The organism is Sporosarcina luteola, from assembly GCF_007991495.1.
GTDB lineage: Bacteria > Bacillota > Bacilli > Bacillales_A > Planococcaceae > Sporosarcina > Sporosarcina luteola.
The window spans coordinates 1-41753 of sequence record NZ_BJYL01000030.1; the positions used below are offsets into that span (position 1 = coordinate 1).

Below are 41753 nucleotides of genomic sequence, written 5' to 3' on the forward strand. Positions count from 1 at the left end.
TTAAATAAAAAACTCAAACCAATGATGAGTTTGAGTCTTTAGTTTATTTTTTTGTATATAGCTCATGCAAGATGTTCATTTCCTTTTCGAGCAATGAAAGGATTTCCTTCCCTTTTTCTCGCTCAATCAATCCAAGCTTAACAGCAAAATCAATTTCTCTGGATAAGCCATACATTTGCGTATCCAGCACTTCCTCGTAAAGTGGACATTGAGGCATTGTTAAATGATCCATTTGTACTTTTATGAGTTGTGCTATTTTATCTGCATCTGCTTGAAGTTGTTTCAATGCTTTTGCCTGATAGGTTTCCTGTAATTCAATATCCATGAGGACGCCCCCCATTCACCTTTTATCCTCGAGCGGTGATTATGAATAAATTGTATCTTTTGAGATGACAAATTGCAAGTGTTTCCCTTTTAGCATGAAGCTAAAATCAATAGCTTTCCTCATTGTTCGTTAAGGGGTATACTAATTACTGAACAGCAGTTTTCAGTTGTAGGAGGCTATTATATTGGAATCAATCATTACGATTACAGGAAACGTAAAACATATTATTACTCTCGATCCTACAGTTTGGATCTTTGATGACCGGAAAATCGACTTGGATACTTTCTTTACGGAAGTGCATGTTGAAAAAGATGAAGATGAAGAATATAAGAAGAGCATGGGCAGTCATTGGTCCAGGGAAATAATGGAGGGTGCAACTTTCCCACCGACTTTAAAAACAGAAAAGAAATTTGATCGTAAAAAAATGGTCACTGGCACTTTCGGTATTTCTCTTGATCATTTTTTGAAAAACGCTGTACCCAGCGAAGATGCAAAGGCGATTACATTCATCACAGAAGACGATAATGAAAAATCATTCCCTATTACCGAATCGGGCAATTTCATCTTTAAGTTTAGCCAAGAAGGCAAACCCTTGAAGGAAGACGGACCCGTTCATCTTTTGCTGAAAGATGGTTCAAATAGAGAAAACCCTATGAAAAAAATTATCGGAATTACAATAAACTGACACGTTCCCATATGCTACGAGCGAAGTATATGTCTTTCGTGATTTAAGGAGTTGATCATTTGCGTGTTAAATGTGTCCTATGTGACGAAATCGGGCAACTTGTAGATGATACCCCTCTTGCGAAGAAGCTGAGAAATCATCCGATCAATACGTATATGTGTGAGAGATGCAGCGAGAGGATAACGGAGAATACAATACACCGTCTGAATTCCGGTAAATTTATTTTTCACCGCAGCTCACATCCTGCTGAAGAAAACTTTTAATCTGTTTCATAAAGAAAACTCCACCATTAAGCGGTGGAGTTTTCTTTATGTTCATTCATCCTGCGCACCCTATAAATGATCAAAATAAGTGCCGCGACGATTAGCCCTTCTACAATTGGAAGGAAGATGGCAAAAAACGTTAACATAATACATCCCAGAAAAAGGAAGCTGTAAACAACGACATTTTGCCAAAACTTGATTTTCCTTGCAAACCCTAACTTATATACGATGGCTGAAAGGATGAAAATAACCGCAAACAACAAGATTCCAGTTACGGAGGATGAAGTCATTTCATATATCATCCGAACAACCGGAGACATGGCTTCGATTGTTTCTGCATCCCCGATAGGACCATTCATATAGCACATTCCCTTCTAACAAAGCGATTGTACGCATTCTTTTTTACTGCCTTTTATTATTATAGATCACTCACCAAGTTTTTTCTTCTTTTGAGCACGTTCACGTTCGTTTTTATCAAGAATCTTTTTACGCAAACGGATGGATTGCGGCGTCACTTCACAATATTCATCGTCACCGACATATTGTAATGCCTCTTCCAATGACATAATACGAGGTTTTTTCGTTGTCACTGTTTGATCTTTTGTTGCTGAACGGACGTTTGTTGCATGTTTTACTTTCGTCAAATTGATTGTTAAATCAGTATCACGACTGTTTTCACCAACAACCATTCCTGCGTAGATGTCTGTACCTGCATCCACGAACATGACTCCACGATCTTCCAATTGCATAATACTATATCCAGTAACAGTTCCAGTCTCCATTGAAACGAGCACACCATGGCGACGACCACCAACACGACCTTGTGCAACAGGCTTATAGGAATCGAATGTATGGTTAATAATACCATACCCTCTTGTAAGTGTTAGGAAGTCAGTGGAATAACCGATCAATCCCCGAGCCGGAACAAGGAAGATAAGACGTACTTGTCCATTGCCGTTGTTGATCATATCCAACATTTCACCTTTTCGTTCACCGATCGACTCGATAATAGCACCCGTATATTCTTCTGGAATATCGATTTGTACACGTTCAACCGGTTCCGAACGAACGCCGTCAATCGTTCTAATAATAACTGCTGGCTTAGATACTTGTAGTTCAAAGCCTTCACGTCGCATATTTTCGATCAGGATAGATAGATGCAACTCTCCACGTCCGGATACGATCCAAGCATCTGGTGAATCTGTCGGATCCACACGCAAGGAAACATCCGTCTGTAATTGTTGTTCCAATCTTTCTTCGATCTTTCTAGCTGTTACCCATTTACCTTCTTTCCCGGCAAAAGGACTATTATTGACAAGGAACGTCATTTGCAGCGTCGGCTCATCAATGTGAAGTGCCGGCAATGCTTCCATATGGTCGACTGGACAAACAGTTTCACCGACGTCAATGTTCTCCATGCCTGAAACTGCTATTAGATCTCCTGCATAAGCTTCTTCGATTTCAATCCGCTTCAATCCAAGGAAACCATACATTTTCGTTACTCGATAATTTTTCGTCGACCCATCACGCTTCAGCACTGATACTTGTTGACCGACTTTCATCGTACCGCGGAAAACACGGCCAATTCCGATACGGCCCACATAGTCATTATAATCCAATAAAGACACTTGGAATTGCAATGGCTCATCTCGATTGTCAACTGGAGCTGGAATATGTTCAATAATTGCATCGAAAAGAACTTCCAGTGTATCTTCCTGATCAGCAGGGTCTGGTGAAAGACTCGCTGTACCATTGAATCCTGAAGCATACACAACTGGGAATTCGAGCTGTTCGTCATTTGCATCAAGCTCGATGAACAATTCGAGAACTTCGTCGACTACTTCTTCGGGACGTGCAAATTCTCTGTCGATTTTATTAACGACAACAATCGGTTTCAAATTCGTTTCCAATGCTTTTTTCAATACGAACCGGGTTTGCGGCATACATCCCTCAAAGGAGTCGACTACGAGTACGACACCATCAACCATTTTCAAGATCCGTTCCACTTCTCCGCCGAAATCAGCGTGTCCCGGTGTATCAAGAATGTTAATTTTCGTATCCTTATATTCAATACCTGTGTTTTTGGCGAGGATTGTAATTCCACGCTCGCGTTCTAAGTCATTCGAGTCCATGGCACGTTCTTCCACATGTTCATTCGACCGGAAAATCCCTGATTGCTTCAAAAGCTGATCGACAAGTGTCGTTTTACCGTGGTCAACGTGGGCGATGATAGCTATATTCCGTAAATCATTACGTTTAATTGTCATGTTTTCACTCCGTTATCTTTTATCAGATGTATAACTGTGATATTATAGCACATGAGAACGATATACAAAAACATTTTATTCGGGAGATGTTTCATTTTGAAGAATATTAAATGGGTTTTCGTTATTTATTCGATTGCTGCAGTCGCTGCGATGTGTGGTATTGGTATTGCCGTCGGTATGCGTAGTATCCCCGTTGCGATAGTTGCTATGCTTGCTCTTGTCTTTGTCATGGGCAATGGTTTCAAGACTAAAAAGAAGATGCGGGAACAAGGGGTTTTATAAACAAAAGCCTTGATTATAAAAGGGAACTGCAAATAATCCGCAGTCCCCTTTTTTATTTGAGCAAAATATGATTCTTTAAAATCTCGTCATGTAATCCTGGTTTCGCTACGATGAATGTGTCCTGCCCCAACAAATGAGGTGCTTCACCTTTCATATTTGTAGCTATCGCCCCTACCTCGCGTGCAATGATCATTCCTCCTGCAATATCCCATGGAGATAATCGCAAAGATAGATAGGCGTCGATTCGGCCAGACGCCACATAAGCAAGCTCCATAGCGGCAGAACCGTAAGATCTCGTTCCGCGGCATTTATGTACCATTTCTGCAATCGGCATATGCTCAATTCTTCGGTTCGGCGCAACCCAACTGGCATTCACGCCGATAATCGCCTCTTCCAACGGTGTGTTTTCCAGCGTCGCAAGCCTTTCATCATTATAATAGGCTCCTTCATCCTTGGCTGCATGATAAAAGTCATCATTCATGACATCATATATATAACCCAACATTCCAATTCCGTCCAAGTAAATTCCAAGCGAAATTGCGAAATTCCTTTTCTGATGGATAAAATTCATCGTTCCATCAATCGGGTCAAGCATCCATATGACGCCATCCAGTGTATCGATTTCATCTCCAAAGCCTTCTTCCCCAAAAATCCGGTGTTCCGGGAAATCCCGCTTTATCCTGCTAATGAAAAAACGCTCTATATCACGGTCAATATTCGTAACTAAATCATTTGCATCTGCTTTGGAGTCAATATCAATCGTACTAAAAAAAGAAACTCTGATTTTATGACCAGCCTCTTTGATCAAAGATTTTGCATAGCGATCAATTGATCCCCAGTTCATCCAAGCACCCCCATTCACTTGCACCATCTAAATTATAACATTATCTAGACAAAAGCGCAGGGCGACTGCTTAGAGGCGACAGGCATAAGGCGAAGATGCGGCGTGGCGGTCTTGGCCACAGAGCAGCTTTGACTTATGACCCAAGCCTCTGGCGCCCGAAGCTGGATGAAAACAAAAGTGCAGGGCGGCGTTTAGCCTCGACCGGTGCTGGAGGGCTTGAAAAAAAGGCGTTCTTTGCCTTTTCTTTCAAGACCGAAGCAACCCGAGTGACTGCCGTCCGGAGCTGGATGAAGACAAAAAGGCGCCTACACTGTCCCCCCTATGTGAAGAGTTTCAGTGAAGGCGCCTAAATCGGTTGTAGCGCTTCAAGTTAAGCAAAAGCATTGAACGTCTCCAGCTCACTATGGATTTCAGCGAGTCTCGATTTGCTTTTTTCAGCCTGTTTGCTATCCTTCTCTTGCACGGCATCAAACAAAGTTGCTAATTCATAATCCAATTCAAGATGTAAAAGTTTCACGTATTCCTTCTCGATTTCAGCTTTACGGATAATATGGACAACTTGTTTCATTATTTAACACCCCTTTGTGTTTATTTGAACGATGCATTTACTTACTTCTAACGTATGCTGGCTTTTTAACTTTTGTTAGTTATAAGCCTTCTTGTATAAGATTGTTCCCCGTTTTCTGTTACGATAAACGTGTATAATGAAATGGAGGAATTAAAATTGAAGCAAGGATTTTGGACAACTGAGGATTTTAACGTTTTTTCCATCGACGGATTGGAAAACAGAATGAATGCACTTCAAAATAGAATCCAACCAAAGTTCGGAGTGATCGGAGAGCAAATTTCAGCTCATCTATCTTCTCGCGGCACTGGAGAATTCTTCCCACATATCGCCAAGCATGCTAGAAGAACGGTTAATCCGCCTAAAGATAGTTGGGTCGCCTTCGCAACTGCAAAACGGGGCTATAAAGCTTTACCTCATTTCCAGGTTGGACTGTGGGGAACTCATCTATTCATTATTCTGGCTGTTATTTATGAAAATCCAGATAAAAAAGGCATCGCTGAAAGGCTTAGCAATCATATGAAGTTGCTGACATCCTTGCCTGAGGACTTTGTCGTGTCTGGTGATCATATGAAGCCAGAAGCTAGTCCAGTGCGGGAAATCGGCGCAGAGGGTCTTGAGAGCTTGTTGGAGAGGTTAGAATCCGTTAAGAAGGCTGAGTTGGTCATTGGAAGACATTTATCGAGAGAAGCGGCAACTGATTTAACGGAGGAAGCTTTTTTCAAGTTAGTTGAAGAAACGATCGATCAACTTTTTCCGGTATACGATGTTGTTATCGGTCACAAGTAAAGGGATGCATAGGCGATGCATCCCTTTATCATTGCCTTTTATTTTTGTGAAATCATATCTCCGGCATTAGCTTCTTTCCCCTTCTTTACAACGCGGTAACTGTTAAAGCCGCTTACATCTTCGAACTCCTTGAAAATCGTCTTTTCTTCCGCCATAGAAGGAACAACTTTTTTGAATGCTCTATAAGCATCCATGAAGTTTTCTCTTTTAATTTCTCCTTCATAAGCTTTTTCCACTGCTTGAAAAAAAGCAACAACATCAATTATTTCTTCAGTCGACCAATGATGACTGAGAGGATAATTATAATCCATTTTCTCCAGCACCTCTCCTTATGCCCATTTTCTACGTATATCTTCCGCCTGCTCCACCATACGGGCAATTAAATCAGCAACAGACGGGATATCATCAATCATACCAGCTACTTGGCCTGCCCATCCAAATCCACTTTGGGCATCACCATCATGTATATAACGACGGTTCGCTTCGCCACTTATATAGCTTTTCAGCCTATCATAATTGGCATTTTCAGCTTCCATACCTAAAATCTTCTCTGTCCATGAACCGGATAGAGCGCGGGCAGGTGTGCCAAGTGAACGCTTAATGACAACAGTCCCTGTTTCCTGCGAGTTCAACAAAGCTGTTTTATATTCCATTGAAGCGTGCACACATTCCTGGGTTGCGATGAAGCGTGTCCCCATTTCAATGCCTTCCGCTCCTAAGGCGTGAGCTGCCATCCACCCACGCCCGTCAGCGATGCCTCCTGACGCGATAACCGGGATATTGACGGCATCTACAACTTGAGGAACTAAAACGATCGTACCAATATCATCACGTCCCAGGTGGCCTCCACCTTCTTGTCCGACCACCATCACTGCATCTGCCCCAAGAGACTCCGCTTTAACAGCCTGCCTTTTTGCGGCTACGAGAACAAGTTTTGTCATATCCGTCCCTTTTAAGTAATCAAAAAACGGGGCGGGATTTCCACCAGTTACAGATACAACTTTCACATTTTCCTCGATTGCAACATCCAATAGATGTTCATATGGTCTTCCATGTTGGCCGATTGCAAAATTCACGCCGAAAGGCTTCGTCGTCAGTTCACGTACTTTTTTTATTTCCGCACGCAATGCTTCAGGATCGCCCAGACTCATTGCAGTGATTTGCCCTAATCCCCCAGCCTCGGAAACAGCCGCTGCAAGCTCTGCATATGCAAGGTATGCTAATCCCCCTTGGATGATCGGATAATCGATTCCTAACAAATCCGTCACTCTCGTTTTCCACTTCACTTTTATTCCCCCTCTTCCCTTCCATCTATCCCTTTAATCAAATGCGGATCTACAAGTTCATAGCCCTTATCTCGCAATCCATTTACGATTTCTTCCAAAGCATCTGCAGTCCACTCCCTATCATGCATCAAAAGATTTGAACCGTTCCGCAACAACTCCGTATTCACCATAATATCCGCAATTTTCTCTTTCGTCATATAGTCCTTTTCAAAATCATATCCATATGACCAATTCATCAACTGCATCCCTTCCTCTTCTGCAAGGGCTCTGCTAAAATCAGTATTTACACCGAATGGAGCACGGAAAAACTTCGGACGTTCCCCTGTCACTTCTTCAACGATGTCATTGACGGAAATAATTTCTTCATATTGTTCTTCCTCGGATATTTGCTTTAAATTCGCGTGTGTCTTCGTATGATTGCCAATTATGAAGCCCATATCATAAATTTCTTTAAGAATCGCCTTTTTTTCTTCAGTAGCGATAAAATGCCCATTGACGAAGAAAATCGCAGGTGCATCGAGTCGTTTCAACGTCTTCGCCATATCAAGCGCTCTTTTGTCAGGCGCGTCATCAATCGTTAAAAGGACGACTTGAGGATTAGCTTCCCCGATTGGTTGAATGGAATATGTTTTCGGATTCAATTCATATTGCGGTGCTTGGACAGCAATGTCTTCACTTTCTTCTTCGTCAACTGCCAGATCCTCTTCCTCTTTTAACGTTTCTTCCTCAGTTGTCTCTTCTTGAGTTGCAGTTTCTTCTTCATCCATCGGTGTTTCAGGTTCTGCTTTTTCGCTGCATGCAGTGAGTAGCAACATTGATAGGAATGGTATGTATAGCATTCTCTTTTTCATGAAGACATCTCCTTTTGTTGAATAATTCAATCCTAACATGATTCAGAACGTCCCTTCAAACGAACCGTATAATTCCGTATTATGTTGGAATGAGAACTATTCGGGTGAATATGAGAACTCTTCACGAAGCAATGAGAACTTTTCACGTTGCAACGAGAACTCTATACGAAGAAATGAGAACTTGTCCGGTAATAATGAGAACTTCCCGCGAAAAACGAGAAATGTTCCCCACTTCCCATTTCAACACCAGTTTCTCACTAACAAAAAAACACGCCCAAAGGCATATATTGCCTTCGGACGCGTTTTCTAGTAATCATTTATTATTTAGTAATCATATGAACCGGCTTACCTAACGCAACTTCTGCCGCTTCCATTGAAATCTCTCCCAATGTCGGATGCGCATGAATTGTCATTGCGATATCTTCAAGCGTCATGCCCGCTTCAATTGCAAGACCAAGCTCAGCGATCATATCGGATGCGTTTTCGCCGACAATTTGTGCACCAAGAAGCAAGCCGTCTTCTTTACGTGATACAAGTTTGACGAAACCGTCTGTCGCATTTAGAGCAAGCGCACGGCCGTTTGCAGCAAACGGGAATTTCCCTGCCACAACTTCATAGCCTTCATCTTTCGCTTGTTGTTCGTTCAAGCCAACTGTTGCAAGTTCAGGATCTGTGAAGCAGACAGCAGGAATAGCCATATAGTCCACTTCAGATTTTTCACCGGAAATTGCTTCAGCAGCGACTTTCGCTTCATAAGAAGCTTTGTGTGCAAGCTGAGGGCCGGATACGATATCGCCGATTGCATAGATGTTCGGAATGCTCGTACGGCATTGCTTATCCACATCGATCAAACCGCGCTCCAAGAATTTGATGCCCATTTCTTCAAGGCCGATTTCATCTGTGTTCGGACGTCGTCCAACAGTGACAAGAACATAGTCAGCTTCAACCTTTTGTTCTTCACCTTTCGCCTCATATGTTACAACAACGCCAGTTTCGGATTCTTCAACGCCTTTTGCGGATGCTTTCACAACCACATCAACGCCTTTTTTCTTCAATCCTTTTTTAACGATTTGAGTCATTTGTTTTTCGAAGCCAGCAAGAATATCATCTGCCCCTTCGATGATCGTTACTTTAGAACCAAGATTTGCGAATGCAGAACCAAGTTCAGTACCGATATACCCGCCACCGATTACAACTAGACGACCTGGAAGTTCATCCAAGTTAAGCGCCCCAGTTGAGTTGATAACGCGTTTAGTAAATTTGAATGTAGGAATTTCAACAGGACGTGAACCAGTCGCGATGATCGCATTTTTAAACTTATACGTCTGTGATGATTTCTCATCCATTACCTTCGCAGTGTTCGCATCAACAAAATATGCTTCGCCTTTGACGATTTCCACTTTGTTCCCTTTTAAAAGTCCTTCAACGCCGCCAGTCAATTTATTGACAACGCCATCTTTGAACGCTTGCGCTTTCGTGAAGTCCAATTTCACATCAGTTGCTGTAATTCCCATATCATCGGAATCTTTCGCGGATGCGTAACGGTGCCCTACAGAAATAAGTGCTTTGGAAGGGATACATCCAACGTTCAGACATACGCCACCAAGATTTTCTTTCTCAACGATCGTCACTTTCTGTCCGAGTTGTGCCGCGCGGATTGCAGCGACATAACCTCCAGGACCTGATCCTACAACAAGTGTGTCTATTTCGATTGGAAAGTCTCCTACTACCATTTGCTTACGCCTCCATTAATAAAAGTTCTGGATTTCCGAGCAATTTTTTAATGTGGTTCAGTGCTTGTTGACCTGTCACTCCATCAATTACCCGATGATCGAATACCAATGATAATGCTAACATAGGTGCTGCAACAATTTCACCATTTTTCACAACCGGTTTTTCTGAAATGCGTCCAATTCCGAGAATTGCAACTTCAGGGTGGTTGATAATTGGTGTAAACCATTGTCCACCGGCAGAGCCGATATTTGTAATGGAACAAGATGCACCTTTCATTTCAGCCGGGCTTAGTTTGCCGTCACGAGCTTTTTCAGCCAATGTGGTGATCTCTTCAGAAATTGCAAATACGGATTTACGGTCAGCATGTTTAATGACTGGGACGAGAAGACCGCGGTCAGTATCCGCCGCAATTCCGATGTTATAATAATGCTTTTGAACGATTTCCTCTTTTTCATCATCAAGCGATGTGTTCAATTGAGGGAATTCACGCAACGTAGATACAAGTGCTTTTACAACGTAAGGAAGATACGTTAATTTAATATCTTTTTCCGCAGCGATCGCTTTGAATTTCTTACGGTGAGCAACTAGTTCAGTTACGTCAATTTCGTCCAATAGCGTTACGTGAGGAGCTGTATGTTTGGAGTTGACCATCGCTTTAGCAATCGCTTTACGAATTCCAGACAATTTTTCACGCGTCTCTGGGAAATCCCCTTCAAGTACGACTGGAGCCGCTGAAGCTGTAACTTTTTCTTCAGAAACTGCTTCCTCAATGGTTTGAGTCTCTTGAGCCGGTTGTGCAACTTCCTGTTGCCCGCCGCTTAAGAATGCTTCAATATCCTCTTTTAAAATACGGCCATTTTTACCAGAGCCTTGTACTTGCTGAATATCAATTTCCTGCTCACGAGCAAATTTACGGACAGAAGGCATGGCGATGACACGTTTTGTTGCAGTGTCACTTGATTGTCCTTTAGTAGAAGCAGTTTCTTTTGTTTCAGGCTGTTCTTTCTTCACTTCAGCTTTTTCGATTGGTTGCCCCGCCTCAGCAGTAGCCTGCACTTGAGCTTCAGTCTCCTCTTTGCCCTCTTCTTCGACGTGCGAATGTTCATAGCCCGGAGCGTCAAAACGAATAAGAATGTCACCTACAACAGCGACCTTTCCTTCTTCAACGAGTATCTCTTCTACTGTGCCTGTTACAGGTGATGGAATTTCCACAACCGCTTTATCATTTTGGATTTCAAGAAGCGTGTCGTCTTCATTGATTTTATCGCCCTTAGCAACAAACCACTTTACAACTTCACCTTCGTGGATGCCTTCCCCGATATCCGGCAAACGGAATTCATATGCCACAAGATTCACCCTTTCTTATTGTCAGAGCGTCAGCTCCTATTAGAATGTCAACACTTTTTTAGCTGTTTCAATAATGTCGTTTGCATCCGGCAGCCAAGTGTTCTCACCTTGGGCAAATGGATAGATCGTGTCAGGAGCTGCAACACGTAAAACCGGTGCTTCCAAGCTTAAGATCGCACGTTCTGTAATTTCAGAAACTACATTTGCTGCGATACCAGCTTGTTTTTGCGCTTCTTGAACGACAATCGCACGATTTGTCTTTTCGACTGATGCAATAATCGTTTCGATATCCAATGGTTGGATTGTACGTAAGTCTACAACTTCAACGGAATATCCTTCTTTCTCCAATGCTTCTGCCGCTTTAAGGCTCTCGTGCACCATTGCGCCATAAGTAATGATGGAAAGATCTTTTCCTTCGCGTTTCACATCAGCTTTTCCAAGTGGAATCGTATATTCCTCTTCAGGAACTTCCTGTCTAAATGAACGATAAAGTTTCATATGCTCCAAGAAAATCACCGGATTCTCATCTTTTATTGCAGAAATGAGAAGTCCTTTAGCATCATATGGAGTTGACGGAATGACTACTGTCAAGCCCGGTTGTGAAGCAACAATGCCTTCCAAGCTATCAGCATGCATTTCAGGCGTCGCAACACCTCCGCCGAATGGTGAACGAATTGTAACAGGTGCATTGAAACGCCCGCCTGTACGGAAAGATTGACGTGCCAACTGTCCGCTGACGGAGTCGATTACTTCGAAAAGGAAACCAAAGAATTGGATTTCCATAACAGGACGGAACCCAGTCAAAGTTAATCCGATCGCGAGTCCGCCGATTCCGGATTCAGCTAGGGGCGTATCGAATACCCGATCCTCGCCAAACTCCTTCTGCAACCCTTCCGTCGCACGGAATACCCCACCGTTTACTCCAACGTCTTCACCGAAGACGAGGACGTTTTCATCATTTTTCAGCTCCGTGCGCATTGCATCGGTAATCGCTTGAATCATCGTCATTTGTGCCATCGGTTACTTCGACTCCTTCTCTGTATAAGTATCAAGTTGTTCTTGTAAGTTATATGGCAAATCGCCTTTATACATAATTTTAATGAAATCGCTGACTTTCTGTTTCGGTGCAGCGTCAGCCATTTTAATGGCTTCTTTGATTTCTTCTTTAGCACGCTCGATTACTTCGTTTTCCTTTTCTTCCGACCAAATGCCTTTTTCTTCAAGGTATTTGCGGAAACGGATTAACGGATCGCGTTTTTCCCACTCGTTATCTGTGTCGGATGTACGGTAGCGGGTCGGATCGTCACCAGCCATCGTATGTGGACCATAGCGATAGCACATTGTTTCAATGAGTGTAGGACCTTCGCCATTGATTGCGCGTTCTCTTGCATCGCGTGTCGCAGTATAAACCGCAAGCGCATCCATTCCGTCAACGAGAATGCTCGGAATTCCTGCAGCTATCCCTTTTTGCGCAAGTGTCTTTGCAGCCGTCTGCAATTCACGTGGAGTCGAAATCGCATATTGGTTATTTTGCACAACGAAGATGGCTGGTACACGATATGCACCGGCAAAGTTGATGCCTTCATAGAAATCACCTTGTGAAGTACCGCCGTCACCTGTGTACGTCATTGCTACAGCTTTAGTGCCGCGTTTTTGGAAACCAAGTGCAACTCCTGCAGCTTGGATATATTGAGCTCCAATAATGATTTGCGGCATGAAAATATTCAAGCCTTCAGGGATAATGCTTCCTTCATAATGTCCACGGGACCATAAAAACGCCATATGTAACGGAAGACCATGGAATACGATTTGTGGAACGTCACGGTAACCCGGTAGGATGAAATCCTCTTTTTCAAGTGCAAAATGAGAGGCAAGCTGTGAGGCTTCTTGGCCCGCTGTTGGAGCGTAGAATCCAAGTCGTCCTTGACGATTCAATGAAATCGACCGCTGATCCAATATTCTCGTGTAAACCATCCGTGTCATCAATTCTGTAAGTTGTTCATCGGATAAATTCGGATCGGCGTCCTTGTTGACAATTTCGCCTTCTTCATTCAAGATCTGGAACATTTCAAACTGCTCTTCAATAGAATGAAGCGTTTCCACCGGATTGAACTGCTTTTCTTTTTTTGCAGCCATGTCGGCAACTCTCCTTTATACCTGTATTATTTTTGTTGTTACATGTAATGATACAATGATCTTTCTTTATCAGTATACTGAAGTGGGACAAATAGGTCAATCCTTGTAATGGGTAGCATTTTGGCGCCTTTCATATTTCTGAATTAAGTGTAATTTTCATTCTGTACTACTACAATGTTTTTGCTGTTTTATAATAGATAAGTGAAATGAATTTAGAAATTGTTGAAGATAAAGTATCAAAACTCGGATTTCCACTCCAGGCGGACGCTTTCCGCGGGCACGGCTTCAGCCTCCTCACTTCGCTTCGCTACGTTGCGGGGTCTTCAGCTCGTGCTGTTCCCGCAGGAAAAGCCGTCACGAAGAACGGCTTTTGCGAACCAAAGCGAAGCGTTGAGAGCATATCTTTGCACTTCGCCGCCTTCCGTTCCAATTCAAATCCTATACAATCGCAATTCATTTAAATTCGTCATCTACAATAGAAAAAAGTGGAGAACTGTGCTCTCCACTTTACCCCATTCCACTATTCCTTTTTTTCTAAACTTGAAAACAAAGCATCCTTTAATGAATTGACTTCTATTGTCGCTTCATTAAATTCATTAATTGCAGTTTGGACGTTTGAATTTTGTCCGTTGACTTCTTCCACTTTCTGCTTAAGGTCAGTCAACTCAATTTTTTCATCAGACAGCATGCTATAAAATTCTTTTTGAATAGAAGAAAGCTTTTTATATTCTTCAACAAACTTGCCGTGAAGATCGTATCTGTTTTGAACCGCATTTTTCAATTTCATAATTTGGTCCTTCTCTGAATCGGACGCTTTTTCAGCGATTGGCTCTAATTCTTCAATAAACCCTTTAGCTTCTTTCATAGATGACTCTTCTTCGCCCAAATGATTAAGCCTTTCATCTATAAGCTTTTCTAATTCATCTACTTTCCCGCGAAGCTTATCGATATCCTCTTTCGTTAGATCCATCGTTTCAGTAAACGTTGTTTGCTCATCCTTTTCCAGATCGGTCAATTTGCTCTGATTACTTCGGTATCCAGATTCTGAGTCGTTCATTTTGGATAGCGTATCGGAAAGTTGTTTCTCGGTCGAAGCTCCAATGCTACAGCCCGACATGACTAACATACCGACAGCTAACAATCCTATCATTTTTTTCTTCATACGTTTTCCTCCAATCTAGGTTTCACTATAGCGTTATAGCTATTCCTTTTCAACCAAGGAAGAAATCCTTTATACCTTTTTCCAATTGGCTTATAATAAGAATAAGCATGGGTAATTGAAAGGAAGAACAACTAATGATACTAATGAAAGATATTGTACGAGAAGGTCATCCCGCTCTTAGAAAAGTAGCGGAGGAAGTGAATTTCCCTTTGGCCCCAGTTGAAAAAAAGCTTTGTGAAGACTTACTTGAATATATTAAGAACAGTCAAGACGATGAGCTATGCGAACGGTTCGGCTTACGCCCCGGTATTGGACTTGCTGCGCCACAAGTGAATGTGTCAAAAAGGATTTTCGCCTTGCATATCGAAGAGGAAGATAAAAAACCGTTAAGCATCGTCGCTATCAACCCTAAAATTGTCAGCCATTCGGTAGAACAGACGTATTTGGCTGCAGGTGAAGGTTGTTTATCCGTAGATCGTGACATCGAGGGATATGTTCCACGCTATTCTAGAATTACAATAAAAGCTTTTGATCAGGAAGGCAACGAATTTAAGTTAAGGCTAAAGGGGCTTCCCGCCATCGCTTTTCAACATGAATTGGACCATTTAAACGGCATTATGTTCTATGACCATATCGATCAAACTACTCCATACAAGGAGATACCGGGCGCTATTCCTTTCGAGAGATAATAATTCTCCGACAGTCAAACTTGACAGAATGTTTAAACACGTGTACAATGTCTTTAAGGAGTGATATGCCCATGTACAAGCGCCTCAAACGTAAACTGTTGAAACGGCTCAATGGCATACTCGGAAAAAAGACGATTGCATAATTCACGCCCGCCAATGCATTTGGTGGGCTTTTCTTTATTTTAGACAACTGACATGCTAATATGAAGAGAAAGATTTCAAACGAACGTAAAAAGGAGAGCTTACTATGATTTACAAAGTGTATTACCAAGAAAACGCAACACAAGTACCGATTCGTGAAAATACAAAGCAGATCTACATCGAAGCAGATTCAGAAAAATCCGTCCGCGAAAAATTGAAAGAGCGCAAGTACAATATTGAACTTATCCAGTTACTTGAAGGCCAACATCTCGAATATGAGAAAGCGTCCTCTCATTTTGAGCTAGAGCAGGTCTAATCAGCATGAAATTAATTAAAAACAATGAAACTGCCGTTTTTGCCTTAGGCGGACTTGGTGAAATCGGTAAAAATACGTATTGCGTTCAATTTCAAGATGAAATCATACTTATTGACGCAGGCATTAAATTTCCAGAAGACGATTTACTAGGAATCGATTATGTGATTCCCGACTACACGTATTTGGAACGGAATGTCGAAAAGATTAAAGGTCTTTTCATCACGCACGGACATGAGGATCATATCGGCGGAATCCCTTATTTATTGCGTAAAGTTAATATTCCAGTATACGGCGGAAAATTGGCGCTTGGATTACTTCGCAATAAATTGGACGAGCATGGTCTCCTCCGGACGACAAAGATGATTGAAATCACTGAAGACGATGTCATTAAATTCAGGAAGACATCTGTATCCTTCTTCCGGACTACACATAGTATCCCAGACGCTTTTGGCGTAGTCGTAAAAACGCCTTCTGGGAATATCGTCCATACCGGTGATTTCAAATTCGACTTTACACCAGTCGGCGAGCCTGCAAATCTTGCTAAGATGGCGAAGGTTGGCAGCGATGGAGTCCTCTGTCTGTTATCCGACAGTACAAATGCCGAAGTACCGAATTTCACGATGTCTGAAAGGAAAGTCGGCGACAGCCTGAATGAAATATTCCGTAAAGTAGACGGCAGAATCATTTTCGCCACATTTGCATCCAATATCCATCGTCTTCAACAAGTTATTGAAGCAGCGGAACATTATGGCAGAAAGATAGCCGTATTTGGACGCAGTATGGATAATGCGATTACGATTGGCCGTGAACTTGGTTATATAAACGCACCAAAAGATCTTTTCGTAGATACTCAATCACTAAATCGGCTTCCTGCAAATGAAGTAATGATCCTTTGTACAGGTAGCCAAGGCGAACCGATGGCAGCATTGTCAAGGATTGCAAATGGAACACACCGACAAGTGCAAATTCAGCCCGGAGATACTGTTATTTTCTCTTCATCTCCGATTCCCGGGAATACACTAAGTGTCAATAAAACAATCAATGCTTTGTTCCGTGCGGGTGCTGAAGTCATCCATGGAGCACTGAATAATATCCATACTTCCGGTCACGGATCTCAAGAAGAGCAAAAATTGATGCTTCGCTTGATTAAACCGAAGTTCTTCATGCCGATTCATGGGGAATACCGCATGTTGAAAATGCATAAAGAACTCGCTATCGGATGCGATGTCGAGCCGGATAACACATTCATTATGAGCAACGGCGACGTTCTTGCACTAACCGAAAACACTGCTAGAACTGCAGGAAGAATCCCTTCAGGAGATGTATATATTGACGGCAGCGGCATCGGTGATATTGGCAGTGTCGTTCTAAGGGATCGTAAAATCCTATCAGAAGACGGTTTAGTCATTGTCGTCGCGACAATCGATAAGAAACGTAACAAAGTTGTTTCCGGTCCAGATATTATTTCCAGAGGCTTTGTATATATGAGAGAGTCAGGGATGATGATAAGCGAGGCGCAAAATTTGCTTTCCAAGGAACTGCAGAAAAAGCTTTCGAATACTCAAGCTGAAGCAGGAGCTTTGAAAAGCGACATTATCGATATCCTCTCCCCTTATCTTTACGACCAGACAAAACGCAGACCAATGGTTTTACCTGTCGTTATGGAAGTCTGAAAATAAATGCAAAAATCCTCACGTCAATAATACGGCGTGAGGATTTTTATGCGTTTTTCTAGTAAATTTCGCTTTTAATGAAGGGCCTTTCTCTCGAATGTATGAATATCAACATCAGATCCGATTACAATCAAAATGTCATTCAACTCAATCTCCTCGATCGCTTGTGGAGAAACTAATATTTGAGTTTGCCGCTTAATGGCAACTATATTGACACCGTACTTTGCCCGGATATCAAGGTCGATTAGTGTGGATCCTGCAATTTTTTCATTTGCTCTAATTTCTACGATTGAATATTCATCAGAAAGCTCGAGATAATCTAAAATATTGTTCGAGACCATATTGTTCGCAATCCTTTTGCCCATATCTCGCTCTGGATGGACAACCTGATCTGCTCCGATTTTCCTTAAGACTTTTTCATGATAGTCATTTTGTGCTTTAACCGTAATTTTTTTGACACCGACTTCTTTCAATATCAAAGTCGTCAGAATGCTCGCTTGTATATTTTCTCCTATTGCGACAACGACATGTTCGAAATTTCGGATGCCAAGCGATCGCAATGCGGATTCATCTGTCGTATCAGCGGCAACTGCCGTCGTTGCGATTTGTGCAAATTCTTCTACTCGTTCAGGTGAGATATCGATTGCCATGACATCCGCTTTTAATGCTATCAATTCATTGACGATGCTACCGCCGAATCTTCCCAACCCGATGACGACAAATTCTTTTTTCATACCGTTTCGCTCCAATCCGATTGATGGATGAAATTAGTGTAACATATGAGATGATTGCTCTCAATCGAAGGATTGAAAAAGAACGGCCTAAAGTATAGGCCGTCCCGTGTGAATTAAGAATTGATAAGTTGCTTTCCGTTTCAGGCGGATCTTATTTCCTCATTTCGTCCAATACACGATTTACACGTTTTTCTAGCATTTTCATGCCACTGCCGCCTGCTTGGAAGTGACGTAGTTGACCATCCTTGTCGAAAACATAATACGCAGGAACGTATTGGTTATCGAAAGCATCCGTCAATTTCAAGTCACTATCTACAAAAATCGGCTGTGTAATATCGTGCTCTTCAGCAATTTCCGTGATGTTGTATAAATCTAAATCATCTTCAGAGCGTGGCATATGAACAGCGATAACGTTCAATTCATTTTTATATTGGTCCCTAAAATTATTCACTTCAGGCATTGCTTCTTTGCATAAATGGCAGCTCACTGACCAAAAATGGATAAGAGTCGGTTTTTCGCCGACAAGGTCGGCTTTATCCACTCGACCGTTCAACCAAGTTGTTGCGCCAGTCAGTTCCGGCATTTGATCACGTAATTTCATAACTGCATCTCCTTCACTTTAAAAGATCCCCACTGCCTATTCTATGCGTGAGGACCTGAATTGGTATGGTTTCAATCTGAAATTGAATTAAAGGGTTTTTTGACCTGGTCTCCAGTTTGCCGGGCAAAGTCCGCCTGTTTGAAGTGCTTGAAGAACACGCAATGTTTCATCGACGTCTCTTCCGATATTGTTATGGAAAACTGTTTGATATTGTAATTCACCTTCAGGATTAATGATGAAAAGACCGCGAAGTGCAATTCCTTCCTCTTCAATCAACACGCCGTATTCGCGTGAGATTGCATGATTTGTATCTGCAGCAAGCGGATATTTCAACTGTTCAAGACCATTATCTTTACGATCTGTGTTAATCCATGCAAGGTGTGTATGTATTGTGTCTGTAGATACACCAATCACTTCTGCATCCAGATCTTCAAATTCATCGTAACGGTCAGACATTGCTGTAATTTCAGTCGGGCATACGAAAGTGAAATCCATTGGATAGAAGAATAGAACTGTCCATTTATCTTGTTTCATGTTCTCTTCTAAACTTACTTTTCCAAAAGACTTGTCCGCTAATACCGCTTCCATTGTAAATCTAGGTGCTTGTTTACCAACCATACGTTCAACCATTGTAAATCCCTCCCATGTTTCTTTATTTAGCTATTAATTCACTGAACAATCCTAATTTAGGATATCAAACCACTAGTTTTAATTCAATTACAATGGCTCAAATATGATAATCATTCTTACAATTTGTGTCTAAACATTGTAGAATAAGTCCCTCACCCTTTTCTTGTTCAACAAAATGGACAAACATTCGACAATCGAAACACTCGATGTTTATGGAACAACACGCTAAGGAAATACTAGAAGGAACTCAATAATGATGCTAGACCTCCGATTTTTTTTGATAACATCTTGATTTTCAACCAAATTTTTGTATAATAAAAAAGGTTTATAGTAAACTTAAAGTACAGTAATACTAAACTCCGAGATGAAGGGAAGAGGATTGACCATGCATATCGGGAGTAAAATCAAAAGTCTTCGATTGAAAAAAGGATTGACGCAAGAAGAACTCGGTGAAAGGACAGACTTGACGAAAGGGTATATTTCACAATTGGAGCGGGAACTTACATCCCCATCCATCGAAACACTCTTTTCACTTTTAGAAGTATTAGGCACAACGCCAAAAGAATTCTTTGATGAACCAAAGAAGAATATGAAAGTCGTCTACTCCCCTGCCGATCAAACAACTTATGTAAATGATGAGCTGAAGTATAGCATTCGTTGGCTTGTTCCCCGTTCGAATGAAAATGAAATGGAACCTGTTCACATAACATTTTCCAAACACGGTGAATTTAAGCAATTTGAACCTTCTTTAGCCGAAACATTCATCTATGTTTTATCCGGGAAAGTGGAAATTGAACTTGGCAAGCGTACATATACGGCTTCGATTGGTGAGTCGGCTTACTATGAAGCATCCGACCATCATCGTGTATCGAATGCCAATGAAGGACCGACCGAGTTGCTCCTCGTGGCAACTGAATCATACTTATAAAGGGGGAAACTCAACTATGGCAAATATGCCGATTATCCGTTTTGACAATGTCGTGAAAAAATATGGTGATGATACGACCGTATTGGATAATGTCTCTTTTGAAATGGAACGTGGAAAGTTTTACACACTATTAGGCCCGTCTGGATGTGGCAAGACGACAATTCTTCGATTAATTGCAGGATTCATGGAACCAACGGAAGGTACGATTTATTTTAATGGAAAGAATATTAATAATGTCCCTGCCAATGAACGCCAAGTGAATACGGTTTTTCAAGACTATGCTCTATTCCCTCATCTAAATGTGTATGAAAATGTGGCATTTGGCTTGCGCATTAAAAAAATAAAAAAGGATGAAATCGATTCACGGGTCAAAGAAGCATTGAAATTCGTCAATTTGGCCGGTTATGAGAACAGGGAAATAACAGAGATGTCCGGGGGGCAAAGGCAGCGTGTTGCAATTGCGAGGGCCATTGTTAATGATCCTGAGGTAATCTTACTGGATGAGCCATTATCAGCGCTGGACTTGAAGCTTCGTTCTGAGATGCAGTATGAGCTTCGCGAATTGCAGCAACGTTTAGGTAAAACATTCGTGTTCGTCACTCATGACCAGGAAGAAGCCCTTGCCATGTCTGATGAAATTTTCGTTTTAAACATGGGGGCGATTCAGCAATCCGGGACGCCGCTTGATATATACGATGAACCGATCAACCGATTTGTGGCCGATTTCATTGGAGAATCCAATATCGTATCTGGTCGTATGATTGAAGACTATGTCGTGGAATTTACCGGCAAGCGATTTGATTGTGCAGATGCGGGACTTCAACCGAATGAAAAAGTGGACATCGTACTACGACCGGAAGACTTGGAAATCACGACTGTAGATAAAGGTAAATTGAATGTAACAGTAGATACCCAATTGTTCCGTGGTGTTCATTATGAATTATCGACGTATGACAAGGACGGCAATGAATGGCTAGTTCACTCAACAAAAAAGGCTGAAGTTGGAGCTGTCATCGGTTTAGACTTCGATCCGGAAGATGTACATGTTATGCGATTGAATGAATCTGAAGAAGAATACGACGCAAGACTTGAATCTTATGGGGCGCTCGCCAATGAAGAATAATCGCCTACGTTCAATTTACACGGTCCCTTATACAGTGTGGATCCTGTTGTTTGTCCTGGCGCCCATCGCTTTGATCGTCTATTATTCGTTTTTCGATCTGACAGGCAACTTCACGCTTGCGAACTATCGTAACTTTTTCACCTCTGTTTACCTGACATTGACAATCAGTTCATTTTGGTACGCATTTCTAATTACTTTTTTCTCATTGCTCATTGCGTATCCAACCGCATATTTTCTAACGAAAACAAAACATAAACAGTTATGGCTTCTGCTGATTATTATTCCGTCGTGGATCAATCTCTTGCTGAAGACATATGCCTTCATTGGATTAATGGGGTTATATGGACCTTTGAATGCATTTTTAGAAGTGATCGGCATCGGTAAGCAACAGATCCTATTCACAGATTTCAGTTTTGTATTTGTCTCAGTCTATATATTCATCCCTTTCATGATTTTGCCGATCTTCAATGCACTTGACAAACTGAATCCTGCATTAATTGATGCGGCGCGGGATTTAGGCGCGAATGGTTGGACAACGTTTAAACGTGTCATTTGGCCATTGACTTTAAACGGCGTGAAATCCGGTGTACAAGTTGTTTTCATTCCAGCATTATCATTATTTATGATTACAAGACTGATTGCAGGCAATAAAGTAATTACGCTAGGTACTGCTATCGAGCAGCAATTCCTCGTTACACAAAACTGGGGAATGGGTTCAACGATTGCCGTTTTCCTAATCCTGTTCATGTTTATCATCATGCTATTCACTACTGGCAAGGAAAGGGGGGCGACAGGAAATGGAAAGAATCGGAAAGCTTCCTAAACTATATTTGGCTGTCGTTTTCATCATCCTGTACGCGCCAATTTTCTATTTAATCTTTTACTCCTTCAACTCTGGAGGCGGGATGACAAACTTCGAGTCATTTACATGGGAGCATTACGCGGCGGTCTTTGAAGATAAAAGATTGATCGTCATCGTTTTAAACACGATCATCATCGCCCTCCTATCCGCTCTCGTTTCAACGGCAATCGGTGTCATGGGCGCGTTGGCTATTTATTTCATGCGAAATCAAGGTATGAAAAACGCCGTCCTATCTTTGAACAATATTTTAATGGTAAGCCCGGATGTCATTATCGGTGCATCCTTCCTTATCCTTTTTACAATGATCGGCGTGAAACTGGGCTTTGCATCCGTCCTGATTTCCCATATTGCATTCAGCATCCCGATCGTTGTCATCATGGTCTTGCCGAAACTTTCGGAAATGAATCCGACATTGATTGACGCTGCACTCGATCTAGGGGCAACGCGTAAGGATGTGATGACTAGGGTTATCCTCCCTTTCATTCAGCCAGGCATTTTTGCCGGATTTTTCCTTGCTTTGACTTATTCCCTTGACGATTTTGCAGTTACCTTCTTTGTGACAGGTAATGGGTTCTCCACATTATCCGTTGAAATTTATTCAATGGCACGGACCGGAATCAGTCTGACGATCAATGCGTTATCAGGAATTATTTTCGTTGTGACGGTTGCGCTTGTACTTGGTTATTATGCCCTTAACCGGAAAATGAAAGCTCCTCTAACGGGGGTGAAAAAATGAAGTCCATTTATCAGGCAGCGATTTTAATTTTAGTAGTATCGGGTGCTTTGCTCTTCCTCAACGCTGAATTGAACGAGGGCAGCAAATCCGGTAAAAATACAATTACCGTTTATAACTGGGGCGAATATATCGACCCTGATCTTATTAAGCAATTTGAAGAAGAGACCGGCATCAAAGTCATATACGAAACATTCGATTCGAATGAAGCGATGATGGGTAAGATCGAACAAGGCGGGACGTCGTATGATATTACAGTCCCTTCGGAATATATGGTGGAAATGATGGCAGAAAAGAATCTTTTATTGCCAATCGACTATAGTAAAGTTCCGAACATCAAGAACATCGACCCTTATTTCATGGATTTGCCTTTCGATCTTGGTAATAAATATTCCCTCCCCTACTTTTGGGGTACTGTAGGAATAGCGTATAATCCAACTTTGCTGGAAGGTCAAACATTTGAAAGCTGGGATAATCTTTGGGATCCTTCCTTGAAACAAAGAGTCATTCTTGTAGATAGCGCGCGTGAAACGGTCGGGATGAGCTTGAATTCATTAGGATATTCATTGAATTCGACTGACCTTGATGAGCTTCGTGAGGCAACGGATAAGTTAAAATCATTAAGTCCGAATGTCAAGGCAGTTATCGGAGACGAAGTGACACAGCTAATGGTGAATAATGAAGCCGCCGTTTCACTCACTTGGTCTGGCCAAGCCGCCGATATGATGTATGAGAATGAAGATATCGATTATGTCGTACCTGAGGAAGGTTCTAATCTTTGGTTTGACAATATCGTCATTCCTCGTACCGCTAAAAATATTGATGGTGCACATGCGTTCATCAATTTCATGCTCGATCCTGAAGTCGCAGCGCAGAACGCAGATTATGTCGGTTATTCAACACCGAATCTTACAGCACTCAATCTGATGGATCCTGAAGTGGTAGAAGACGAGCGCTTCTACCCCGACGAAGAGACAAGAAGTCATTTGGAAGTGTATAAAAATTTAGGATTGGAATTATTAGGCGTATACAATGAACTTTTCTTAGAATTTAAGATGGATATGCGATAATTCACCAGTCGTCTCTCAACTATCTGAGAGGCGACTTTTCATTTGAGCGCAGAAATGCTTTCTTGGTACGTCCCCATCACTCATCAAAAGGTTAAAGTGTATTTACTGTTCGACTGTGGTAAACTATTTCAAGTACACGAAATAATAGAGGCGGTGAGCATTTGGTCGAGAAACAGTCAAATAATAATTTCGCATTATACATACTAATGTTCAATATGTTCATCGCGATGGCAGGCATCGGTTTAATCATCCCCATCATGCCCCAATTCCTAGGAACATTCGGGGTCGCCGGAAAAGTTCTTGGATTTCTAATTGCTATTTTCTCTTTCGCACAATTCATCTTTTCACCAGTAGCCGGCAATATGTCAGACCGGCATGGTAGAAAAAAGATTATTATTATTGGGTTATTCATTTATGGAGCTGCACAGCTTGCGTTTAGTTTATCGACGCATCTTTGGATGTTATTCGTAGCCCGTTTCTTTTCAGGACTCGGAGCCGCTTTTATTGTGCCACCAATGATGGCATTTGTTGCTGATATTACAACCTTGGAAAAACGCGGTAAAGGAATGGGACTTTTAGGCGCGTCAATGTCATTGGGCTTTATGATTGGACCCGGTATTGGCGGTTTCCTTTCAAATATAAGCCTCCTTTTTCCGTTTTACTTTGCGGCAGGAGCTTCTATATTCGCAGCACTCTTATCGATCTTCATATTACCAAACCCAGCCCCATCCATTTCAGCTAAGAAGCTCCAAGAAAAGAGTGAAAATCTGTTCAAGCAATTGAAAAGATCAACGAAAACCCCTTACTTTATCATGTTAATTGTCATGTTTGTCTTTTCATTCGGACTTGCAAATTATCAGTCAACGATTTCATTGTACGTTGACCAAAAGTATGGATATACCCCTTCGCAAATCGCAGTCCTTATTACTGTTGGAGGATTTGTCGGCGTCATTATACAGACATTTGTCATCAATCCTTTGTTCAAAAGATTTGGAGAGATGCGCGTAATCTTAGTCAATTTAGTCGTCGCAGCCTTATCCATGTCGGCAGTCCTGCTCGTTGACCTATTTTGGACAATTCTATTAGTCGCAACTATTTTTTCCACAGCGACGTCCCTTTTACGACCAGCTGTGAACACGCTAGTCTCTAAACTTGCTGGAGAGGAACAGGGTTTTGCTGCCGGGATGATGAATGCCTACATGAGTTTAGGAAATATGGTCGGTCCCGCTCTTGCCGGTTCGATTTTTGATTACAATATAGCGTTGCCTTATTTTGTCGGCACCGCGATTTTACTCATTTGCTTCGGCATTACATTCACTTGGGCAAAAAGGAATTCAACCCTCCTTGCAAGTACGAGGACAAACTAAAACTCCCTTATCTTCCTCAATTTAATTTGGAGGATAAGGGAGTTTTTCAACGCTTTCTTTTCGCTTTTAATAATTCTGAAACATGGTCCTCTTGTTTAACTTGTTCGTCTGGGGTTTTTTCAGCTTTATCTTTTCTATCGAATAAACCTGCAAACATGCCAAAACGGCGTAAAGTGATATCAATGAAAAATAGGATCATCGCCGTCATTATCAACCAATTTGCGATCGGCATACGATTTCCACTTTTATATGGATGCGGGCGAAATGCCTTTTCCGGCTCTTCGAGATGCTCCCCACCCGTACGTTCAGAAATCTTCTCCATCAAGGTAGTATTCGGTTCTGACGGCTTGTATTCTTCACTGTATGGAACTGATACGCCAGCTTCAAAGAGACCACCCTTATCATCGGAAACACCGAAAAAGACCAAGCCTGGTTCCGCATCCAATGTAACTCTCACTTTTCCCGGTGCTAACGGTTCTGACTGAAAAGGCACTTCCTGTCCTTTTTCATCGATTACAGCAATATCCAAAAATGCCGCCTTACGCGAACTATCTGTAACCGTATATGTCCCTCCGCGTTCATGCTTAATCAGATAAGGGACTTCATCATACTTTGGAAGCAACCGGGATACAGCCGCGTTCCAAAAGTCCGGATACCCTTCCCACCTAGCCAAATCTCCCGACCATTTTCCAGTTGAGTCGGACGTGAATGCTACTGTGCGTCCCAATCCATACATCCATTCCGCGATGACCGGATCCTCCTTAGGGCTTTCTGCCACAATTGTCGCAGATCCTTTTGGCGTCGTTGCAATATAGGCATTCATCTGAGGAACACCTCCACTGAATACGGACGTCCATTCGGGAACATTGCTGAATGTTACATAATACGGATCATCTTCGATATATGTCCTCGTTAGCATAGACGTTTCTCTCGTCAAAATGGCTGGGATTGTCGATTCGTCAACTGCATCATAAAATCTGCCGCCACCTAGTTCAGCAAGTTCTTCCAACAATACACCGTCTGCATCCGTTCCAATCGCCACAGTCGATAAAGTAACATTCGCATTTTTGCCTTCTCCAATGATTTCTTCATAAGATGGCGGCATTTCTGATTGGCCATCTGTCAAAAGAATAATATGTTTCCTTTGAAGTTTTAAATCTGACAGATCTTCATAAGCCTTTGCAACCGACGGAAAGATATCTGTCCCACCGGCTGCGGGAACAGACAAAATCTGATCCATCGCATCTTGTTTATCCTGTAATGGACCAACCGGTATAACTTCCCATATTTCATGGTCAAATGCAGTGAAACCGAATGTATCATCTTCCCGCAGCAACTCCACTGCCCGTGCAGCCGCTTCTCTAGCGATGACGATTTTCGAACCAGACATACTTCCTGACCGGTCCATTGTGATGACAAGTCCAAGGGATGGCAATTGCTCCTTCCCTTTCACTTCCATTTCAACTGGCAATAAACGCTCGATTGGAGACTTGAAATATCCCCCTAATCCAAAGCTTTCATCTCCACCAACCATCATGAATCCCGTACCGAAGCTTTTGACAGCCTGTTCGATGACAGTCATCTTATGTTCACCGACTTGATGGCCAGGCACATTATCAAAAATAATTGCGCCATATCCCATATATCCGGATAAGTTCTCCGGCAAATTCCCCGCATTCACTACATCAACGTCCATAGCATTTTGGTCAAGCAGCGAAGGGATGATGGAAGGGTTGCGTTCCGTTTGTACAACAAGCACCCGTGGAGACTGTTCCAACATCGTGATCGAAAGCATGCGATTGTTTTCAAGAAATCCATCATCCGGCACAATGAGTTTTGCCTCGTATTTCAATAAACCTGATCCACTTGCTTCGACATGATAAGAAAAAACATTCCCTCCCGCATCAAAAGAAACAGGTTCATTAATGATTTCTACATCATTGCGGTATATTAACAATTGACCTGCTGTTTTCGTCGATGATTCGACTTCCACTCGCAATAACTGTTTCTCACCTTCGTAAGCGGTTCGAGGAGTTTCAAATAAAGAGATGGATGCATCCGCTCTATTCGATTTCTCTAAAATGACTGTGTCAATTTGCACACGGCTGTTTTCAAATTTCGGCAATAGCTCTTCGACAGCCCCTTCCGTCTCAAGCCCGTCGGACAGTAATACAATTCTAGTAGCTAAATTCGCTTTAGCCACTGCCGCAGACAAATCAAGCGCATTTGCAATATTTGTCGAACTCCGTGATTCTATCGGCTCCATAGTCGGTATTTTCACTTCACCATCAGTCAATTGGCGATCTGTACGGAATGTTCCCCCAAAAGAATAGATACCGACCGATTGATTTTTTTGGCGAGCTTTTAAACTATCCGTAATCCATTCATCAGCCATTCGACCAGCATCTTCAATCGACACGGATCTGTCAACGACAAATAATATTTGCTCCTCGTCATCAGGCAATGACACGTAAGGGAATGTAAGCGCAAAGATGATGCAGAAAATCGTCAAACTCCTTAAAACATACAGGATTATTCCTTTTCCGGAAAAACGCATTTTTGAAGCCTTCCATGTGTAAGCCATATAAAGGGCAATCGGGATGAGCAACAAAAGCCATAAAGGTTCATCAATTCGGATATCCACGACGTCTTTGCACCTCCCACTCTAGTAATAAAAGAAGGAGGACCGGTAATAGAAAGAGCCACCCAATCATATTTTTCCCTTCTTCTTTATCTGTGCTATCAGCCTGGGGTGCACCAAGGTGAAAACTGGATCCATGGGCTATTGATTTCTCGGCCGGCTCCAATTGAACAGATAAGTACTTTTCCACTCCTTGATCCACCAATTTATAAATGCCTGGTTTCGAAGGAGCAACGAAACTTCCGCCGTCCGCATAGGTCGCAACGTATTTATCATCCATCGTGAAAATTTCAATTCCTTCTGATCCACCACTCGTCAACACCGCTTTCCGTTCATTCGGGGTAAAAATCCCTACAATATCGCTCCCCGCCCGAAGCATTTCAGTGGAACTCCAGAAGAATAATGGAAAGGATGGATGAAGCGGCCAGTCAGTCAATCCGATATCTGTTAAGATAATAATGTCTCCCCTTGGTGAACGTTGAATGAACGGTTGTCCATCAACCGATGCCAAAGTCGTAAATCCTTCAAAAGGGGGATATAATGCGCTCACATATACATCGTCGATGGACGCAATCGCGAATAAAGAATCATCGACCGTATCCACAATGCCTGCAACCGGTTCTGCTGCTGTATCATTCCTGCCGATTAAAAGGATAGGTTCAGATCCTTTATCTAAAAACGACGTTTCATTTGTCACAAGTATCGCTTGATCCATAGCCATCGTCATTTCATTAATGGAGCCGGTCGTCACTGTCAAACCGATCGCCTCGAATGCTTTCTTTACGAGTTCATGCAGTTGGTTGTCAACGATAACTTCGGAAGATTCATTTCCAATCAAAACAAAAGCCTCATTATCCCCGATATAATCATCTTCAACATGAAGAACTGCACTCATCGCAGATAAAGAAGGAAGATCTTTAAAAGATAGAAGTGTATCCGCTTGTTCGTCAATGGAAAACTCCTGCTCCGCTAATGCAGCTCCCGTCAGTTCGTTTTTGATGAACACTTTTCCTTGCTGCTTGGCTGAAGATTGATTTTTCAACTTCACAATGGCCTCGGTTCCGTCCTTTGTAGGTATGGCACCGACCTTTTCAATTGCAATATTCGTTAACGGTTTTTCATTGTTATGAACGGTCCACGTAATTCCATCTACACTTTCCATAAATACGGATCGATCAAGAAAATCAGTGAAGATATGTACGTCAGCTCCTTCTTGTATGGCAATCGACCTTACAAAATCGAGTGCACGCACCATATGTTCATGTTCATAATTCAAGTCCAGCTTGTCAATCGCAGCCAAGACTGCCCGCTCATCCGTCTCTTTACGTACTAGTATAGTGGGTTCCTTGCCAGTCGTAATAATTGTGATCGCGTCGCCAGCCCTTTCTCCTGCCAGCGCCCGCATTTTCTCCTTGTTTCTTTCAAGCAAGGAAAGCTCCCCTTCATTTGCAGCCATGCTTCCAGATGTATCCACGACAAAGACCGTATGCTTATCCGCAATTGTATCCTTTGGCAAAAACGGGCCCAATAAAATGAAAAGCAATAATAACAGAGCAGCCATTTGTAAATAAAACAGTGCGTTCCGTTGTAAGTTTTTTAAATAAGGAGATACTTTCGTCTCCCGCATCGATCTTTCCCAAAATAAAGTGGATGAAATTGTAGTCGTAACGTATTTCTTCCTGAAAAAGTAATAAAGAAGGACGGCCAACGGAAAAATCACCGTCCACATATTGCTCAATTGATCGAATCCCACTTAGCTGCCCCCTATCACCGCAACCAACCAACATGGCGCATTTTTTTCGTAAATACGTCCATGACGCCTTCTGAAACTTCTGTCCGTACTAGCTGAATCCCGTATTTATTTGCAAGCGCGAGCATTTCCGCTTCGTGCTTTAATTTTCTTTCCGTATACTCTTCCACAATCCTTCTAGTTATGGAAACCTCTACAACCGCTTCACTTTCTACGTCCACTAACTTGACGTCGCCTTCATACTGGGGAAGCTGCTCCATCGGGGATTGGACAGTCACAATTCGAATATCCTTGCAAATACCTGGCAACCTTCTGAATAGCCGTTCCCACTTATCAAGCAGTTCTAGACCGTCCGTAATGATAAATAGTACAGTGACCGCCTTGGGGACATGCTTCAGCACCTGGTCTGCAAATTCCATGTTAGCAGAAGGTGCATCCAACTTCGTCATGAATTTAGAAAATGAAGCTCGATGCATTGCCCCTTTCTTTCGAAAAAAATGATTCTGTTCCGCAGTCCATGTTGAAAATGAAACAGTATCTCCACTTTTCAAGGCGATATGCCCGAGGCCGATAGCAAGTTGACGCGCAAAATCCCACTTGCCATCGGTGCCCATCGAATTCGTGGAATCGAGCAGTATATGTATCCGCATTTCTTGCTCATCTAAAAATTGTTTGATGAACGGCTTATCGGTGCGGGCAAATACATTCCAATCGATATGTCTCAAATCATCACCAGGGTGATATTCCCTGAAATCTGAAAAATCGAGAGATGTCCCTGTCTTACTGGAGCGATGTGTGCCTTTATGATGACCGAGCCGCCTGGATTTTGATTGGATGGATAAAGCACCTAATCGTTTTGCCAATCTATCCGGAAATAGTTCTTCCTTCATTAGACTGAAGCTCCTTGACGAATTTCCTCGAGCAACTTATCAATCAGTTTATCCACATCGATGCCTTCCGCTTCCCCTTCATAATTAATAAGGATACGATGACGCAATGCCGGTTTAGCAACAGTTTTAATATCCGCAATCGAGACATGGAATCGTCCTGCCATTAATGCTCTCGCTTTGGCAAGGCGGATGATGGATTGCAATCCGCGTGGGCCGCTCCCATACTGAACGTACTGGCTCCATTCGTCTTCCGCTCCGGATTTCTGGTGTGTCGCTGATACTAAGTCCACTGCATAATCGATCATTTCATCCGCAATGACAACGGACTTCACCATTTCTTGTGCCTGGACAATCATTTCAGTATCCATTACTTTCTGAATCGCGATTGAATGAGGGCCCGTTGTGCGTAGCATAATTTCCTTCAATTCCTCTTTAGCAGGATATGGCAAAAGAATTTTACATAAGAAACGGTCCATCTGTGCTTCGGGCAATGGATACGTCCCTTCCATTTCAATCGGGTTTTGGGTAGCCAATACAAAAAACGGTTTCCCCATCTTCCTTGTTTCTCCAAGCACGGTTACAGTTTTTTCACCCATTGCCTCTAGCAGGGCACTTTGCGTTTTCGGTGTTGCACGGTTGATTTCATCTGCAAGCACCATTTGGCTGAAGATCGGCCCTTCTTTAAAAACGAACCGTTGAATACCTTCCTCATTCCGTTCCAATATACTCGTTCCAGTTATATCAGCCGGCATTAGATCCGGGGTGAATTGGATACGAGAGAATGAAAGATCAAGGACTTCGGAAATCGTCCTAATGAGCATCGTCTTCCCGAGTCCTGGCAGACCCTCCAACAAAGCATGCCCGTCTGCCAATATGGAGTAGATTGAGAATTCAACAGCTTCCTGTTGGCCTACGATGAATTTCCCGATTTCCTCCTTTACTTCGGCAAGTCTATTACTCATTTCTTGAAATTGTTCCGGTGAAAAAGACATATATATATCCTCCATCCATTTTTCATTCGATTGATGAGAAATAATCGGATAAGACTCTTTGCAAGTCGGCTGGAAGTCCCATCTTTTCCGATCCTTTCAAATAAGCATCCTTATACTTACCAACCACTTCTTGATAAGGCCTGAGCGTTCCTCTTTCGACGAGCCCTTCACGTTCATTTTCTTCGATGAACTCGCCTTCTCCGAGCTCACCACTGACGATCGACGGGTCCGTGTATCCTCCGATTCTGTCAGTTGGGATTGAAAGCATGTCACGTCCGCCTTTCCCAGTCCCGATACCAGACCCTTGACCCTGTCCTTGACCTTGGCCCTGTCCTTGACCTTGGCCTTGACCCTGACCTTCACCCTGACCTTCGCCTTGACCTTCGCCTTGACCTTCACCCTGACCTTCGCCTCGACCTTCGCCTTGACCCTCGCCCTGACCTTCACCTTGACCTTCGCCCTCGCCTTGGCCATTGCCTTGGCTTTGACCTCCGCTTCCGGCTTGAGGTTGACCTTTGCCAGGTTTTCCAGTGGAGTTTGACGAATTATTGTTTTCTGGTGATTGATTTCCGGCATTCGCTAAGGCAGGCAAAGAGGGTGCTTTCCCAATCTTATTCAGGGCGCTTTGTGTTTTTCCTGCCTGGGAAGCCAACTGATCAACGATTGGTCTAAGTTCATCTAGCTCATTTTGCTCGGATTCACTTAATCCTTCTCCGTCAGCAGTTTTCTTTTCGGCTAATCTTTGTTCCTTTAACTTGAATTCTTTTTGTTTCTTTACAAGTTCCCGTAATGTCTCCTCTGACGTTTCGCTTTCTTTCAATTTCGAGGCCAGTTCTTCCAGTTCCTTTTTAAGTTCTGGAACTTTTTCCTTCTTAACGAGTTCTTGCACTTCTTTTTTCAGTTCATCGATAATTTCCTTTTCCTCCGCAATCGCTTTTGCTTCCTGTTGTGCTTCAGAAGGAAACATGATTAACATAGCAGAACAAGCAATGAGGAACAGAGACCCTCCTAACATCTTTGCATTCACATATTTTTTATCGCGTTTCTTAAACTGCAAAAATGCATTGCCTACATCTTTTTCCGCTTTCTGTCCAATCGCCTGCGAAAACTCCGATTGTTGAATCCGGTCATCCAACGCAGTCACTAGTAAATTGTCGGGTAAGTAATGATCTAACTTCCAAGTCGCCTCATCAGGGAGTACACGTTTTATGAAAAGTACAATGAGTGTTCCAATGACAGCAATGAAAGCCAACGACAAGGCAATCTGTTCGTATTGAGGAAGTATGAACAGTCTGGAAGCGGCAAGAATCAAAGTGAATAGCAAAACGGAAACGAACAGACCCGTTTGCAACATGTAGACGGATTGTTCTAAACGTAATGCCCTCAGAGCCTTTTTAACATATTGCTGTAAAACTCTTTTCTCTTCCATCTGTCACACCTCATTATTTTAGACGTTTCATATTGACACGTAATCTCTTCACCGCGATGAATAAAGCACCAACTGTAAGCAGACCGTAAAAAATTAAATAACCTGCCCATATTGGAAAGTCTACTTTTGTTAATTCGCTAATCCCATAACCCATATCTGGCGATAAAAATGTTGCAAATAATACCGCTGGATTGATAGAAGCTAAAAACTGACCCAAATAGGAAGGCGTTGTTATCACTGTTCCCATCTGGTTGAAAGCTTTCATCTGAATGACGATGATAAATAAGAAACCTGTCACAACCGAAAGGAATAGCATTGTCCCATACGTTACGATCATTGAAACGATCGTCCTGCGTATTAAAGTGGAAAACATGACTCCAATACTTCCGATTGCAAGCAAAGTAACAAATAAGAAAAAGAACACTTTAACGAAACTCCAAGGTGAAATACCACCAAACAAGAACACTAAACTATAAACCGGCAGACCCGCAACAATGAGAAGGAGCAGGAAAGCGACCGAAGAAAGCATCTTCCCAGAAATAATTTGAAAGGAGCTTTGTGACGTCGTTAATAGGATCGGCAATGTCTGCTTCTCGCGTTCAGAACTGATAGATCCGGCCGTTAATCCCGGAGCTGTAAACAGCACGAGTCCAAGCTGGATATAAGATAGAAAAGCGAACAAGACAAAGCTTTGACTCGGTCTGAAATAGGAAGTTCCCGAAATATTGACCGTAAGGAAAATGTATCCGAAAACAAAAATACACATGGCTAGCAAAAAGAAAAGTATGCCATTAAATCCTTTGAACGACCTGAATCTAAGTTTCAATTCTTTAAAAAGGACCGGATTATTAAAATTCATTACGCCTCGGCTCCTTTCGTTATCTCCATAAAGACGTCTTCCAAGTTCGTTACGTGCTCCATGAATGAAACAATCGGCATATCAGCGAGCATCGCCTCTTTCAGCATACCTAACTGCTCCTCTTCGGTGCCACGATACATGAAGGATATTCCATCTCCTCCATCAAGCTTTTCGATCGAGCTTACATAAGGCTGCTCTTCGAAGAAAGCGATCGTCTCGTCTACGCGATCCAGAAGCCGAACTGTAATCACTTTCTCTCCTTGCAGTTTCTTCTGAATTTCAGCAACGGAACCATGGGCAATCAGCTTACCGTTGTCAATGACTCCAATTTCATCACACATTTCCGCCAGTTCCGGTAATATATGAGAGGATATTAAAATTGTTTTTCCCATACCTTTTAATGTTTTTAAAATATCCCGCATTTCAACTCGAGCCCTTGGATCCAAACCGGATGCAGGTTCATCTAAAATAAGCACTTTCGGATCGTGAATCAAACTACGTGCCAAGCATAATCTCTGCTTCATCCCCCTTGACAATAAGTCAACGTAGGAGTCCCTCTTATGAGACAGATTTACCAATTCCAACAGCTGCGGTATTAGTTTTTTTCTTTCCTCTTCCGGAATGCCATAACTAGCGCCGTAAAAATCTAAATACTCTTCTGCTTTTAGTTGGTCGTATACACCGAAGAAATCGGGCATATAGCCAATCAGTTTCCGTATTTCAGAAGGTTTTTCACGAACGCTGACCCCATTGATGAAAACTTCACCTGAAGTCGGTTGCAATAACGTGGAGATGATAAGGAACGTCGTTGATTTACCTGCTCCGTTAGCTCCAACAAATCCGAATACAGTTCCCTCATTCAACGTCAAATTCAAGTTATCCAGCGCGGTGAATTGACCATATTTCTTAGTTAACCCTTTAATTTCAATCATTTTGCCACCTCGCCTTGCAGCTTAATTTCAGGAACTTGTGCTTCATTCCCATGTTGCTTGTTTATAAATTCAATGCGAAGTTTCACTTCACCGTCATCAGTCAAATACGGTTCAACCGAGTCCAAGGTGATTTTTCGTTTTGATTCTACCTTTTCGTACTCATTGGTAACTTTATTCCAAATACTTATTTCATATAGTTGATGTTGAATTTTAGAAACTTCCATCGTTTTCCACTTGGATAATTTCCCCATCAAATCATCCGGCACTTTCCACGTTTGGACATAGATGTCTTCACTAAAGTAATACATATTTGCAGGATAGCCGGTAAGATGAGGCTGCATATCACTTATTTCTGACATGAGCGACATTGTCATCATTTCAGGGTCTACGGTGAAATTTCCGCTAAACTCAATTTTTGGCGTGAAGGATTGTGTAACCATTGTTAGTGCATCAGTTACCGCCTTTGCATTTTCCAACTGGACAGGCACAACGGGAGTATCCGTATATCCAATGATTGCTGGCTTGCTTTGGCTGCTCATGAATTCACCTGAAAACGTCAGTAAACTTTCTTTTCTCATTTTCATAAGATCATCTGTCGTTGCGGGCATTTGCCCGAAGTTCATCGAATTACCGGATCGTTTAGGTAATAATGAAGAAGTTTTCAATGTTTCATTCACATTTGCTGTTTCACCGGGACCTAAATCACCGACGGTTATTTGTTTATTTCCAGACCAGATTGCAACATCTTTTACTGGGAAAGGAAAATTATTTGTGATTTTGCCGGTCAGTTGTTTATTTTTCACTGTGAGATCAACGTCGTAGCTACCTTCAATATCTAAAGATGTCTGCCCATATAAAGTTGCGACATCCCAATAGCCGATATCTCGTAGATGTAAAGTTGAACCTGCCGCATCTCGTTCCATAATTGCACGTTTATGGGCATTCGTTCCCATATTCGATGAGCCAAAAAACATTCCCATTGAATAGGGCGTATATGTCGACAAGGTCGTTTCACGAGGAGCAGTGAAACTAAAGTCTCCAGATTTGTTTGTCAGAATGGAGTCAACAAAATAACCAGTCATTCTTCCATCTTTATCAACGTCAAAAACAGATGTTTGTTGAACTTGAGCCTGACCAATCCGATCGCGCGCACCATAAGCGAATATGAATATGGATACAGCAATAGAAATCGATGGTATGATCCACCAAGTATGTTCCCGTTTGTCTTTGCGCTTTAAAATAATATATAAAACCGGGATGATGATAATAATATAAATAATAATTACTCCAAATATCAAAGGTGCAGATACTTTAAAAGAAGGAAAAATTTCATTTGAATTTCCAATTGTCCATCTCATTGATTCCATTGGATCATTGTAATATGGCATCATACCGCCTGATATCATTGATTGATCGACAGTATTTAACAGCTTTTTCCAAAGCGCATGTGCTCCATGCATCTTTGAAAACGGTTCATCCCCAACCGAGAAGGCTGTTTGAACTACCATCCCTTTACCGATAGATTTGGAAGCTGCCAAAATGTTCGAGTCACTTGCAAAAAGTATTTTCGCGTCAGTATTCAACGTCGACTGCGCAATCGTAACCTCCTTATCGAAGCCTTCCCCTTGCGTCCAATCATTAAATGCGTCAGGTTCAACTGTCGTCTTAGCCGAAAGCGTTAATGGCAAATGCTCGGCAAAAATACCGGATTCCACAGAGATATGATCGGAACCGCCGAAAATGATGACTCCTCCCGACCTTACCCAGTTGACAAGCGCTTCCTGTTCGACTGCCGACATATCCGCAATCGGATACTCGTCAACAATAATGACATCCGTCGGTCCCCAGCCCGCCGATTCATCAGGCAGTTTTACAGCAGCAATCTTAGAAGCGTCAATGAGCTGCGTGTTCGGATAATTGGATAATTGCATTCCTTTAAGTGCAGACATACGATCAATATTATCTGTAAAAGCCGTAATGATTTTTGTATCATCATGATACATCGCTACAGTTACTGTCTGCGATCCTTTATGTTCAATTTCCTTTCCTTTCTTCCATCCACCTTCGTAAAAAAAGATGGATTTTGTGTTCGTTCCATACATATTGAAATCAAACATTTTGGAATTGATGAAAGTGACAACCTTCGTTTCACCCGCTGCGATGTCTAACGGAAACACTTCTCCAACTCCCGATTCATATGACTGCATCGTATCAATCACCATGTCGCCACTGAATGAGGATGTTCCATTATTTTCAACTTCTACGGTAATGGGCCCTCCTTTACCATACTTCGCTTTCCCGTCAAAGCCTGCGGATACCTTCACTTTTAGTTCAGGCGCAGCCGAAGCATGGACAGTCGGCAGGAATAAACAAACAATGAACATTGCAATGATTATTCCCCACTGTTTCTTCCACATGTACTAATCCCCCTATCGACTAAGGCCGAATTTCTTTAGACCTTTCCTAATTAGTACGTAGCAAATTTAGGAAAGTTCCCTTTTACTGCAATTCATTTCTTAATCTTTCGGCATGTTTGTTAACTAATTCCGTAAAAGCACTTACTTGTTTCAATGCAAAAGTCGAATCATAGCCGATTAACCACGTATCACGCGTCAGCTCGAATTCTTCCTCACTATTTAATAGAGGAATCTTATTGACATCTTCATCCCCAACTAAAGTGATGGAAGGTAAAATCGCATAACCAATTCCATTGAGCGCCAGCTGCTTGCACGTCTCAATCTGGTCTACAGTTAGTTGTCTTCCCGGCTTCTGTGAGAAATGACGCTGCCACCAACGTTGGATTTCCATATAGTAATTGGAGTCGCTTTTAAACTGGATGAAGGGTCTTCTCGTATTGTTCAATTCATCGATGGAAGTAATTTCCTTATCAACCAGGTACAATTGATCCCTAAATAAGTACTGTTTCTTGCTTTTCCAATCTACTTGTCCGCGGACTATTCCAATATGCGCCTCCCCTTCGTATAGCGCTTTCATAATTTCTGAGCTCCAACCGGTCATCAGGGAAATCTTTGCATCTGGGTATGTACTGACAAATTCTTTCAAAACTTGGGGCAGCCATGTTTGACCAACGATGGAAGCACATGCAATTTTCAAAGTTCCATGCACTTTATTCGCAAGGGAAGCAATCATTTCAGCGGTCTCCTCTTTCTTCAAAATCGCTTCTTTGGCGTATGCAATGACCAGCTCGCCCGCCGGAGTTGGTTCCAACCCTTTTTGAGAACGGACGAAAAGCAATGTTCCCCACTCTTTTTCAATCGTTTGAAGGCGTTGAGACAAGGCAGGCTGTGATAAAAACAACCGCTCTGCAGCCTTCCGCATATTCCCCTCTTCAGCAAGGGCTTTTATAATTTCAAGTTCTGTCGTCGTCATATTGAACCACCTTCCCTCTAGGTATTCGTAAAATAAGGAGTAGACTAATGAGAGCAAAGAGAAGTACAACCGCATAGACCCATTGTAATGACCCATCGAGCGCATGCTGAAGTTCAGTCATTTTTGAAACTGGCAGTGACGACCTTGCCTCCTCCGTCAATAAAAGATTAATATCGTTCACTTCATAATCAAGATCCTTTCTTCTGAACAAGGAAAGCAGTGCTCCATTCAATACGGCACCAAATATCGCAGCCCCTACTGTATTTCCAAAATTCCTCATAAACATATTAGCCGCAGTTGCCGAGCCGCGCTGTTCCCGGCTCACTGCCCCTTGGATCGTGACGATAAAGGAAGTGCTCGTCAACCCCATGCCGACTCCAACGAAAAAGCTGGAAAATGCCGCCCATAAAGGGCCCGATTCACCTGTCATCCAGACGAACATTAACGAACCGAGGACAAGAGAAATCCCCCCAACAAACGAAACCTTAAACGTACCGAATCTGATAAGTAAATGACCGGCAACGGACGAAGCAATCGGCCATCCGATCGACATCGCCGTCAACGTAAATCCGGCAATGATGGCAGGCTGTTCCATCACACCTGTTACGAATGTCGGTAAATAGGAAGACACACCAATCAGTATGACACCAGTTGTCAACGACACGAGATTCGCATAGAGGATGACAGGGTTTTTCCAAATGGTAAATGGCATCATCGGATCCTCAGCCTTCCGTTCCGTCCATATGAATAAAATAAATAACACAATACCAACAAGGATGAGAAGAAAGCTTGTTAACGATGATCGGCTAAAGGATTGTCCACCTTCGACTAGCCAGAAAAGGATAATAGACAATGACGAAGTTAATAATGCAGCCCCTTTAAAATCGATGGCGACTTTACGTTCTGTCACCGGTTCCTGAAGAAAGAAGTATATCCCAACCATTGCCAGCAATCCTAATGGAACATTGACCCAGAACACATATTTCCAATCCATGTATTGGACAATCAGTCCACCGATAACCGGTCCTGATACGGCTGAAATACCCCATACACTTGATAAATACCCTTGGATCTTTGCGCGTTCTTTCGTCGAATAAATATCCCCAACGATTGTTGTCGCAATCGGCATGACAGCTCCTGCTCCCAAGCCTTGGATCAATCTAAAAATGATAAGTTGCTCCATCGTTGAGGCAAATCCACAAAGAATCGAGCCGATTAGAAAAATGGACAACCCAACAAAAAATATCGGCTTGCGCCCGAACAGATCTGCCAGCTTACCGTAAATGAGGACAGTAACAGTACTCATTAGTAAATATGAAGAAAATATCCAACTATATCTGGAAAAACCGCCAAGCTCCGCAGCAATGGCAGGCATCGCTGTCGAAACGATTGTTGCTTCCACAGCCCCGACAAACATGGCAAGCATGACAGAGATAAGGACGAGTGGACGATTTGTCTTTTTATGTATATCCATGCGAAATTCCCCTTTCTTACATTAAAAAAGCCTGAAAACAGCAAAAGGCCCCAATTGGAGCCTTTCTATCCAATGAAATATCCATTGAACAACATTAATTTGTGTAAATATATTTCTTGAATTCCTTCAACATGACTCTCCTCGTCAGTATACCCGCAAATGTGCCGTCTTCTTCAGTGACACATAGGAATGTGTGATTAATGAGCAGGTCCAAACCCTTTTGGAATTTATCAGTTGTTTTTATAGTTGGAATGTCTGTTTGCATGATTTGGTCAACTTTCAAATCCGCAAGTTTTTCATATTCGATACGTTCCAAACCCAAAATGGAGTCCGTAATCATCCCAATTCCAAGAAGTCCTCTAAGGTGGTTTTTTGCATCGATGACAGGTATTGCAGAATAACCGGTTTTGGTGAGGACAAGAAGGGCGTGTTCCGCATTATTGCCGATTTGTACATGTGCCACCTTTTCAGCGGGTATAATATAATCAGCAATCGGCACGTACAGAAAATCCCTGTTATTTACAGAAATCATTAAAATCGCTCCTTCTGTTCATAAGCTGTCTAAAACAATTCTACAACCCTATCATACCATAAGAGGCGGTGAACATCCCATTGAAATCTGAATGGAGAAAAAGAAAAACCCCTTCCTATTTGGAAGAGGCCCAATAAAAGAAAATGACAAACAATATGAATAACGCTGCGACGCCAATCACCCAAAGAATCGGGTTCGCTGTAAACGGATGGTCTTCAACTACTTCAGAAACTCCAGAGTCACGCTCTTCAAGTGCGACGTTCATCTGATTCCAGTTTTTTATAGCTTTCCATCCGATAAAGGCGATGACTAAAATAACGATCGCTAGTGGAAAAGTCCATACATCCCACATGAATCACAACCTCCTTTAATTGCTTTAGGTTGTGCATATTCATAAAAATAATACGAAAAAAGTGCGTTAGCAAAAATCATTAACGAGCGAATTTCGGCATTAACGTTTACGCAACTTAACAAGCGCCACGGTCAAAATGGATACTGATTCAACCATTGTCCACCATCTAATGTAACGATTTCACCATTCATGTATGATGCCTTGTCTGACATGATGAAGGCCGCTAATTCTGCGATTTCCTCAGGCTTGCCAATTCGTCCTAATGGAACTGAATTGATTGTGCGCTGTGCCGCTTTTTCAGACTGGAATAACCGCTCTGCACCTCCAGTTCGCTCAATCGGTCCAGGAGCGATCCCATTCACCCTAAAGCCGTAACTTCTTCCCCATTCAACAGCAAGTGTACGCGTTAGCGACATGACTCCTGCCTTCGCAGCCGCCGAATGAACAACACCTGGACCTGCATCCCAAGCGTACGTAGCGAGCATATTTAAAATCGAACCTTTTTGTCCTTTTTTAATCCAATAGTTGCCGACTGCGCTTGAACAATAGAATGTTCCGTTCAGCACGATGTCAATGACCGACTTCCAACCATTCGGAGAAAGTTCTTCTGCTTTTACGATAAAATTCCCCGCAGCATTATTAACTAAACCGTCAATTTTACCGAATTTCTCATCCGCAAATTCCACAAGCCCTTGTACATGCTCCAAATTACGCACGTCCATTTGAAAGATATGCGCTTTTTCTCCAATCTCTAGTCTTGCCGCTTCCAAACGTTCTAAATCGCGCCCTGTAATAATTACATCAGCGCCTTCATTAGCAAACTTTTTTGCCATGAACTTCCCCATACCATTTGAACCGCCAGTTACAATAAAAACTTTATCAGTAAACATACGAATCCCCCTTAGAATGAATGAATATTCACTCATAATTGTACCATAACATTCCTTGATTAACGACTATTCTTTCTACCAATAAACTAGAATACTATTAGGATTGAAATGAGAAGCGTCAACGATATACGTCAACTTCAAATATTCTTTATTAAATTAATATCTGAATCATGTTGATTTCCGCTCCAGGCGGACGCTTTCCGGGGGGGGGGGGGGGGG

The 41753-nt window shown here is 42.3% G+C and carries 42 protein-coding genes; 13 read left to right on the forward strand and 29 right to left on the reverse strand.

Going from position 1 to position 41753, the window contains the following annotated elements:
* Positions 1-43 precede the first annotated feature (43 nt).
* Complete coding sequence (locus tag SLU01_RS11350) at positions 44-325, reverse strand: Fpa/YlaN family protein (RefSeq protein WP_147058378.1); 282 nt, start codon at positions 323-325, stop codon at positions 44-46.
* A 184-nt stretch (positions 326-509) separates the two neighbouring features.
* Here SLU01_RS11350 and SLU01_RS11355 point away from each other — a divergent pair, with 184 nt between their 5' ends.
* Both SLU01_RS11355 and SLU01_RS11360 read left to right on the forward strand, forming a co-directional pair.
* Positions 510-1010, forward strand: a complete 501-nt coding sequence (locus SLU01_RS11355; RefSeq protein WP_174842646.1) for a peptidyl-prolyl cis-trans isomerase — start codon at positions 510-512, stop codon at positions 1008-1010.
* A gap of 59 nt (positions 1011-1069) precedes the next feature.
* A complete protein-coding gene (locus tag SLU01_RS11360; RefSeq protein ID WP_147058383.1) occupies positions 1070-1273 on the forward strand; it encodes a YlaI family protein in 204 nt (67 codons plus the stop codon).
* Between the two features lie 26 nt (positions 1274-1299).
* Here the strand turns inward: SLU01_RS11360 and SLU01_RS11365 are convergent, their stop codons facing one another.
* Entirely contained in the window at positions 1300-1632 is a 333-nt protein-coding gene (locus tag SLU01_RS11365; protein ID WP_246110966.1) for a YlaH-like family protein, read from the reverse strand.
* 66 nt (positions 1633-1698) lie between these two features.
* Positions 1699-3540, reverse strand: a complete 1842-nt coding sequence (typA, locus tag SLU01_RS11370) for a translational GTPase TypA (protein WP_147058385.1) — start codon at positions 3538-3540, stop codon at positions 1699-1701.
* Between the two features lie 96 nt (positions 3541-3636).
* On the opposite strand from typA, the gene SLU01_RS11375 reads away from it, so the two are divergent.
* Positions 3637-3822 (forward strand): YlaF family protein, encoded by a 186-nt coding sequence (locus tag SLU01_RS11375; protein WP_147058386.1) that lies wholly within the window; start codon positions 3637-3639, stop codon positions 3820-3822.
* A 52-nt stretch (positions 3823-3874) separates the two neighbouring features.
* Here the strand turns inward: SLU01_RS11375 and SLU01_RS11380 are convergent, their stop codons facing one another.
* Both SLU01_RS11380 and SLU01_RS11385 read right to left on the reverse strand, forming a co-directional pair.
* On the reverse strand, positions 3875-4666 hold the full coding sequence (locus tag SLU01_RS11380; protein ID WP_147058388.1) for an inositol monophosphatase family protein: 792 nt from the start codon (positions 4664-4666) through the stop codon (positions 3875-3877).
* Between the two features lie 370 nt (positions 4667-5036).
* Positions 5037-5234: a YkzI domain-containing protein gene (locus SLU01_RS11385; protein WP_147058390.1), complete on the reverse strand. Its 198-nt coding sequence runs from the start codon at positions 5232-5234 to the stop codon at positions 5037-5039.
* Between the two features lie 141 nt (positions 5235-5375).
* Between SLU01_RS11385 and SLU01_RS11390 the strand changes: the two genes are divergently transcribed.
* On the forward strand, positions 5376-6020 hold the full coding sequence (locus SLU01_RS11390; protein ID WP_147058392.1) for a YktB family protein: 645 nt from the start codon (positions 5376-5378) through the stop codon (positions 6018-6020).
* Between the two features lie 38 nt (positions 6021-6058).
* Here the strand turns inward: SLU01_RS11390 and SLU01_RS11395 are convergent, their stop codons facing one another.
* The 8 genes from SLU01_RS11395 to SLU01_RS11430 form a co-directional block, all read right to left on the reverse strand.
* On the reverse strand, positions 6059-6331 hold the full coding sequence (locus SLU01_RS11395; protein WP_147058394.1) for a UPF0223 family protein: 273 nt from the start codon (positions 6329-6331) through the stop codon (positions 6059-6061).
* A gap of 18 nt (positions 6332-6349) precedes the next feature.
* Positions 6350-7306 (reverse strand): NAD(P)H-dependent flavin oxidoreductase, encoded by a 957-nt coding sequence (locus SLU01_RS11400; RefSeq protein ID WP_147058396.1) that lies wholly within the window; start codon positions 7304-7306, stop codon positions 6350-6352.
* A 2-nt stretch (positions 7307-7308) separates the two neighbouring features.
* A complete protein-coding gene (locus tag SLU01_RS11405; protein ID WP_147058398.1) occupies positions 7309-8157 on the reverse strand; it encodes a polysaccharide deacetylase family protein in 849 nt (282 codons plus the stop codon).
* Between the two features lie 320 nt (positions 8158-8477).
* Positions 8478-9890, reverse strand: a complete 1413-nt coding sequence (gene lpdA, locus SLU01_RS11410; RefSeq protein WP_147058400.1) for a dihydrolipoyl dehydrogenase — start codon at positions 9888-9890, stop codon at positions 8478-8480.
* Positions 9891-9894: 4 nt separating this feature from the next.
* Positions 9895-11238 carry a dihydrolipoamide acetyltransferase family protein gene (locus tag SLU01_RS11415; protein WP_147058402.1) on the reverse strand — a complete coding sequence of 448 codons (1344 nt, stop codon included), beginning with the start codon at positions 11236-11238 and terminating at the stop codon, positions 9895-9897.
* Between the two features lie 39 nt (positions 11239-11277).
* The gene (locus tag SLU01_RS11420) at positions 11278-12255 is read right to left on the reverse strand and encodes an alpha-ketoacid dehydrogenase subunit beta (protein WP_147058404.1); all 978 of its coding nucleotides are present in this window, start codon (positions 12253-12255) and stop codon (positions 11278-11280) included.
* Between the two features lie 3 nt (positions 12256-12258).
* Entirely contained in the window at positions 12259-13374 is a 1116-nt protein-coding gene (gene pdhA / locus SLU01_RS11425) for a pyruvate dehydrogenase (acetyl-transferring) E1 component subunit alpha (RefSeq protein ID WP_147058406.1), read from the reverse strand.
* Positions 13375-13894: 520 nt separating this feature from the next.
* The gene (locus SLU01_RS11430) at positions 13895-14536 is read right to left on the reverse strand and encodes a YkyA family protein (RefSeq protein WP_147058408.1); all 642 of its coding nucleotides are present in this window, start codon (positions 14534-14536) and stop codon (positions 13895-13897) included.
* 134 nt (positions 14537-14670) lie between these two features.
* Between SLU01_RS11430 and def the strand changes: the two genes are divergently transcribed.
* From def to rnjA, 3 genes are all read left to right on the forward strand, one after another.
* Positions 14671-15225 carry a peptide deformylase gene (def, locus tag SLU01_RS11435; protein ID WP_147058410.1) on the forward strand — a complete coding sequence of 185 codons (555 nt, stop codon included), beginning with the start codon at positions 14671-14673 and terminating at the stop codon, positions 15223-15225.
* Positions 15226-15472: 247 nt separating this feature from the next.
* Positions 15473-15682, forward strand: a complete 210-nt coding sequence (locus tag SLU01_RS11440; RefSeq protein ID WP_147058412.1) for a DNA-dependent RNA polymerase subunit epsilon — start codon at positions 15473-15475, stop codon at positions 15680-15682.
* A gap of 5 nt (positions 15683-15687) precedes the next feature.
* Positions 15688-17355, forward strand: coding sequence for a ribonuclease J1 (rnjA, locus tag SLU01_RS11445; RefSeq protein ID WP_147058414.1), 1668 nt, complete (start codon positions 15688-15690; stop codon positions 17353-17355).
* Between the two features lie 74 nt (positions 17356-17429).
* Here the strand turns inward: rnjA and SLU01_RS11450 are convergent, their stop codons facing one another.
* The 3 genes from SLU01_RS11450 to SLU01_RS11460 form a co-directional block, all read right to left on the reverse strand.
* Entirely contained in the window at positions 17430-18089 is a 660-nt protein-coding gene (locus SLU01_RS11450) for a potassium channel family protein (protein ID WP_147058416.1), read from the reverse strand.
* A 151-nt stretch (positions 18090-18240) separates the two neighbouring features.
* On the reverse strand, positions 18241-18690 hold the full coding sequence (locus SLU01_RS11455) for a TlpA family protein disulfide reductase (protein WP_147058418.1): 450 nt from the start codon (positions 18688-18690) through the stop codon (positions 18241-18243).
* Positions 18691-18777: 87 nt separating this feature from the next.
* Entirely contained in the window at positions 18778-19320 is a 543-nt protein-coding gene (locus SLU01_RS11460) for a peroxiredoxin (RefSeq protein WP_147058420.1), read from the reverse strand.
* A 385-nt stretch (positions 19321-19705) separates the two neighbouring features.
* Between SLU01_RS11460 and SLU01_RS11465 the strand changes: the two genes are divergently transcribed.
* The 6 genes from SLU01_RS11465 (at position 19706) to SLU01_RS11490 (ending at position 25403) form a co-directional block, all read left to right on the forward strand.
* Positions 19706-20248, forward strand: coding sequence for a helix-turn-helix domain-containing protein (locus SLU01_RS11465; RefSeq protein WP_147058422.1), 543 nt, complete (start codon positions 19706-19708; stop codon positions 20246-20248).
* A gap of 16 nt (positions 20249-20264) precedes the next feature.
* Entirely contained in the window at positions 20265-21371 is a 1107-nt protein-coding gene (locus SLU01_RS11470) for an ABC transporter ATP-binding protein (RefSeq protein ID WP_147058424.1), read from the forward strand.
* Positions 21361-22194, forward strand: coding sequence for an ABC transporter permease (locus SLU01_RS11475; RefSeq protein WP_147058426.1), 834 nt, complete (start codon positions 21361-21363; stop codon positions 22192-22194). The genes SLU01_RS11470 and SLU01_RS11475 overlap by 11 nt, the downstream gene beginning before the upstream one ends.
* Positions 22169-22969, forward strand: coding sequence for an ABC transporter permease (locus tag SLU01_RS11480; protein ID WP_147058427.1), 801 nt, complete (start codon positions 22169-22171; stop codon positions 22967-22969). Before SLU01_RS11475 ends, SLU01_RS11480 begins: the two co-directional genes overlap by 26 nt.
* The gene (locus tag SLU01_RS11485; RefSeq protein WP_147058429.1) at positions 22966-24036 is read left to right on the forward strand and encodes an ABC transporter substrate-binding protein; all 1071 of its coding nucleotides are present in this window, start codon (positions 22966-22968) and stop codon (positions 24034-24036) included. Before SLU01_RS11480 ends, SLU01_RS11485 begins: the two co-directional genes overlap by 4 nt.
* 206 nt (positions 24037-24242) lie before the next feature.
* A complete protein-coding gene (locus SLU01_RS11490) occupies positions 24243-25403 on the forward strand; it encodes an MFS transporter (RefSeq protein ID WP_147058431.1) in 1161 nt (386 codons plus the stop codon).
* A gap of 46 nt (positions 25404-25449) precedes the next feature.
* Here SLU01_RS11490 and SLU01_RS11495 read toward each other — a convergent pair whose 3' ends face one another.
* The 13 genes from SLU01_RS11495 to fadH form a co-directional block, all read right to left on the reverse strand.
* Positions 25450-28047 (reverse strand): VWA domain-containing protein, encoded by a 2598-nt coding sequence (locus tag SLU01_RS11495; RefSeq protein WP_147058433.1) that lies wholly within the window; start codon positions 28045-28047, stop codon positions 25450-25452.
* Positions 28031-29797 (reverse strand): vWA domain-containing protein, encoded by a 1767-nt coding sequence (locus SLU01_RS11500; RefSeq protein ID WP_147058435.1) that lies wholly within the window; start codon positions 29795-29797, stop codon positions 28031-28033. The genes SLU01_RS11495 and SLU01_RS11500 overlap by 17 nt, the downstream gene beginning before the upstream one ends.
* Positions 29798-29811: 14 nt before the next feature.
* A complete protein-coding gene (locus SLU01_RS11505) occupies positions 29812-30684 on the reverse strand; it encodes a DUF58 domain-containing protein (RefSeq protein WP_147058437.1) in 873 nt (290 codons plus the stop codon).
* Complete coding sequence (locus tag SLU01_RS11510) at positions 30684-31676, reverse strand: AAA family ATPase (protein WP_147058439.1); 993 nt, start codon at positions 31674-31676, stop codon at positions 30684-30686. Before SLU01_RS11510 ends, SLU01_RS11505 begins: the two co-directional genes overlap by 1 nt.
* Before the next feature lie 22 nt (positions 31677-31698).
* Positions 31699-33105: a DUF8809 domain-containing protein gene (locus tag SLU01_RS18005; RefSeq protein WP_170232684.1), complete on the reverse strand. Its 1407-nt coding sequence runs from the start codon at positions 33103-33105 to the stop codon at positions 31699-31701.
* 13 nt (positions 33106-33118) lie between these two features.
* Complete coding sequence (locus SLU01_RS11525) at positions 33119-33964, reverse strand: ABC transporter permease (protein WP_147058445.1); 846 nt, start codon at positions 33962-33964, stop codon at positions 33119-33121.
* Complete coding sequence (locus SLU01_RS11530) at positions 33964-34896, reverse strand: ABC transporter ATP-binding protein (RefSeq protein WP_147058447.1); 933 nt, start codon at positions 34894-34896, stop codon at positions 33964-33966. The genes SLU01_RS11525 and SLU01_RS11530 overlap by 1 nt, the downstream gene beginning before the upstream one ends.
* Positions 34893-37313, reverse strand: a complete 2421-nt coding sequence (locus tag SLU01_RS11535) for a DUF8725 domain-containing protein (protein ID WP_147058450.1) — start codon at positions 37311-37313, stop codon at positions 34893-34895. Before SLU01_RS11535 ends, SLU01_RS11530 begins: the two co-directional genes overlap by 4 nt.
* A gap of 82 nt (positions 37314-37395) precedes the next feature.
* Entirely contained in the window at positions 37396-38286 is an 891-nt protein-coding gene (gene ccpC, locus SLU01_RS11540; RefSeq protein ID WP_147058452.1) for a transcriptional regulator CcpC, read from the reverse strand.
* Complete coding sequence (locus SLU01_RS11545) at positions 38267-39760, reverse strand: MDR family MFS transporter (RefSeq protein ID WP_147058454.1); 1494 nt, start codon at positions 39758-39760, stop codon at positions 38267-38269. The genes ccpC and SLU01_RS11545 overlap by 20 nt, the downstream gene beginning before the upstream one ends.
* A gap of 94 nt (positions 39761-39854) precedes the next feature.
* Complete coding sequence (cbpB, locus tag SLU01_RS11550; RefSeq protein ID WP_147058456.1) at positions 39855-40292, reverse strand: cyclic-di-AMP-binding protein CbpB; 438 nt, start codon at positions 40290-40292, stop codon at positions 39855-39857.
* A gap of 115 nt (positions 40293-40407) precedes the next feature.
* The gene (locus tag SLU01_RS11555; RefSeq protein WP_147058458.1) at positions 40408-40644 is read right to left on the reverse strand and encodes a hypothetical protein; all 237 of its coding nucleotides are present in this window, start codon (positions 40642-40644) and stop codon (positions 40408-40410) included.
* 131 nt (positions 40645-40775) lie between these two features.
* On the reverse strand, positions 40776-41534 hold the full coding sequence (fadH, locus tag SLU01_RS11560) for a 2,4-dienoyl-CoA reductase (protein ID WP_147058460.1): 759 nt from the start codon (positions 41532-41534) through the stop codon (positions 40776-40778).
* Between the last annotated feature and the right edge of the window lie 219 nt (positions 41535-41753).

Excerpts from the sequence above, each read along its gene's own strand:
- SLU01_RS11350 (WP_147058378.1), bottom strand. The coding sequence starts at position 325 with ATGGATATTGAATTACAGGAAACCTATCAGGCAAAAGCATTGAAACAA.
- SLU01_RS11365 (WP_246110966.1), bottom strand. The coding sequence starts at position 1,632 with ATGAATGGTCCTATCGGGGATGCAGAAACAATCGAAGCCATGTCTCCG.
- typA (WP_147058385.1), bottom strand. The coding sequence starts at position 3,540 with ATGACAATTAAACGTAATGATTTACGGAATATAGCTATCATCGCCCAC.
- SLU01_RS11380 (WP_147058388.1), bottom strand. The coding sequence starts at position 4,666 with ATGAACTGGGGATCAATTGATCGCTATGCAAAATCTTTGATCAAAGAG.
- SLU01_RS11385 (WP_147058390.1), bottom strand. The coding sequence starts at position 5,234 with ATGAAACAAGTTGTCCATATTATCCGTAAAGCTGAAATCGAGAAGGAA.
- SLU01_RS11390 (WP_147058392.1), top strand. The coding sequence starts at position 5,376 with ATGGAGGAATTAAAATTGAAGCAAGGATTTTGGACAACTGAGGATTTT.
- SLU01_RS11395 (WP_147058394.1), bottom strand. The coding sequence starts at position 6,331 with ATGGATTATAATTATCCTCTCAGTCATCATTGGTCGACTGAAGAAATA.
- SLU01_RS11405 (WP_147058398.1), bottom strand. The coding sequence starts at position 8,157 with ATGAAAAAGAGAATGCTATACATACCATTCCTATCAATGTTGCTACTC.
- lpdA (WP_147058400.1), bottom strand. The coding sequence starts at position 9,890 with ATGGTAGTAGGAGACTTTCCAATCGAAATAGACACACTTGTTGTAGGA.
- SLU01_RS11420 (WP_147058404.1), bottom strand. The coding sequence starts at position 12,255 with ATGGCACAAATGACGATGATTCAAGCGATTACCGATGCAATGCGCACG.
- pdhA (WP_147058406.1), bottom strand. The coding sequence starts at position 13,374 with ATGGCTGCAAAAAAAGAAAAGCAGTTCAATCCGGTGGAAACGCTTCAT.
- SLU01_RS11430 (WP_147058408.1), bottom strand. The coding sequence starts at position 14,536 with ATGAAGAAAAAAATGATAGGATTGTTAGCTGTCGGTATGTTAGTCATG.
- def (WP_147058410.1), top strand. The coding sequence starts at position 14,671 with ATGATACTAATGAAAGATATTGTACGAGAAGGTCATCCCGCTCTTAGA.
- SLU01_RS11440 (WP_147058412.1), top strand. The coding sequence starts at position 15,473 with ATGATTTACAAAGTGTATTACCAAGAAAACGCAACACAAGTACCGATT.
- rnjA (WP_147058414.1), top strand. The coding sequence starts at position 15,688 with ATGAAATTAATTAAAAACAATGAAACTGCCGTTTTTGCCTTAGGCGGA.
- SLU01_RS11450 (WP_147058416.1), bottom strand. The coding sequence starts at position 18,089 with ATGAAAAAAGAATTTGTCGTCATCGGGTTGGGAAGATTCGGCGGTAGC.
- SLU01_RS11455 (WP_147058418.1), bottom strand. The coding sequence starts at position 18,690 with ATGAAATTACGTGATCAAATGCCGGAACTGACTGGCGCAACAACTTGG.
- SLU01_RS11460 (WP_147058420.1), bottom strand. The coding sequence starts at position 19,320 with ATGGTTGAACGTATGGTTGGTAAACAAGCACCTAGATTTACAATGGAA.
- SLU01_RS11465 (WP_147058422.1), top strand. The coding sequence starts at position 19,706 with ATGCATATCGGGAGTAAAATCAAAAGTCTTCGATTGAAAAAAGGATTG.
- SLU01_RS11470 (WP_147058424.1), top strand. The coding sequence starts at position 20,265 with ATGGCAAATATGCCGATTATCCGTTTTGACAATGTCGTGAAAAAATAT.
- SLU01_RS11475 (WP_147058426.1), top strand. The coding sequence starts at position 21,361 with ATGAAGAATAATCGCCTACGTTCAATTTACACGGTCCCTTATACAGTG.
- SLU01_RS11480 (WP_147058427.1), top strand. The coding sequence starts at position 22,169 with ATGGAAAGAATCGGAAAGCTTCCTAAACTATATTTGGCTGTCGTTTTC.
- SLU01_RS11485 (WP_147058429.1), top strand. The coding sequence starts at position 22,966 with ATGAAGTCCATTTATCAGGCAGCGATTTTAATTTTAGTAGTATCGGGT.
- SLU01_RS11490 (WP_147058431.1), top strand. The coding sequence starts at position 24,243 with ATGTTCAATATGTTCATCGCGATGGCAGGCATCGGTTTAATCATCCCC.
- SLU01_RS11505 (WP_147058437.1), bottom strand. The coding sequence starts at position 30,684 with ATGAAGGAAGAACTATTTCCGGATAGATTGGCAAAACGATTAGGTGCT.
- SLU01_RS11510 (WP_147058439.1), bottom strand. The coding sequence starts at position 31,676 with ATGTCTTTTTCACCGGAACAATTTCAAGAAATGAGTAATAGACTTGCC.
- SLU01_RS18005 (WP_170232684.1), bottom strand. The coding sequence starts at position 33,105 with ATGGAAGAGAAAAGAGTTTTACAGCAATATGTTAAAAAGGCTCTGAGG.
- SLU01_RS11525 (WP_147058445.1), bottom strand. The coding sequence starts at position 33,964 with ATGAATTTTAATAATCCGGTCCTTTTTAAAGAATTGAAACTTAGATTC.
- SLU01_RS11530 (WP_147058447.1), bottom strand. The coding sequence starts at position 34,896 with ATGATTGAAATTAAAGGGTTAACTAAGAAATATGGTCAATTCACCGCG.
- SLU01_RS11535 (WP_147058450.1), bottom strand. The coding sequence starts at position 37,313 with ATGTGGAAGAAACAGTGGGGAATAATCATTGCAATGTTCATTGTTTGT.
- ccpC (WP_147058452.1), bottom strand. The coding sequence starts at position 38,286 with ATGACGACGACAGAACTTGAAATTATAAAAGCCCTTGCTGAAGAGGGG.
- SLU01_RS11545 (WP_147058454.1), bottom strand. The coding sequence starts at position 39,760 with ATGGATATACATAAAAAGACAAATCGTCCACTCGTCCTTATCTCTGTC.
- cbpB (WP_147058456.1), bottom strand. The coding sequence starts at position 40,292 with ATGATTTCTGTAAATAACAGGGATTTTCTGTACGTGCCGATTGCTGAT.
- SLU01_RS11555 (WP_147058458.1), bottom strand. The coding sequence starts at position 40,644 with ATGTGGGATGTATGGACTTTTCCACTAGCGATCGTTATTTTAGTCATC.
- fadH (WP_147058460.1), bottom strand. The coding sequence starts at position 41,534 with ATGTTTACTGATAAAGTTTTTATTGTAACTGGCGGTTCAAATGGTATG.